The 56,841-nt window shown below is 69.1% G+C and carries 53 protein-coding genes and 1 tRNA gene (1 of these 54 only partly in view); 42 read left to right on the plus strand and 12 right to left on the minus strand.

From position 1 onward, the window contains the following. Nucleotides 1–533: 533 nt before the first annotated feature. Both JAV51_RS16285 and JAV51_RS16290 read right to left on the minus strand, forming a co-directional pair. The gene (locus JAV51_RS16285) at nt 534–1,031 is read right to left on the minus strand and encodes a DUF3830 family protein (protein WP_197321599.1); all 498 of its coding nucleotides are present in this window, start codon (nt 1,029–1,031) and stop codon (nt 534–536) included. 28 nt (nt 1,032–1,059) lie between these two features. Beyond that, nucleotides 1,060–2,316, minus strand: a complete 1,257-nt coding sequence (locus tag JAV51_RS16290) for an aspartate aminotransferase family protein (RefSeq protein WP_197321600.1) — start codon at nt 2,314–2,316, stop codon at nt 1,060–1,062. Between the two features lie 224 nt (nt 2,317–2,540). Between JAV51_RS16290 and JAV51_RS16295 the strand changes: the two genes are divergently transcribed. The 3 genes from JAV51_RS16295 (at nt 2,541) to JAV51_RS16305 (ending at nt 9,411) form a co-directional block, all read left to right on the plus strand. Beyond that, nucleotides 2,541–4,004 (plus strand): NAD-dependent succinate-semialdehyde dehydrogenase, encoded by a 1,464-nt coding sequence (locus tag JAV51_RS16295; protein WP_197321601.1) that lies wholly within the window; start codon nt 2,541–2,543, stop codon nt 4,002–4,004. Continuing rightward, a complete protein-coding gene (locus JAV51_RS16300) occupies nt 4,001–5,068 on the plus strand; it encodes a tartrate dehydrogenase (protein ID WP_197321602.1) in 1,068 nt (355 codons plus the stop codon). The genes JAV51_RS16295 and JAV51_RS16300 overlap by 4 nt, the downstream gene beginning before the upstream one ends. Before the next feature lie 62 nt (nt 5,069–5,130). Next, nucleotides 5,131–9,411 (plus strand): cation-transporting P-type ATPase, encoded by a 4,281-nt coding sequence (locus JAV51_RS16305; RefSeq protein WP_197321603.1) that lies wholly within the window; start codon nt 5,131–5,133, stop codon nt 9,409–9,411. Nucleotides 9,412–9,442: 31 nt separating this feature from the next. Here JAV51_RS16305 and JAV51_RS16310 read toward each other — a convergent pair whose 3' ends face one another. From JAV51_RS16310 to JAV51_RS16320, 3 genes are read right to left on the minus strand one after another with little or no spacing between them, the layout of a single operon-like run. Continuing rightward, complete coding sequence (locus JAV51_RS16310; protein WP_197321604.1) at nt 9,443–10,138, minus strand: GntR family transcriptional regulator; 696 nt, start codon at nt 10,136–10,138, stop codon at nt 9,443–9,445. A 2-nt stretch (nt 10,139–10,140) separates the two neighbouring features. Then, on the minus strand, nt 10,141–10,887 hold the full coding sequence (locus tag JAV51_RS16315; RefSeq protein WP_197321605.1) for an aspartate/glutamate racemase family protein: 747 nt from the start codon (nt 10,885–10,887) through the stop codon (nt 10,141–10,143). Between the two features lie 44 nt (nt 10,888–10,931). Beyond that, nucleotides 10,932–11,681: an Asp/Glu/hydantoin racemase gene (locus tag JAV51_RS16320; protein WP_197321606.1), complete on the minus strand. Its 750-nt coding sequence runs from the start codon at nt 11,679–11,681 to the stop codon at nt 10,932–10,934. Nucleotides 11,682–11,835: 154 nt separating this feature from the next. Between JAV51_RS16320 and JAV51_RS16325 the strand changes: the two genes are divergently transcribed. Together JAV51_RS16325 and JAV51_RS16330 are read left to right on the plus strand one after the other, a co-directional pair. Further along, on the plus strand, nt 11,836–12,753 hold the full coding sequence (locus tag JAV51_RS16325) for a D-2-hydroxyacid dehydrogenase (RefSeq protein WP_197321730.1): 918 nt from the start codon (nt 11,836–11,838) through the stop codon (nt 12,751–12,753). 33 nt (nt 12,754–12,786) lie between these two features. Next, a complete protein-coding gene (locus JAV51_RS16330; protein WP_197321607.1) occupies nt 12,787–14,193 on the plus strand; it encodes an amidase in 1,407 nt (468 codons plus the stop codon). A 22-nt stretch (nt 14,194–14,215) separates the two neighbouring features. Here the strand turns inward: JAV51_RS16330 and JAV51_RS16335 are convergent, their stop codons facing one another. Further along, entirely contained in the window at nt 14,216–15,583 is a 1,368-nt protein-coding gene (locus JAV51_RS16335) for a wax ester/triacylglycerol synthase family O-acyltransferase (protein ID WP_197321608.1), read from the minus strand. A 107-nt stretch (nt 15,584–15,690) separates the two neighbouring features. Here JAV51_RS16335 and JAV51_RS16340 point away from each other — a divergent pair, with 107 nt between their 5' ends. The 8 genes from JAV51_RS16340 to JAV51_RS16375 all read left to right on the plus strand — a co-directional run bounded on the left by JAV51_RS16340 (nt 15,691) and on the right by JAV51_RS16375 (nt 23,410). Further along, nucleotides 15,691–16,692, plus strand: coding sequence for a glutathione S-transferase family protein (locus JAV51_RS16340; RefSeq protein WP_197321609.1), 1,002 nt, complete (start codon nt 15,691–15,693; stop codon nt 16,690–16,692). 20 nt (nt 16,693–16,712) lie between these two features. Next, on the plus strand, nt 16,713–18,362 hold the full coding sequence (locus JAV51_RS16345) for a thiamine pyrophosphate-binding protein (protein WP_197321610.1): 1,650 nt from the start codon (nt 16,713–16,715) through the stop codon (nt 18,360–18,362). 57 nt (nt 18,363–18,419) lie between these two features. Then, nucleotides 18,420–18,869 carry a CoA-binding protein gene (locus JAV51_RS16350; RefSeq protein WP_197321611.1) on the plus strand — a complete coding sequence of 150 codons (450 nt, stop codon included), beginning with the start codon at nt 18,420–18,422 and terminating at the stop codon, nt 18,867–18,869. Between the two features lie 81 nt (nt 18,870–18,950). Beyond that, nucleotides 18,951–20,081, plus strand: coding sequence for an MFS transporter (locus JAV51_RS16355; protein ID WP_197321612.1), 1,131 nt, complete (start codon nt 18,951–18,953; stop codon nt 20,079–20,081). Nucleotides 20,082–20,628: 547 nt separating this feature from the next. Continuing rightward, the gene (locus tag JAV51_RS16360; protein ID WP_197321613.1) at nt 20,629–21,426 is read left to right on the plus strand and encodes a transglycosylase SLT domain-containing protein; all 798 of its coding nucleotides are present in this window, start codon (nt 20,629–20,631) and stop codon (nt 21,424–21,426) included. 136 nt (nt 21,427–21,562) lie between these two features. Continuing rightward, nucleotides 21,563–21,943, plus strand: a complete 381-nt coding sequence (locus JAV51_RS16365) for a carboxymuconolactone decarboxylase family protein (RefSeq protein ID WP_197321614.1) — start codon at nt 21,563–21,565, stop codon at nt 21,941–21,943. Between the two features lie 88 nt (nt 21,944–22,031). After that, on the plus strand, nt 22,032–22,559 hold the full coding sequence (locus JAV51_RS20320; RefSeq protein WP_231642445.1) for a hypothetical protein: 528 nt from the start codon (nt 22,032–22,034) through the stop codon (nt 22,557–22,559). 110 nt (nt 22,560–22,669) lie between these two features. Then, on the plus strand, nt 22,670–23,410 hold the full coding sequence (locus tag JAV51_RS16375; protein ID WP_197321615.1) for a M15 family metallopeptidase: 741 nt from the start codon (nt 22,670–22,672) through the stop codon (nt 23,408–23,410). A gap of 265 nt (nt 23,411–23,675) precedes the next feature. On the opposite strand, the gene JAV51_RS16380 is transcribed toward JAV51_RS16375, so the two are convergent. Then, nucleotides 23,676–23,748: transfer RNA gene (locus JAV51_RS16380), tRNA-Arg, on the minus strand. A gap of 200 nt (nt 23,749–23,948) precedes the next feature. On the opposite strand from JAV51_RS16380, the gene JAV51_RS16385 reads away from it, so the two are divergent. Then, nucleotides 23,949–24,872 carry a cation diffusion facilitator family transporter gene (locus tag JAV51_RS16385; RefSeq protein ID WP_197321616.1) on the plus strand — a complete coding sequence of 308 codons (924 nt, stop codon included), beginning with the start codon at nt 23,949–23,951 and terminating at the stop codon, nt 24,870–24,872. A gap of 4 nt (nt 24,873–24,876) precedes the next feature. Here JAV51_RS16385 and JAV51_RS16390 read toward each other — a convergent pair whose 3' ends face one another. Together JAV51_RS16390 and JAV51_RS16395 are read right to left on the minus strand one after the other, a co-directional pair. After that, the gene (locus tag JAV51_RS16390) at nt 24,877–25,605 is read right to left on the minus strand and encodes a DUF305 domain-containing protein (protein ID WP_197321617.1); all 729 of its coding nucleotides are present in this window, start codon (nt 25,603–25,605) and stop codon (nt 24,877–24,879) included. A 3-nt stretch (nt 25,606–25,608) separates the two neighbouring features. Beyond that, complete coding sequence (locus JAV51_RS16395; RefSeq protein ID WP_197321618.1) at nt 25,609–26,472, minus strand: DUF3105 domain-containing protein; 864 nt, start codon at nt 26,470–26,472, stop codon at nt 25,609–25,611. Nucleotides 26,473–26,575: 103 nt separating this feature from the next. Here JAV51_RS16395 and argS point away from each other — a divergent pair, with 103 nt between their 5' ends. The 8 genes from argS (at nt 26,576) to prfA (ending at nt 37,505) form a co-directional block, all read left to right on the plus strand. Then, nucleotides 26,576–28,231, plus strand: coding sequence for an arginine--tRNA ligase (argS, locus tag JAV51_RS16400; RefSeq protein ID WP_197321619.1), 1,656 nt, complete (start codon nt 26,576–26,578; stop codon nt 28,229–28,231). A 105-nt stretch (nt 28,232–28,336) separates the two neighbouring features. Then, on the plus strand, nt 28,337–29,776 hold the full coding sequence (lysA, locus tag JAV51_RS16405) for a diaminopimelate decarboxylase (RefSeq protein WP_197321620.1): 1,440 nt from the start codon (nt 28,337–28,339) through the stop codon (nt 29,774–29,776). 210 nt (nt 29,777–29,986) lie between these two features. After that, nucleotides 29,987–31,294, plus strand: coding sequence for a homoserine dehydrogenase (locus JAV51_RS16410; protein WP_197321621.1), 1,308 nt, complete (start codon nt 29,987–29,989; stop codon nt 31,292–31,294). Continuing rightward, nucleotides 31,291–32,382 (plus strand): threonine synthase, encoded by a 1,092-nt coding sequence (gene thrC, locus JAV51_RS16415; protein ID WP_197321622.1) that lies wholly within the window; start codon nt 31,291–31,293, stop codon nt 32,380–32,382. The genes JAV51_RS16410 and thrC overlap by 4 nt, the downstream gene beginning before the upstream one ends. 14 nt (nt 32,383–32,396) lie before the next feature. Next, a complete protein-coding gene (gene thrB, locus JAV51_RS16420) occupies nt 32,397–33,296 on the plus strand; it encodes a homoserine kinase (RefSeq protein WP_197321623.1) in 900 nt (299 codons plus the stop codon). A 367-nt stretch (nt 33,297–33,663) separates the two neighbouring features. Then, the gene (gene rho / locus JAV51_RS16425) at nt 33,664–35,727 is read left to right on the plus strand and encodes a transcription termination factor Rho (RefSeq protein ID WP_197321624.1); all 2,064 of its coding nucleotides are present in this window, start codon (nt 33,664–33,666) and stop codon (nt 35,725–35,727) included. Nucleotides 35,728–36,109: 382 nt separating this feature from the next. Beyond that, a complete protein-coding gene (rpmE, locus tag JAV51_RS16430) occupies nt 36,110–36,322 on the plus strand; it encodes a 50S ribosomal protein L31 (RefSeq protein WP_197321625.1) in 213 nt (70 codons plus the stop codon). A gap of 106 nt (nt 36,323–36,428) precedes the next feature. After that, entirely contained in the window at nt 36,429–37,505 is a 1,077-nt protein-coding gene (gene prfA / locus JAV51_RS16435) for a peptide chain release factor 1 (protein WP_197321626.1), read from the plus strand. Nucleotides 37,506–37,539: 34 nt separating this feature from the next. On the opposite strand, the gene JAV51_RS16440 is transcribed toward prfA, so the two are convergent. Continuing rightward, nucleotides 37,540–38,310: an alpha/beta fold hydrolase gene (locus JAV51_RS16440; protein ID WP_197321627.1), complete on the minus strand. Its 771-nt coding sequence runs from the start codon at nt 38,308–38,310 to the stop codon at nt 37,540–37,542. Nucleotides 38,311–38,362: 52 nt separating this feature from the next. On the opposite strand from JAV51_RS16440, the gene JAV51_RS16445 reads away from it, so the two are divergent. The 14 genes from JAV51_RS16445 to JAV51_RS16510 all read left to right on the plus strand — a co-directional run bounded on the left by JAV51_RS16445 (nt 38,363) and on the right by JAV51_RS16510 (nt 49,979). Further along, nucleotides 38,363–38,713 (plus strand): MerR family transcriptional regulator, encoded by a 351-nt coding sequence (locus tag JAV51_RS16445; protein ID WP_197321732.1) that lies wholly within the window; start codon nt 38,363–38,365, stop codon nt 38,711–38,713. A gap of 34 nt (nt 38,714–38,747) precedes the next feature. Next, nucleotides 38,748–39,611, plus strand: coding sequence for a peptide chain release factor N(5)-glutamine methyltransferase (prmC, locus tag JAV51_RS16450; RefSeq protein ID WP_197321628.1), 864 nt, complete (start codon nt 38,748–38,750; stop codon nt 39,609–39,611). A 47-nt stretch (nt 39,612–39,658) separates the two neighbouring features. Continuing rightward, nucleotides 39,659–40,309 (plus strand): L-threonylcarbamoyladenylate synthase, encoded by a 651-nt coding sequence (locus tag JAV51_RS16455; protein ID WP_197321629.1) that lies wholly within the window; start codon nt 39,659–39,661, stop codon nt 40,307–40,309. Nucleotides 40,310–40,379: 70 nt separating this feature from the next. Continuing rightward, nucleotides 40,380–41,543 carry an MraY family glycosyltransferase gene (locus tag JAV51_RS16460; RefSeq protein ID WP_307845908.1) on the plus strand — a complete coding sequence of 388 codons (1,164 nt, stop codon included), beginning with the start codon at nt 40,380–40,382 and terminating at the stop codon, nt 41,541–41,543. 84 nt (nt 41,544–41,627) lie between these two features. Further along, nucleotides 41,628–42,176: a hypothetical protein gene (locus tag JAV51_RS16465; protein ID WP_197321631.1), complete on the plus strand. Its 549-nt coding sequence runs from the start codon at nt 41,628–41,630 to the stop codon at nt 42,174–42,176. Between the two features lie 203 nt (nt 42,177–42,379). Beyond that, nucleotides 42,380–43,162: a F0F1 ATP synthase subunit A gene (gene atpB / locus JAV51_RS16470; protein ID WP_197321632.1), complete on the plus strand. Its 783-nt coding sequence runs from the start codon at nt 42,380–42,382 to the stop codon at nt 43,160–43,162. 116 nt (nt 43,163–43,278) lie between these two features. Continuing rightward, nucleotides 43,279–43,518 (plus strand): F0F1 ATP synthase subunit C, encoded by a 240-nt coding sequence (locus JAV51_RS16475; RefSeq protein WP_005458740.1) that lies wholly within the window; start codon nt 43,279–43,281, stop codon nt 43,516–43,518. A 47-nt stretch (nt 43,519–43,565) separates the two neighbouring features. Continuing rightward, nucleotides 43,566–44,102 carry a F0F1 ATP synthase subunit B gene (locus tag JAV51_RS16480; RefSeq protein WP_197321633.1) on the plus strand — a complete coding sequence of 179 codons (537 nt, stop codon included), beginning with the start codon at nt 43,566–43,568 and terminating at the stop codon, nt 44,100–44,102. Nucleotides 44,103–44,109: 7 nt separating this feature from the next. Further along, on the plus strand, nt 44,110–44,931 hold the full coding sequence (locus tag JAV51_RS16485) for a F0F1 ATP synthase subunit delta (protein ID WP_197321634.1): 822 nt from the start codon (nt 44,110–44,112) through the stop codon (nt 44,929–44,931). Nucleotides 44,932–44,994: 63 nt separating this feature from the next. After that, nucleotides 44,995–46,641 (plus strand): F0F1 ATP synthase subunit alpha, encoded by a 1,647-nt coding sequence (gene atpA / locus JAV51_RS16490; RefSeq protein ID WP_197321635.1) that lies wholly within the window; start codon nt 44,995–44,997, stop codon nt 46,639–46,641. A gap of 10 nt (nt 46,642–46,651) precedes the next feature. Continuing rightward, nucleotides 46,652–47,587, plus strand: a complete 936-nt coding sequence (locus tag JAV51_RS16495) for a F0F1 ATP synthase subunit gamma (RefSeq protein ID WP_197321636.1) — start codon at nt 46,652–46,654, stop codon at nt 47,585–47,587. A gap of 3 nt (nt 47,588–47,590) precedes the next feature. Continuing rightward, a complete protein-coding gene (gene atpD / locus JAV51_RS16500; protein ID WP_197321637.1) occupies nt 47,591–49,024 on the plus strand; it encodes a F0F1 ATP synthase subunit beta in 1,434 nt (477 codons plus the stop codon). A 130-nt stretch (nt 49,025–49,154) separates the two neighbouring features. Then, nucleotides 49,155–49,520 (plus strand): F0F1 ATP synthase subunit epsilon, encoded by a 366-nt coding sequence (locus JAV51_RS16505; protein ID WP_197321638.1) that lies wholly within the window; start codon nt 49,155–49,157, stop codon nt 49,518–49,520. 24 nt (nt 49,521–49,544) lie between these two features. Further along, on the plus strand, nt 49,545–49,979 hold the full coding sequence (locus tag JAV51_RS16510; RefSeq protein ID WP_197321639.1) for a DUF2550 domain-containing protein: 435 nt from the start codon (nt 49,545–49,547) through the stop codon (nt 49,977–49,979). Nucleotides 49,980–50,021: 42 nt separating this feature from the next. Here JAV51_RS16510 and JAV51_RS16515 read toward each other — a convergent pair whose 3' ends face one another. Next, entirely contained in the window at nt 50,022–50,594 is a 573-nt protein-coding gene (locus JAV51_RS16515) for a cob(I)yrinic acid a,c-diamide adenosyltransferase (protein ID WP_197321640.1), read from the minus strand. A 182-nt stretch (nt 50,595–50,776) separates the two neighbouring features. On the opposite strand from JAV51_RS16515, the gene murA reads away from it, so the two are divergent. Continuing rightward, on the plus strand, nt 50,777–52,060 hold the full coding sequence (murA, locus tag JAV51_RS16520) for a UDP-N-acetylglucosamine 1-carboxyvinyltransferase (protein WP_197321641.1): 1,284 nt from the start codon (nt 50,777–50,779) through the stop codon (nt 52,058–52,060). A 111-nt stretch (nt 52,061–52,171) separates the two neighbouring features. Here the strand turns inward: murA and JAV51_RS16525 are convergent, their stop codons facing one another. Beyond that, nucleotides 52,172–52,795 carry a LysE family translocator gene (locus JAV51_RS16525; RefSeq protein ID WP_197321642.1) on the minus strand — a complete coding sequence of 208 codons (624 nt, stop codon included), beginning with the start codon at nt 52,793–52,795 and terminating at the stop codon, nt 52,172–52,174. Between the two features lie 390 nt (nt 52,796–53,185). Here JAV51_RS16525 and ehuB point away from each other — a divergent pair, with 390 nt between their 5' ends. The 5 genes in view from ehuB to JAV51_RS16550 are tightly spaced (at most 58 nt apart) and all read left to right on the plus strand, a layout consistent with a single transcriptional unit that may run on beyond the window. Next, complete coding sequence (gene ehuB / locus JAV51_RS16530) at nt 53,186–54,094, plus strand: ectoine/hydroxyectoine ABC transporter substrate-binding protein EhuB (RefSeq protein WP_231642446.1); 909 nt, start codon at nt 53,186–53,188, stop codon at nt 54,092–54,094. Between the two features lie 23 nt (nt 54,095–54,117). Further along, nucleotides 54,118–54,828 (plus strand): ectoine/hydroxyectoine ABC transporter permease subunit EhuC, encoded by a 711-nt coding sequence (gene ehuC, locus JAV51_RS16535; RefSeq protein WP_197321643.1) that lies wholly within the window; start codon nt 54,118–54,120, stop codon nt 54,826–54,828. Next, nucleotides 54,825–55,487: an ectoine/hydroxyectoine ABC transporter permease subunit EhuD gene (gene ehuD, locus JAV51_RS16540; RefSeq protein WP_197321644.1), complete on the plus strand. Its 663-nt coding sequence runs from the start codon at nt 54,825–54,827 to the stop codon at nt 55,485–55,487. The genes ehuC and ehuD overlap by 4 nt, the downstream gene beginning before the upstream one ends. Nucleotides 55,488–55,515: 28 nt before the next feature. After that, on the plus strand, nt 55,516–56,280 hold the full coding sequence (gene ehuA / locus JAV51_RS16545; RefSeq protein WP_197321735.1) for an ectoine/hydroxyectoine ABC transporter ATP-binding protein EhuA: 765 nt from the start codon (nt 55,516–55,518) through the stop codon (nt 56,278–56,280). A 58-nt stretch (nt 56,281–56,338) separates the two neighbouring features. Next, nucleotides 56,339–56,841, plus strand: the 5' portion of a protein-coding gene (locus JAV51_RS16550; RefSeq protein WP_197321645.1) for an enoyl-CoA hydratase-related protein. Its footprint extends 271 nt past the window's final position; the window shows 503 of its 774 coding nt (coding positions 1–503); its start codon is at nt 56,339–56,341; its stop codon lies beyond the right edge, outside the window.

Here is a 56,841-nt window from a genome sequence, read left to right on the forward strand (position 1 = left end):
ATTGGGGCGGGGGAAGCGGGGCCGGCTTCGCGCCTGTGCCGGCCCCGCGTAGTCATGCCTTGGCGCGGTGGCTCAGATCAGCCAGCCGATGAGGTGAGCGAGGTGCGCCAGCACGCCGGTGAGGATGTCGCCGACGTAGCTGCCGTGCATGACCATGAACTGCATGAGGGGCTCCTTCTACCAAAGGGTTTCGTTGGGGGTCCGGTGAGGACCCGGCGAATTGGTGCGCACACTCTGCTCTCGAAAGCGAGATCAAGATTTCCACTGGAAGATCGCGCTGTCAAAGATCGAGAAGTGCGAACGGAGCCGTTAGTGAAATCCTCTCAGTTTAGGGTCGTAACTCTTTCGGGTTTTACAGAGGGGCCAAAATGTCCGAGGTGGGGTGACCAATAGTGTTCGCCCGACCGGGTCGACCTGCTGCCGTCCGTGGTCGTCAGGTCGACGACCACGGCAGTGCCACTCCAGTGAGTTACCACTGATCTACTGAGAGTAAAAACGGCAACATTACCCGGTCGGGTGAACGATCTCCCTGTTCAGGCGCGGGCGAACGTCAGCGTCTCGCCCTCGACGCCCCGCAACCAGAGGTCCTGCGCGGCGGCGGCCATGTCGTCGAGGCCGTCGGTGATCGTCGCGAACACGTTGCCGGGAACCCAGCCCGCGTCACCGTTGATCAGGAGGTTGTTCCGCCCGTAGAAAATGGCGAGGTCGGTCGCACCCTGGTCGCTGTGTGCCTCGCTGCCCTCGTCGTAGCCGTACGCCGGGTTGCCGATCTCCCACGGCTCGAACCCGAAGTACACGACGTCTCCGGGAATGGGGGTCACCGTGGGATTCTCGCGGCCCGGCTTCGGGTCGGCGAATGGCGGGACGAGGGTGTAGACCTCGTTGCGCGCGTACTTCGCGTGGTACGCCGAACCGCTCTGCGGGAGGGCGTCCCACACCGCCTGACAGGTCCTCGGCGCCTCGTCGTCGAGCAGGCGGGCGCGGCAGGACACGCCGCGCTTGTCGAGGGTGATGGTGATGTAGCGGGCCAACGGGTACTCCTCGTTCGATGGATCGGGATCAGGAGCCGGTGACCGACGCGACGACGTCGGCCCAGATCGCCAGGGCCTCCTCGACCTGCTCGCTGGTCACCACCAGCGGTGGGATCATGCGCACGACGTTCATGAACGCGCCGCAGGTGAGCAGCAGCAGGCCCTTCTCGGCGGCGGCCTTCTGCACGGCCTGCGCGGTCGCACCGTCCGGCTTGCCGTCCGCGGTGACGAACTCCGACCCGACCAGCAGGCCGAGGCCACGCACGTCGCCGATGCCCGGCGTCTTCTCCCCGACCGCCTTCGCGCCGTCGAGCAGTTGACGACCGCGGGCCGCCGCGTTCTCGACGAGGTTCTCGTCGCGGATCACGTCGAGGGTGGCCAACGCCGCCGCGCACGACACGGCGTTGCCGCCGTACGTGCCGCCCTGCGAGCCCGGCCACGCCTTGCTCATCAGCTCCTGCGACGCGGCGATGCCCGACAGCGGGAAGCCGCTCGCGAGGCCCTTCGCGATGAGCACGACGTCGGGGCGGACGTCGAAGTGTTCGTGACCCCAGAACTTGCCCGTGCGGCCGAACCCGGTCTGGATCTCGTCGACGACGAGGAGGATGCCGTGCTCGTCGGCGCGGCGACGAAGGCCGGTCAGGAACTCGGTGTTGGCGGGCACGTAGCCGCCTTCGCCCAGCATCGGCTCGACGAAGAACGCGGCCGTCTCCTGGGGCGAGGTCTGGGTGGCGAACAGGTAGTCCAGCTCGCGCAGCGCGAAGTCCGTCGCGGTCTTCTCGTCCCAGCCGTAGTGGAAGGCGTACGGGAACGGGGCGACGTGCACGCCGCTCATCAACGGCGAGAAGCCGGCGCTGAATCGCGTGCCGGAGGTGGTCATCGACGCCGCCGCGACCGTGCGGCCGTGGAACCCGCCCTGGAACACGACGATGTTCGGCCGTCCCGTCGCCTGCCGGGTGAGCCGCAGTGCCGCCTCGACGGCCTCGCTGCCGGAGTTGGCGAAGAACAGGGAGTCGAGGCCCGAGGGCAGCACCTCGCTGAGCCGTTCCGTCAGCTCCAGCAGGGGCTTGTGCATCACGGTGGTGTACTGGCCGTGGATCAGCTTGCCGATCTGCTCCTGGGCCGCGGTCACCACGCGCGGGTGGCAGTGTCCGGTGCTCGTCACCCCGATGCCCGCGGTGAAGTCGAGGTGGCGGCGTCCGTCGGTGTCGTAGAGGTAGGTGCCCTCTCCGTGATCGACGACGACCGGAGTGGCCTGCTTGAGGATCGGGGAAAGCTGCGCCATGTCAGCGTGCTCCTTTGCAACGGCTGCGCGACGTCGGTGGACGCCGCCTACGTGCTACGTGTCGGATCGGTCGGGCGAACCGGCCGCGGGACGCGAGCCGCTCGGTGGTGCGGTGTCGTGGCCCACGACCTCCGGAGGAGGGTGTCCCCCGGGGTTGTAGATTGTCGACAATATTCGTAGCATGGCACTCGCAGTGGCGCAATCAGCGACAGCGAGGAGTCTTCATGAGCGCGGTCACCGAGTCGAGCGTGGTGGAAGCCGTCACGAAGGAGTTGTTCATCGGCGGCAAATGGACGCCCGCGGCCAGCGGTGCGACGTTCCCCGTGTCCGACCCGGCGACCGGGGAGGTGCTCTGCGAGGTCGCCGACGCCTCCGCCTCCGACGGCCTGGCGGCGCTCGACGCGGCCGTCTCGGCGCAGGCGGATTGGGCGGCCCATCCGCCCAGGGAGCGCGGTGAGATCCTGCGGCGGGCCTACGACGCCCTGATGGCGCGGCAGGAGGAACTGGCCCTGCTGATGACGCTCGAAATGGGCAAGCCGTTGGCGGAGTCGCGCGGCGAGGTGGCGTACGCGGCCGAGTTCTTCCGCTGGTTCGCCGAGGAGGCCGTGCGCATCGACGGCGGGTACGCGGTGGCGCCGAACGGCACCGGCCGGTTCCTGGTGACCAAGCAGCCGGTGGGTCCGTCCCTGCTCATCACGCCGTGGAACTTCCCGATGGCGATGGGGACCCGCAAGATCGGTCCGGCCGTCGCCGCCGGGTGCACGATGGTGATCAAGCCCGCGGAGCAGACGCCGTTGTCCATGCTGGCTCTCGCCCAGATCCTCGCCGACGCGGGACTGCCCGACGGAGTGCTCAACGTCGTCACCACCTCCGACGCGGGCGGGGTCGTGGAGCCGCTCATCCGTGACGGCCGGGCTCGCAAGTTGTCGTTCACCGGGTCGACGCAGGTGGGCCGGCTATTGCTGGAGCAGTGCGCCGACAAGGTGCTGCGCACGTCCATGGAGCTGGGTGGCAACGCCCCGTTCCTGGTGTTCGACGACGCCGACCTCGACGCCGCGGTCGAGGGGGCGATGCAGGCGAAGATGCGCAACATCGGCGAGGCCTGCACGGCGGCCAACCGCTTCTACGTGCAGCGTGGCATCGCCGACGAGTTCGCGCGCCGCCTCACCGAGCGCATGTCCGCGTTGCCCATCGGTCGTGGCACCGAGGACGGCGTGGTGGTCGGTCCGCTGATCGACGAGGCTGCCGTCGCCAAGGTGGGCGAGCTGGTGCAGGACGCCACCCAGCGTGGTGCCGAGGTGCTGACCGGTGGTGCGACCGTGGACGGGCCGGGGAACTTCTACCGGCCCACCGTGCTCACCGGCGTGCCCACCGACTCCCGGATCGCTCGGGAGGAGATCTTCGGGCCCGTTGCGCCGATCTCGGTCTTCGACACCGAGGAGGAGGCGCTGGCGGCGGCGAACGACACCGAGTACGGCCTCGTCGGGTACGTCTACACCAACGACGTCAAGCGCGCGTTGCGGGTCAGCGAGCGGTTGGAGACCGGCATGGTCGGGTTGAACCAGGGCATCGTGTCGAACCCGGCCGCACCGTTCGGCGGTGTCAAGCAGTCCGGTCTCGGCCGGGAGGGCGGCACCGTCGGCATCGACGAGTTCCTGGAGACCAAGTACATCGCGGTGAGCCTGTGAGCGCGCCGGTGAGGACCTACGAGATCGCGGCCATTCCCGGTGACGGCATCGGCGTCGACGTCACGCTCCAGGCCCGCAAGGTGCTCGACGCCGCCGCGGAACGACACGACTTCGCCCTGCACTGGACCGAGTTCGACTACAGCTGCGAGCGCTACACCGAGACGGGCGCGATGATGCCCGACGACGGCGTGGCGACGCTGGCCCGTTTCGACTCGATCCTGCTGGGGGCCGTGGGCTTTCCCGGGGTGCCGGACCACGTGTCGCTGTGGGGGTTGCTCATCCCGTTGCGGCGTGCGTTCTCGCAGTACGTGAACCTGCGGCCGGTACGGCTGCTGCCCGGCACCACCTCCGTGCTCGCGGACCGGACGGCCGACGAGCTGGAGATGGTGATCGTGCGGGAGAACTCGGAGGGCGAGTACTCCACGCTCGGGGGCAGGCACAACCAGGGACAGCCGGGCGAGTTCGTGCTCCAGGAATCGGTGTTCACACGGGTCGGGGTGGAACGCATCATCCGGTACGCGTTCGAGCTGGCCCGCACCCGCTCGCGGCGGGTGTGCTCGGCGACGAAGTCCAACGGAATCATCCACACGATGCCGTTCTGGGACGAGATCTTCGAGCTGGTCGCGGCCGAGTATCCCGACGTGACCGCCGAGCAGTGTCACATCGACGCGCTCGCCGCCAGGATGGTGCAGCACCCCGACCGGCTCGACGTCGTCGTGGCGTCGAACCTGTTCGGCGACATCCTCAGCGACCTCGCCGCGGCCGTGACGGGCGGCCTGGGCATGGCGCCCTCCGGCAACATCAACCCGGAGCGCACCCACCCGTCGATGTTCGAGGCCGTGCACGGAAGCGCTCCGGACATCGCGGGCAAGGGCATCGCGAACCCGGTGGCGCAGATCCTCGCGGGTGTCATGATGCTCGACCACCTCGGCGAGTCGGAGGCCGCGCGGGCGGTGGACGCCGCTGTCGAGAAGGTGCTGGCGCAGGGCGACGTCGCGACCCCCGACCTCGGGGGAACGGCGACCACCGACGAGCTCGGAACGGCGATCGCCGAGGCACTCTGAAGCGGAGCCGGGGTGCCCGGCCATGGTGCGTAGAACGCCATGTCGCGGGGCATTCCGGCTCCATGAACCTGCTCGGTCTGCCGATTCCCGGTCCGCTGTCCCTGGTCGGCTCCGCCCTCGGCACCGTGCAGGGGCTGGCGTCGTTGGCGACGACGCCCCGGCGGTACGTGCGCACGAGTCCCGGCCGGTTGTACGTCGAGGTGCGGGGTGTGCAGGGCCGGGGCAGGTCCACGATCGCCCGCCGGGTCGAGGAGGCGGTCGAGTCGCACCCGCAGGTGGTGTGGGCGCGCGTGAACGGGCCGACCTCCCGGCTCGTCGTCACCGTCGCCGATCCGCCGCCGAGGCCTTCGGAGATCGTCCGGCTCGTGCGGCAGGCGGAGGCGGAACCCGTGACCGTCGAGGACGAGATCGCCGAGGAGGAGACGCACCATCCGGCCGAAGGGGTCAGGGGCACGCAGGTGGTGCCGACCCTGGCCGTCGACGTCCTCGGCCTGCTGTTGTCGCTCGTCACGCGCCTCGGCCGGTGGGCACCGCTTCCTCCTGAGGTGGCCGGGGTGCTCGCCGCCGTCGAACACCACCCGTGGCTGCGGGAGCTGATCGTGTCGCGCGCTCAGGGCCCGACGCGCGCGGACTCCCGCCTGTCGATGGCGGGAGCGCTCGCGCAGGGGCTCGCGGCGGGCAACGAGAGCATCATGCTCGACATCGTGCAGCGGGCCGGGCAGTGGCAGGAGGCCCGGGCCGTCGAGCGCGCTTGGTCGGCCGTCGAGGACCGGATCGTGACCGGTCCCGAGGCCGTCGCCGCCAAGACGCGGTCCAGTACGCGGCCCGCTCCCGCACCGCGCAGTGTCGGCGAGCGGTACCAGAGCCGGGCGCTGGGTGTCGGAGCTGTCGCAGGTGTGGCGGCGGCACCGTTTCTGGGGGTCCGCAACGGGTTGGCGCTCGGGTTGGCGGCCCTGCCGAAGCCCGTGGAGGCGAGCAGGGCGGCGTTCGGCAGCGCGCTGGGCACCGCGATCGCCCGGCGCGGCGCGATCGTCATGGATCGCTCGGTGCTGCGACGGATGGACAGCATCGACGTCGTCGTCGTGGATCGGAAGGGACTGCGGACCGGGTCGTCGGCGATGTCCACCCTCGTCCCGGTCGGCGGTGCCGACAAGAAGACGATCGCCGAGGTGGCGTGGCGGCTCTTCTCCGCCAGGGGACCCGACGGCACGTCCGAGGACGGCGAGTGGTGGCTCGGTCCGCTGGACGGCCACGACCTCACCGGGCCGCACGGCGACGAGGAGACGGCCGCCGTGCGGCGGCAGGGTGCCGACCAGGTGGTCGGGTTGGGTCGGGGACGTCGATTGCAGGCGGTCGCCGGGTTGAATCCCGAGTCGCTGCCGAACACCGAGTTGTTGTCCGTCGCCGCGCGCCGCAGCGGCGTTCCCGTGCACGAGACCGACGACCCGCGCGCCACCGTGCACGCCTTGCAGGAGCGCGGTCTGCGGGTGCTGGTGGTGTCGAACTCCCGACGGGCGCTGTCCGTGGCCGACTGCGGGGTGGGGGTGTACGCGGCGGGGGAACGGCCACCGTGGGGCGCGCACGTCCTCGTGGGTGCCGATCTGGTCACCGCGGCCGTGCTGATCGAGGCCGTCGGGGTCATGAAGGAGGTGACGACCCACAGCATCCGCATCGCGCAGGCGTCGTCGGCCGTGGGCATGATCTCGGTGCTGCGTGGCGGGCCGACGAACCCCACCACGCGGGCACAGCGCCCCGTCAACGCGGGCGCGGCGCTCGCCCTGTTCAACGCCCGACGGCATGCGCTGCGACTCCGCGAGCCGAGCCGCGCGGAGGCGGTCGGGTCACGTGCGATGCCCTGGCACATGATGCCCGTGGACGTGGTGCGCGCGCGGCTCGGCTGCGGTGAGTCGGGGCTGACCGAGGCGGAGGCCCGCCGCCGAGCCGCCGCGGTGCGACGCCCCAGCACCGGCGGGACGACGTTGGGCAGTGCCTTCATGGCCGAACTGGCGAACCCGCTCACCCCGGTGATGGCCGGGGGTGCCGCCGTCGCGGCGGCGGTGGGCTCTCCCGTCGACGCGGCACTGGTGGTGGCCGTCGTCGGGTTGTCGGCGTTGATCGGGGGCCTGCAACAGGTCCGGGCGGAGAAGGAGCTGGCGGATCTGCTGCGGCGGTCGGCGGTCAGCGCCGTGGTCGTGCGGGACGGTGAGGAGCGGGTCGTCACCGCGGACGAGCTGGTGCCGGGGGATCTCGTCGTGTTGACCGCGGGGGACGTGGTTCCCGCCGACGCCAGGATCGTGGAGTCAAGCGGATTGGAGCTCGACGAGTCGTCGCTCACCGGCGAGTCGCTGCCCGTGGCCAAGGACGCCGCCGCGGTCGTGGCGTCGGACGTGGCGGAGCGGTCGTCGATGGTGTACGAGGGCACGACCGTGTCGGCGGGCAGGGCGACCGTGACCGTCGTGGCCGTCGGCGACGACACCGAGGCCGGGCGCAGCATGGCCATCGCCCGCGAGGGCGCGCCCACGACGGGAGTCGAGTCACGGTTGACCGAACTGACCGAGAAGAGCCTGCCCTTCGCGGCGGGTTCCGCGGCGGCGGTGGTGGGAGCCGGTCTCCTGCGGGGTATCCCGCTGCGCGAGAGCCTGGGGGCGGCGGTCAACCTCGCCATCGCCTCCGTGCCGGAGGGACTGCCGTTCATGGTCAACGCCGCACAGCTGGCGGCGGCACGGCGGCTGGCGGAACACCGGGCCCTCGTGCGCAACCCCCGCAGCATCGAGGCCCTCGGCCGTGTCGACGTCCTGTGCTTCGACAAGACGGGAACGCTCACCGAGGGGCGGTTGACCGTCCGCGAGTTCGACGACGGGCACACGGTGCGCTCGGAGCTGTCCGGCAGGGGCGCCGCGTTGCGACCCGTGCTCGCCGCGGCGTTGCGGGCCACTCCATCCGAGGACGAAGACCTCCGCCACGCCACCGACCGGGCGGTCGCCGAGGCGGGCGCGCGATGGGAGGTGACCGCCGCGTCCGGGGTCGGCCGGTGGGAGGAGATCGAGTCCGTGCCGTTCGAGTCGTCCCGCGGCCTGCACGCCACTCTCGGCCGGACCCCGCAGGGCCTGCTGCTCAGCGTGAAAGGGGCTCCGGAGGAGGTGCTGTCCCGCTGCGAGCTCGGGGGAAAGGCCCGGAAGCGGCTCGTCGGTCGGCTGCGGGACCTCGCCGGCGCGGGTCGGCGGGTGCTCGCCGTCGCCGAACGTCCGCTTGCCGAGCCGATCGACCTGCGTGACCCCGACGCCGTGCGCGGTCTGACGTTCACGGGCTTCCTCGCGATCGCCGACCCGGTGCGTGACAGCGCCGCCCCGGCCGCGGCCCGACTTCGCGACGCGGGCGTGCAGATCGTCATGCTCACCGGTGACCACCCGGCGACCGGCGGCGCGATCGCCGCGGAGATCAACGGTCACCACGACCTCAAGGTCGTCACGGGCGCGGATCTCGACGAACTCGACGAGGAGGGCCTGCGTGCGCTGCTGCCCGAGGTCGACGTGATCGCGCGCTGCACACCCGCCCACAAGGTGCGCATCGTGCAGGCGTACCGCGCGCTGGGCAAGACCGTGGCGATGACCGGCGACGGGGCCAACGACGCACCCGCGATCCGGCTCGCCGACGTCGGCATCGCTCTCGGGGGTCGTGGCACGCCCGCCGCCAGGGCCGCGGCCGACCTCGTGGTGACCGACGACCGGCTCGAAACGATCATCGCCGCGTTGGTGGAGGGCCGGGCGATGTGGGCGTCGGTGCGGTCGGCGCTGGGCGTGCTGCTCGGCGGCAACCTCGGCGAGATGGCGTTCACGATCCTCGGCTCGGTGGTCACCGGCCGCTCGCCGCTCAACGCGCGGCAACTGCTGCTGGTCAACATGCTGACCGACCTGGCCCCGTCGATGGCCATCGCGCTGCGCCGTCCCGACGACGAGAGCGTGGAGGATGTCTTGCGGGAGGGACCGGAGAGTTCGCTGGGCAGGCGGCTCTACCGCGACATCGGGGTGCGTGCGGGCACGACCGCCGTCGGGGCGACGACCGCGTGGACCGTCGCCCGGTTCACGGGACGTCGTCGCCGGGCGGGCACCGTCGGACTCGCCGCGCTCGTGGCGACACAGCTCGGGCAGACCCTGGTGACCGGCCGCCGCAATCCGTCGGTGCTGCTCACCGGCGTCGGGTCCGCGGCGGCGCTGGCGGCGGTGATCCAGACGCCGGGGCTGAGCCAGTTCTTCGGCTGCACTCCGCTCGGACCCGTGGGCTGGGGCATCGCGTTGAGCAGTGCCACCGTCGCGACGGCGGCGGGCGCGATCGCGGGCCTCTGAGCCCGGACCCGTGGCGAACTCGGAACCGAACTCAGTTGTCCGCGGGCGTCACCAACGTCTTGTCCGGGGCCAGCCGTCGCACCGCGTCCTCCATGTGCGCCTCCAGCAACGCGATCAACGACTCCTCGTCGCCGTCGCGGAGCGCCTCGATGATGCGGTTGTGTTCGGCGATGCGCTCGTCCGCGCCCTGCGAGTTGCGCTGGTAGGTGTTCTGCAGCGCCGACAGACACATCCGGGTCTCGATGAGCAGGGTGCTCGCCATGCGCACGAGCCGTCTGCTGCCGGACGACTCGATGAGCGTCTCGTGGAACGCGAGGTCGGCCTCGATGAGCGCGGCGGGATCGTCGAGCTCATCGGCCTCGGCCATGGCGGTGACCGACTCCGTCAGCCGCGCGACGACGTCGTGGCGGTGCGGACCACGCACGACGCGCTGGGCCGCCGCGCGTTCGATGGCCGACCGTGCCCAGTAGATGTCGTGGACGTCGTCGGGTTCGAGGTCGATGACGAACAGCCCACGGTGGGGTTCGCTGCGCAACAGCCCTTCCGACACCAGCCGTTGCATGGCCTCCCGTAGCGGGCCGCGCGACACCTCGAACCGGGACGCCAGCTCCGTCTCCCCGAGCTGGGTTCCCGGTGGCAGGGCGCCGTTCATGATCGCGTCTCGGAGCTGACGGGCGATGATCGACGCCGTCGACTCCCTGCTGACGGGTGCGATGTCGGCCAGCATGGCTACACGCCTCTCCTTCGGAACAGGGTGCCCAGGCCGGGCACGGTGCGGGCGTCCTCTCCGACGAGCCGGAGGCCTTCCCACACGGTCACCTGGTTGGCGGTCAGGACGGGTTTGCCGAGGCGTTCTTCGAGCACGTCGACCAGGGCGAGCGTGCGCATGGCCGTGTCGGGGACCAGCACCGCGTCGGCGTCCTCCCGGTCGCGGCTCGCGATCAGCTCCACCACGTCGTCGGGGGAGAGCCGACCCACCTCGGCCGCCGTGACGATATCGGCACTCGACAGACCGACCACGTCCACGCCCGCTCGGCCCAGGAAGTCGGCGAACAGTCGGGCGACGTCGTCGGGGTAACTCGCGGCGACGGCGACGGTGCGCACGCCCAGGGCCTTCGCCGCGTGGACGAACGCGAACGACGTGCTGGAGGCGGGGCGGCCCCCGGCGGCGGCCGAGAGCGCGGCCACCTGCTCGTGGGCACCGTCCCAGCCATAGACGAAGCTGCCGCTCGTGCACGCCCACACGACCGCGTCGGGCTGGTGAGCCGCGAGTTTGTCCGCGCCCTCCGCGAGCCGGGCGGGGCTGCCGAGGTCGAGCAGTTCGGGCACCGCGTGGAGGTCGGTGCCGTAGATGTGTTCGACCGGGAGCCGGACCGCGTCGCCGAGCAGCTTCTCCGCGTACGGGTAGTCGTCCTCGGCGGCGTGGTCCGGGTAGATGAAGCCGACCGTCGTGGCGTCCTGTTGGCTGCGCGGCACCGGGCACCTCCTGAATGCAGATTGTCGACAATCCTACTGGAAATTCAGGAGACTTCGCGCAACCATCGGCCGGGTCCCACGATCGGCAGCTCCATCCGCCGCAGGCAGGCCCACATCGTGAGCTGGTTGGCGGTCAGCACCGGCTTGCCGAGGGCTTTCTCCAGCGGCTCGATGACGTCGTAGGTCGGAAGATTGGTGCAACTGATGAAGATCGCCTCGGCCGCGGAGTGGTCGGCGGCGAGGATGCGCTCGGCGATCGTGCGGTAGCCGACCTTCCAGATGCCGCCGCCGAGTCCGAGGTGGTCGCTCGCGACGGTCGTGACCCCGAGTTCGGCGAGGAAGTCGTGCAGGCGGGCCGTGAGGTCGGCGTCGTAGGGCGTCAGCACGGAGATCCGCCGCAGGTCGAGCTGGTGCAGGACCTCGGCGAGCGCGCCGGACGTCGTGACGGCCTCCGGGGCGCCCGCGTCGCAGATGACCTTGCGCAGCGACCACTCGGCGGAGACGCCGTTGACGAAGCTGCCCGAGGTGCACAGGTACGCCACCACCTCCGGCTCGACGTGGAGGACGTCGCGGGTGGCTGCCGCGAGGTGCGCCGAGTTGCTGACGAGGTGGGCCATCTCCATGCTGACGGGAACCGGCTCGTACGGAGTGCGGGCCAGGTGGAGCGAGACCTCCATGGGTACCCATCGCCAGAGCTCCCGTTCGAGAGCGAGGTCGAACGGGGCGATGATGCCGATCCCGCGCTGGGCGAGCGGGCCGTCGAAGGAGGGGAAGTCCAATGCTGCGAAATCCAAGGTCGACCTCCGACGGCGTCACGGCATGAAGGGGTCTCCGGGGGGCGTTCCTCGGATTGTTGACAATCATACGACTGCCTCATACCGTGTCAACGTGAGTGGCACGAATCGTCCGGTTCTCGCCGTTCTGTGCGGCGACCGACGTCCCCCCGGCATGGAACCCATCGAGCAGGCGGCGACGGTTCGCTACGCCACCGCCGACGAGCTCCCCACCGCCCTGAAGGGCGCGGACGCGCTCTTCGTCTACGACTTCCTGTCGCGGGCCGTGCCCTCGGCCTGGTCCTCCGCCGACTCCCTGCGCTGGCTGCACATCGCGAGCGCGGGCGTGGACCCGGTGATGTTCCCCGAACTGCGCGACAGCGACGTCGTGCTCACCAACTCCCGCGGGGTCTTCGACTCCGCCATCGCCGAGTACGTCCTCGGGCTCGTCATCGCGTTCGCCAAGGACTTCGCCGGCTCGCTCCGGCTGCAACAGCGACGCGTCTGGCAGCACCGGGAGACCGAACGGGTCGCCGGGACCTCGGCCCTCGTGGTCGGCACCGGGCCCATCGGCCGGGCCGTCGCCCGCCTGCTGCGCGCGGTGGGGATGTCGGTCGCCGGAGCGGGCCGTCGGCCCAGGCAGGACGACCCCGACTTCGGCACGGTCGTCCCGTCGGCGGAACTCGCCGACCACGTGAGCGACGTCGACGTCGTGGTGGCGGTGGCACCCCTGACCGAGCAGACCCGAGGCATGTTCGACGACCGTGTCTTCGCCGCCATGAAACCGGGATCGCGTTTCATCAACGTCGGCAGGGGAGAGCTGATGGTGACCGACCACCTCGTGGCGGCCCTGCGTGACGGCCACCTCTCCGGCGCCGCGCTCGACGTGTTCGAGCAGGAGCCCCTGCCGCGGGAGAGTCCGCTGTGGACGATGGAGAACGTGCTGATCTCCGCGCACATGTCCGGCGACGTCGTCGGCTGGCGCAACGCGCTCGTCGACGTCTTCGCCGACAACTTCGCCCGGTGGCGGGACGGCCGACCGCTGCGCAACGTCGTCGACAAACGTCTGGGCTATGTACCCTCGACGAGCTGAGGTGCGCCTTCGCCGACGACGACGAGGAGACCGATGTCGAGCCTGCCGATGCTGACCGCGAGCGAGCTGGTCGCCGCCTACTCGTCCGGCGAGCTGTCGCCCGTCGAGGCGACCCGCGCCGCTCTCGACGTGATCGCCGACCGCGATTCCGACTACCACGCGTTCACGCTCGTCGACCCGGAAGTGGCGCTCGACGCGGCTCGCAGCTCGGAGGAACGCTGGCGGCAGGGCAACCCCATCGGCTGGCTCGACGGAGTCCCGTCGTCGATCAAGGACCTCTTTCTCACCCAGGGGTGGCCGACGCTGCGTGGCTCGCTGTGCATCGACCGCGACCAGGCCTGGGACGTCGACAGTCCCGTCACCGCGCGCATGCGCGAACACGGCCTCGTGCTGCTCGGCAAGACCACCACGCCCGAGCTGGGTTGGAAGGCCGTCACCGACAGCCCACTCGACGGCATCACCCGCAACCCGTGGAACCCCGCGTTGACCCCCGGCGGGTCGAGCGGCGGCAGCGCCGTGGCGCTCGCGGCGGGCATGGGCGAGCTGTCGGTGGGCACCGACGGCGGAGGATCGATCCGCATTCCCGCGTCGTTCTGCGGCGTCGTCGGCTTCAAACCCACCGGAGGTCGGGTCCCGCTGTATCCGGCGAGCCCGTACGGGGCGCTCGCGCACGCGGGGCCGATGGCGCGGTCGGTGGACGACGTGGCGCTGCTGCTCGACGTGATCGCCGCGCCCGACCCGCGCGACCCGAGCGCGCTCCCGCCTCCGCCCAGCACCTACCGCGAGGCGGTGCGGCGTGACGTCCGCGGGCTGCGCGCGGCGTACTCGGCAGACCTCGGTTACGTCGACGTCGACCCCGAGATCGCGCAGATCGTGGTGTCGGTCGCCGCGAAGGTCAGCGAGGTCGGACTGCTCGTCGAGGACGCCGACCCGGGTTTCGACGATCCGGCCGACGCGTTCGACGTGCTTTGGTCGGCGGGCGCCGCCCAGTGGCTCGACTCGTTCCCGCCCGGCTCCGAGGAGCGGATCGACCCCGGCCTACGGGCGGTGTGGGAGCGGGGTCGCACCTACTCCGCGCGCGACTACCTGAACGCGACCGCCGAGCGGGCCTCGCTGGGCATCCACATGGGAGAGTTCCACACCCGCTACGACGTGCTGATCACGCCCACCATGCCGATTCCACCGTTCGAGGTGGGTCACGACGTGCCGCCGGGCAGCGACTACGAGAGCTGGCCGCAGTGGACGCGGTTCACGTACCCGTTCAACCTCACCCAGCAGCCCGCGATCACCGTGCCCGCCGGGTTCACCTCCAGCGGTCTGCCCGTGGGGCTGCAGATCGTGGGGCCACGGCACTCCGACGACCTCGTCTTGGCGGTGGCGAGGCTGATCGAGGAGATCAACCCGTGGCCGACCGACCGCCCGGCGGGCGTCCGGAACTGATCAGCAGCCCGCCGCCGTGGGGTTACAGCACCGCGCGTTCGAGGGCGCTCAGGCCGTCCTCCAGATAGGTCAGGAGGCGTTGGAGGTGCGGCACGCTGCGGCGGCAGCCCGTGATGCCGACGTCCAGAGTGCCCCCGCTGCTGACGGTCGTGATGTTCAGCGCCAGGCCGTCGAGCAGCACCGACGCCGGATAGAGGCCGTCGAGGCGGGCGCCGTTCCAGTACAGCTGTGAGCGCGGCCCCGGAATGTTCGAGATCACGACGTTGAACGCCGGGCGCGTGTGCGTGACGACTCCGGGCAGCGGCGCCACGGCGAACGGCGCGACGTTCAGCGCGGACAACGCCAACGCCTGCGTCGGCGACAGGTCCTTGAACAGCCGCTTGCCGTCGGACATGCAGCGGTGCACGACGGTGAGCCGGTCGGCGGGGTCGACGAGGTTCGTCCCGAGCTCGCACAGCAGGGCGCCGACGCGGTTGCCCGCCGTCGCGTCGCCGGAGCGGGGGCGCAACGACACCGGCACCATCGCCACCAGCGAGGTGTCGGGAAGCTCGTTCCGCTCCGACAGATACGTCCGCAACGCGGCCGAGCACATCGCCAGCACGACGTCGTTGCGCGGCACGCCCGCGGCGTCGGCCACGGCACCGATGCGCTCCAGCTCCCACGACTGCGCCGCGAACCGCCGCGCCCCACCCACGGGAACGTTGAACATCGTCCTCGGGGCTTCCAGTGGGAGGGTGAGGCGGTGGTCCCGGAACGCCTCGGTCGCCACGCGGGCGGCGACAGGAGCCATCCCGACGAGGTCGCCCACGAGCCGTCCCCCGGCCCGCAGCAGAGCGGTCGGGCGCGGACTCGGTCGGACGCGGTCGCGCGGAGGCCGCCGGGTGCCCCACAGCGGCGGGCAGTCGCGCGCGTCGGGATCGTCGGTGAGGACGCTCTGGAGCTGCCGCAGCGCGGACACGCCGTCCAGCAGCGCGTGGTGGATCTTGCTGTAGAACGCGAACCGGCCGTCGGCGAGTCCTTCGACGAGGTGGATCTCCCACAGGGGCCGATGCCGGTCGAGTGGTGTGCTGTGCCAGCGCGAGACGACTTCGAGCAGCTCGCGGATGCGTCCGGGCTGCGGCAGCGCCGAGTGCCGGAAGTGGTAGTCGAGGTCGAGGTCGGTGTCCTCGGTCCAGGCCAGGTAGCCGAGGCTGTGCAGCGGAGTGGCGGGTCGCAGCCGGAACACGTCACGTACGGGGGAGTGGCGCAGCAGGTCCTCGCGCAGCAGCCGCAGGTGGTCGTCGCCCGCGTCGGGGGGTGGGGTGAACAGTGCGAGGCCCCCGACATGCATGGGGTGTTCGCGGGTGTCGAGGGCGAGGAACATCGAGTCGGTGACCGGCATGGGTTTCATCGGCTGTTCGGTCTCCCCGTTCGCTGGTGTCGCACCTGCTCGACGTCTTCCCCGTGTGCTCGTTTCGGTGGATGACCTGGCGTCGTCGGCGCACTAGCGTCGACGCCATGGGTATCGAGACCGACCCGGAAACCGGGCAGTACCACCGCGCTGCCAATCACTTCGCCTCCCGCATCACCGCCGACGGCCGTGACGGCTGGCCGGTCGAGGCGGGCCGTTACCGCCTCGTCGTGAGCCGGGCGTGCCCGTGGGCCAGCCGCGCGCTCGTCGTGCGTCGGCTCCTGGGTCTGGAGCAGGCGCTGTCGGTCGCCGTGGCCGACCCGATCCAGGACGACCGCAGTTGGCGATTCACCCTCGACCCGGACGGCCGTGACCCGGTGCTCGGCATCCGGTTCCTCGGCGAGGCGTACGCCAAGGCCGATCCCGACTATTCGGGCGGCATTAGCGTGCCCGCGATCGTGGACATACCCAGTGGAAAGGTCGTGACCAACGACTATCCGCAGATCACCCTCGATCTGTCGACGGAGTGGACCGCCTACCACCGTCCCGGGGCGCCCGATCTCTACCCCGAGGCGTTGCGCGACGAGATCGACGAGGTGAACGCCGCCGTGTACGCCGACGTGAACGCGGCGGTGTACGAGGCGGGGTTCGCCACGAAGCAGGCTGCCTACGAGGAGGCCTACGACCGACTGTTCGCACGACTCGATGCGCTGTCGGAGCGGTTGGCCACCCGGCGCTACCTGGTGGGGGACACGATCACCGAGGCCGACATCCGGTTGTTCACCACGCTCGTGCGGTTCGACGCCGTCTACCACGGTCACTTCAAGTGCAATCGCTCCAAGCTCAGCGAGATGCCGGTGCTGTGGGCGTACGCGCGCGATCTGTTCCAGACACCGGGTTTCGGCGACACGGTCGACTTCGACCACATCAAGCGGCACTACTACCAGGTGCACGGTGAGGTGAACCCGACCCGCATCGTTCCGAAGGGTCCCGACCTGTCGGTGTGGGCGACTCCCCACGGCCGGGAGGACCTCGGCGGACGTCCCTTCGGGGACGGCACGCCGCCGGGGCCGCCGCCACCCGAGGAGACCCTCCCACCTCAGTGGTGACGTGGTCGTATCCTCGCCGCGTGTCGATCACCGGTGCGCACAGTCTCCTCGCGACCCTGGCCGAACTCGGTGTCGAAGTCGCCTTCGGGCTTCCCGGCACGCACAGTCTCCCGCTCCGGAAGGCCCAGGCCGACGGTGTGGGTTCGGAGATCCGGTTGCTCGGGCTGCGGCACGAGTCGGCCGTCGTGCACGCCGCGGACGGCTACGCGAGGGTCACGGGCGGGCTCGGCGTCGCCCTCGTGACCACGGGGCCGGGGGCGTTGGACACGTTGCGCGCGCTCGGGGAGGCGTCGGCGTCGGCGTCGCCGGTGTTGCTGATCGCCACCGAGGTGCCCGCTGCGGCGAGCACACCCGCGTCCGGTCGGGGTTCGGCCTTCGAACACGACGAGCAGCGGGCGTTGTTCGAGCCGGTGACGAAGGCGTCGTTCGCGGTGGAACGGCCCGACGATCTCGGCGCGGTCGTGCGGCGCGCGGCGGCTGCGGCGGTGAGTCCCCGTAGTGGCCCGGTCTACGTGAGTCTGCCTGCGGGTGCGCTGGCACTGGAGGTCGAGCCGGGCGACGGCGGTTCCGTGGCACCGGTGTTGCCGTCCCTGGAAAGCGTCGCCGCGGTGCCGGCCGAGGACGTGGAGGCCGCGCGGGCCGCGCTGGTGGAGGCGGAGCACCCGCTGATCTGGGTGGGCGGGGGCGCGCTGCGATCGGGTGCGGGGGAGGCGATCGGCATCCTCGCCGAACGGCTGGCCGCCCCCATCGTGACCACGTTCGCCGCTCGGGGCATCGTGCCGCCGGACCACCCGTGTCTGGCCTCCAACCCGGTGCACGCCCCCGAGGTCGGGCTGCTGTGGGACGAGGCCGACGTGGTGCTGGCGATCGGCACCGACTTCGACGGCGTGATGACGCAGAACGGCAGTATGCCGCAGCCGCCGGGCCTGATCGCCGTGAATCTGGACGCGGAGGGGGCGGCGAGGCACTATCCGCCGGACCTGTTGTTGCTCGGCGACGCCCGCGAGGTCGTGGAGGAGTTGTCGCTGGGCATCCTGCCGAAGCCGGGGCTCGACGAGCTCACCCGTCGCCTCGACGACATCGAGCTGCGCGTCCGCAGGCGGGTCCGCAAGCAGGAACCGCTCGCGGCGGAGTTCCTGACCGCGCTCAAGGAGACGGTGCCCGAGGGGTCGGTCCTCGTGCCGGACACGTGTGTGGCGGGCTACTGGATCGGCGGCTTCTACCGCGTGTCCGGGCCGCGACAGCTCGTGCTGCCCATGGGCTGGGGCACCGTCGGCCTGGGTTTCCCGGCGTCGCTCGGGGTCGCCGCCGGGGGAGCGGTACGGGCGGTGTGCGTGACGAACGACCACGCCTTCCTGACCGGCTGCGCCGAACTGGCGACGGCGATCCAGGAGAGTCTGCCCGTCACCGTGGTGATCGTCGACGACGGGGGCGAAGGACTGGGCGGCCCTTGCGTGGGTGAGGGGAGCGGCTGTGACGCCCTGTCCGACCTGGTCACGCCCGACTTCGTGGGGCTGGCCCGGTCGTTCGGGGTGCATGCCGACCGCGTGGACGGCTTCGGGCGCGCGTTCCGGCGCCTGTTGCGGGAGTTCACGCGCTCGGACGAACCGAACGTTCTCGTGGTGAGCGCGAGCCTGCGCCCACCGGGAACGACGTCGACACGGTGGTAGCGGCGCTCCGCGCGGGGGTAGCCGGGAGAACACGATCCACGAAGGGACCGAGCACGGATGACAGCCACGGCACAGCGCATTCTCACCGAGTTCGACTCGATCGCGGTGGTGGGGCTCAGCCGCAACCCGGCGAAAGCGGCTCACGCCGTACCCGCCGCGATGCACGCCGCCGGGTTCCACGTCGTTCCCGTCAACCCGGTGGCCGAGCCCGGCAGCCGCGTTCTCGGCCGACCCGTGTACCGCGACCTGGCCGAGGCGGTGGAGGCGGGCGAGATCATCGAGGTGGTCAACGTGTTCCGGCCCTCCGCCGAGGCGGCCGACGTGACTCGGGACGCCCTGCGGCACGGCGCGCGGGCGGTGTGGTTGCAGGAGGGCATCGTCTCGGCGGAGGCGCGTGCTCTCGCAGCGGACGCGGGAGTGCTCTACGTGGAGAACGAGTGCATGGCCGTGGTGCGGGCTCGCCTCGGCATCGTCAAGGACGGCGGGAGCGCGACGCACTTGGTGTGACGGGTGTCGCGGAGTAGCGTCCGGGTCATGTCGACCCGATGTTGAGCGACTCCTCGACCGCGACCACCGGACGTCGTCCTCGTGCGACGGCTGCGCTGGTGGGCGCTGCTGTCCGACTCCGTCCCGTTCTATCCCCTGTACGCGCTGTGGTTCGCCGACGTCGGTCTGTCGGACGCCCGGATCTCGGCGCTGTTCGTGGTCTGGTCGGTCGTGGGCGTGCTCGCCGAGGTCCCCAGCGGCGCGGTGGCCGACCGGTTCTCCCGGCGAGGCGCGATGGCGGCGGGCGGGCTCGCCCAGGCCGCGGCGTACACGGTGTGGATCGGCTGGCCCGGGTTCTGGGGTTTCGCGCTCGGGTTCGCGGCGTGGGGTGTCGGTGGAGCCCTGGTCTCGGGCGCGGTCGAGGCGTTGCTGCACGACGGGCTGACGGCGGCGGGGCGCGCTGACCGGTTCGGCCGCGTGTACGGGCAGCTCGACGCGCTGGAGCTCGTGGCCAACGTTCCCGCTGCCGTGGCCGCCACCGCGCTGTTCGGTCTCGGTGGCTTCCCGTTGGTCGCGTGGGCCAGCGTGGCCGTCTGTGTCGCGGCGGCGCTGCTGGCGGCGGCGATGCCCGAAGCGCCGCGTGCGACGTCGGCGGCGTCGGACTCGTCGGCCACCTACGTCGGTGTGATGCGGCAGGGCGCGGTCGCGGCGCTCACCGACCCGGTCGTGCGCGGCGCTGTGCTGGTCGTTGCGGCCCTGGGGGCACTGGACGCGGTGGAGGAGTACTTCGGGCTGCTCGCGCATGACTGGGGCGTGCCCACGCGGTGGGTGGCTCCGGTGCTGCTGGGCCTCGCGCTGGCGGGCGCGTCGGGTGCGCTGCTGGCGGGGCACCTCGTCGCGGTGCGGGCAGCCACCCTGACGGCGTGGTACGCCGCTGCGGTCGGGGTGCTCGCCGCGATGTGCGTGCTGGCCGTGCCGGGCGGTCTCGTGGGCGTGGCGCTCTTCTACGCCGCCTACCGTGCGGTTCTGGTCGTGGCGACGACGTGGCTGCAGCGGCGGATCGACGACCCGGCCCGAGCCACGGTCACGTCGTTCGTGGGTGCGGGCACCGAGCTCTCCGCCCTGCTCGTGTACGCCGCGTGGGCGACCGGGGGTGTACTCGCCGTGGTCGGGGTGGCGGCGTCGATCACGGTGCTGCTGCCGTGGGGGCTCCGTCGATCCGAGCGCGGCTAGGCTCGCCCTCCGTCGCGGCGTGACCGTACGTGGTCGGTCGCTCGACTCAAGCGCGGACGCGGCGGATCGGCTGTCGACGATGACACCGGTCACAAAACGCAACCTCGTCGATTCGTGGTGTCGAATTCGATCTAGAAAACGCGACAGCGTGTTTCCTCTTCGCGTTGTTCCCGTATTCGACCGCACGGTTTTCGAGTTGATTGACCACGGTCGGTCAAGTGTTTCGCAAAGTGAACGAACGGCGGTTCGGAGACGGTGAAGATCGCCGATCTCGGCAAAGTCGTACCGAGAGTGAACGACGTCATGTTCGAGCATCGTCGCAGGTAGTCCGCTTATGGGCGGACTAGTTAAACCGTTTCTAGATCGACAAAACCCTAACCTTCTGTGTCCCTGGTCACCCATTGTCGATTTAGCCGTTGTCCATTTCGTAATCTCGCACAGGTCTTCGCGTTGACCGGACCTTTCCCCCGAGGGGTCACGTGAAGCGGCCGTCGGTCGAAGCCCCCGAACGCCCGGCGGTACCCCAGCGAGAAGGAGATCCACGCAAGTGGCAAACCACAAGATGTTCGAGCGCGTGAAGAGGATCATCGCGCTGCAGGCCCCGACCCGAGACATCTCCACACCCGCGACGTCGTTCGGCCGGACGGTGCGCGACGCCGCCCGCAGCTACGCCTCCGTCGGTGTGCTCGCACTCTTCGTCACCGGGGTGGCGAGCCCCGCGATCCTGGCGGGCACGGACGACGACGCGGCGTCGACCGCGGAGACGCACAACGCCGCTGTCGTCCAGCAGCACCCCGAGCGCGCGCAGGGCGACGGCCCGACCGGCGGTGGCGCTCCGGCCCCGAGGAGCGCCGACCCCGCGGTGGCCCAGAACCAGCAGGCCGAGGCTGAGGAGGAGGCCGCCCCCGAGGCCGCCGAGCAGCCCGAGGCCGAGGCCGAGCCCGCCGCTGGTGGCGGTGCTCAGCCCGCGGCTGCGGCCGAGCCCATCGACGCGCTCGACGGCTGGATCCGGGAGGCGATCGGCGTGATGCAGGCCAACGGCATCAACGTGTCCGAGGCCGACGTCGACAGCATCCGCACGGTCATCGAGAAGGAGTCGAGCGGTGACCCGCGGGCGATCAACCTGTGGGACATCAACGCCAAGCGCGGCACGCCGTCGAAAGGCTTGATGCAGACGATCGACTCGACGTTCAACGCGCACAAGCTGCCCGGCTACGACGACATCTACGACCCGGTGTCGAACATCATCGCCGGCACGCGCTACACGCTGGACCGCTACGGCAGCTTCGCCGAGCACCCCGGCCTCGCGCAGATGGCCACCGGCGGTGGCTACCGCGGCTACTGATTCGAGCGCTCCCCGCCTCATCCCCCCCACCATCGAGCCCGACCGGCGACGTCCGGTCGGGCTCGATGTCGTTTCGGTGTCGTGGCCGCGCGTGTGGGCACTCCCCGATCACCCACGGTGTGGACGGGAGAAACCCATGACCCACGGCAAAGAGGTACGGCAGGCCCTGCGGGAGCCGACTCGCGCGCTGCGTGGCGTGATCCCGGCGGTGTACGACGGCTACGCCCGCCTGCACGCCGCCGCGATGGCGCCGGGTGCCCTCGACGCGCGGACCAAGGAACTCATCGCGTTGGCCGTCGCCGTGAGCGAACAGTGCGACGGCTGCATCGCAGCACACGCGCAGGCCGCCGTGCACCACGGTGCGCAGCCCCAGGAGGCTGCCGAGGCCATCGGGGTGACGTTCATGATGAACGGCGGTCCCGCCACGGTGTACGGCGCGAGAGCGTACGACGCGTTCCTGGAGTACTACGACGAGAAAGCCGCCCGCGACGCCCGTCGTGACGGTGCCGGGGACTGACCGCCGAAGGCGGTGCCTGTGGGTGGCAGACGAGTGTCCGCTCGCGGATGGCACGACGGCGCGCTGTTCTCCGGTGAGGGGAGTCGCGATGGACCATCCGCATGGCGGAGTGTCCGGGCCCGGTCGGCCACCGCAGCCGCAGCCCTGGCCCCAGCCGCCCATGCCGGGCGCTCCCGGGGTGTCGCAGCAGCCCCCGAGCACGTTCCCGTCACAGGCTCCGAACCGGCCCGGTGACCCCGCGCAGCCGTTCCCGTACGGCGCACCGCCCGGGCCGCAGCCACGCGTACCGGCGGGCGTCCTCGCCGGGGTCACACTCTGGCGGCTGACCATCGTGGTGTTCGCCTGCGTCGGGTTCTTCTCGCTCGTGGCCGACGTGGGGTTGGAGTCCGCGGTGCCGGGTCTGAGTCGGCAGGCGAGCCTGTTCATCGCGATTGTCTACACCGGACTGCTGCTGTATCCGGCCTGCAGCGGAGGAAGGCGGCACGAACCCCGCTCCCCGTGGTGGCGCGGGGCGACCGCGGTGCTGATGGCCGGGTATCTTCTCTACGGCTGCGCCAAGGTGAAGCAGCTCGCGACCACATCGGCGACGCCGACACAACCGCCAGTCCGGTGCTGAGACGTTAGTCGGAAACTCTCCGATCTTGCATTGACTCGGCGAGAGATCCACGGCAAGGATGCCGATCGTGCGACGAACCCTGCACGACGCACTTCTCTCGCGGAGGCGCTATGCGTAAAAAAATTGGATACGTGCTCGCCGTCCTGGCGATCGCACTCGGTGGCACGATGGCGATGAGCACCGTGTCGCCCAGCACTGCGTCGGCGGACGCGTGCTACACCTGGAACCGCACGCTCACTACCGGCATGAGCGGCAGTGACGTGAAGGAACTGCAGATCCGCGTGGCCGGCTGGGTCGCCTCGGGCGAGAACCTCGCCATCGACGGCGTGTACGGCGCCGCCACGGCTGCGGCCGTCAAGCGATTCCAAAGTGGATACGGCCTTGCGGCCGACGGTGTCGCGGGCCAGGCGACCTTCAACAAGATCTACTCGTTGACGGACTCCGACTGCACGCCCATCCACTTCGACCACTCGGAGTTCAACTACAACTGCGGTGCCCGCAACTACAACGGCGGCAAGGTCGGCGCGGCCACGGCCCGCGAGAACGCGCGCCGGGTCATGTGGCAGCTCGAAGCCGTGCGCCACAAGCTGGGTGACCGGCCGCTGGTGGTGACGTCCGGCTTCCGCAGCGTGTCGTGCAACTCGTCCGTGGGCGGTTCCGCCACGAGCCTGCACATGTACGGGCAGGCGGCCGACCTCGGCCTGAGCAGCTCGCCGAGCCAGTGCCAGATGTGGAACAGCGGTAAGTCGGCCGGTTTCGAGGAGCTCCTCGGGCCGGGCTACCCGGGTCACAACGACCACGTGCACATGGCCAACAAGTCGAGCCGCTTCTGGAGCGCGCCGAACTGCTGAGTGACGTCCCACGCGCTCGCCGTTCGCGAGGGCGGAGCGGCGGACGCGACGACGTCGACGAACGGGCCTCGACCGAACAGGTCGGGGCCCGTTCTCGTGTGCGGTGGCGAGTGCGTCGGGGGAATCGTCGGGACGTCCGGCTGTCCACGCATCGACCACGGACGGCACAGGGGGAGCCGTGAGGCGCTGAGAGGGGCGCGAGGGTTCGGAAAAGACTTCGGGCCTCGACCGACGTTTCCGCTGGTCGAGGCCCGTGTGTTGCGCGCGCCCTCGGCAGGATTCGAACCTGCGACACCTGCCTCCGGAGGGCAGTGCTCTATCCACTGAGCTACGAGGGCCCATCGCGCGTGCGATGAGGAAAGCTTAGCGCATGCCTCGACGCCGGTGTCGGCGGGTGGTCTTTCATGATCCGGCGGTTCGATCAGCCGTGATCGGGGAAGCTTCGAGCCGCGGACGAGGGGGACGCCGGGGCTGTTTGCATTCATGCGCATATGGCTATATGTTCGGCCTCGACACGGCTCGGAGGAAGGCGAGGCGGATGGGACACGGCCATGGGCACGGACACCTGACCTCGCCGGGTGTGAGCGCGTCGGGTCGTCACGTCGTGAGGTTGGCCGTGGCACTCGCTCTCGGTGCCACGGTGATGGTCGCCGAGTTCGGTGTCGGACTCGCGACCTCCTCGCTGGCTCTGCTCTCCGATGCCGCCCACATGTTCACCGACGTGCTCGGTATCGGCATGGCGCTGGTGGCCATCCAGCTCGGCCGTCGCAGCGGCCCCACGTTCACCCGCACCTTCGGCATGTATCGGGCCGAGGTGCTCGCCGCGCTGGCCAACGCCGTGCTGCTGTTCTCGGTGGCCGGATACGTCGTCTACGAGGCGATCAGCCGTATCACCGACCCGCCCGAAGTGCCTGGGCTTCCGGTGTTGCTCGTCGCGGCGGTCGGACTCGTGGCGAACGTCGTCGCCTTCCTGCTTCTCCGCCAGGGGGCGCAGGAAAGTCTCAACGTGCGTGGCGCATACCTGGAGGTGCTGGCCGACCTGGTCGGCTCGATCGGGGTCCTCGTGAGCGGTGCGCTCACCCTTACCACCGGGTGGCGCTACGCGGACCCGATCATCGGTGTCGCCATCGGCCTGTTCGTGCTGCCGCGCACGGTGGCGCTCGCCCGGCGGGCGCTGCGCATCCTCTTCCAGCACGCGCCCCACGGCATCGACGTCGAGGCCCTCGACGGCGACCTGCGTGGTCTTCCCGGCGTGGCGGACGTCCACGACCTGCACGTCTGGACGTTGACCTCGGGCATGGAGGTGGCGTCGGCGCACCTCACGATCGACGTCGGGGCGAAGTCGTCGGAGGTGCTGGCCTCGGCGCAGCAGGTGCTCTCGTCCCGCTACGCCATCGAGCACGCGACGCTACAGGTGGAGCCGAAGGAGTCGGCCCGTCGCTGTGAGCAGTTGCGCTGGTGATCGATCAGGGGAACGGCAGCGGCTGCGCGCCGCGTTCCTCCAGCATGGTGCGCATCGTGTCCATCTCGGCGCCCTGTGACACGAGCATGCTCTTCGCCAGCGTGCGTACGGCGGGCATGGACGCGTGGTCGTGGCCGTACTGGGCCATGTCCACGCCGCCCTGGTGGTGGCGGAGCATGAGTTGCAGGAACTGGACGTCCAACTCCCGGCCGGAGAGCGAGCGCATCGTCGCCAGCTCCTCCTCGGTGGCCATGCCGGGCATCCGGCCGTCCTCGGTCGTGGTGTGACCGCCCGACCCGTGGTGGTGGCCCTGCGGCCCTGACATCCACGTCATCGGCTCACCCAACGGCTCCTCGGGCTGGCCCCACATCATGAGCCAGCCCTTCATCCGCCCGACTTGTTCGAGCTGGACGCTCGCGATGTCGAACGCGAGTTGTCGCACGGCCGGGTCGTCACTGTGGTCCCGCGCCCAGTTGGCCATGGTCACGGCCTGCAGGTGGTGGGTGGACATGTCCTGGGCGAAGCCGACGTCCACGGAGCCGGCCTGGGGGACCGGCGACGGGTCGTCGCCGCGGCTCTGGCCGATGACGAGGCCGATCGTGGCGCCGACGAGCAGCGCCGCCAGAGCCGCCGCGCTGAAGATCACGACGCGCGACCAGGTGGGCGGCGCGGTGCGTGCCGGGGCGTCCGTCCCGGTGGACGTCCCCGCGTCGGGTCGGTCCTGCGCCGCCATGACTCAGCCCTCGCTCGGCGTCGACGACTTCGGCTGCTCCTGCTCCTGCTGCTGAGGCTGCGAGCCCATCTGGTCCTCCGGAGCGCCCTCGCTGCCCTGGTAGTCCATCGGCTTGGCGTCGGGGCCGGGCGGCTCGGCCTCGAACGCGGGCGGGTTGTCCGGGTCGAACATGCCCGGGCCGAGCGCGTCGCAGGACGCCCCGACCTCCGGGTAGGTGTTCGGGTTACGGCGCAGCGCGGCGATGAACTGGTCGATGCGCTCGTCCTCGACGCTGTCGACCTTGAGCTGGTGGCCCCACGACTGCAACGAGATCGGGGAGTCGAGGCCGGGGTACGGCGACATCATCGTGAACGGCTTGCCCTCGGCCCTGAGCTTGAGCAGGTCGAGTTCCTCGCCCTTGATCTTCTCGGGGTCGTAGGCGATCCAGATGGCGCCGTGTTCGAGCGAGTGCACCATGTTCTCGTTGCGGACGGCCTCGGGGTAGACGATGCCGGTGCACGCGGCCCAGTAGCCGTCGTGCGGGCCGCCGAACGGCGGGGTCTGGTCGTAGGCCACGCGCTCGTCGGGGAGCACGTGCGCACCGCCGACGTACTCCTCGGTCACGACACCCTTGATCTTCGTGGAGGGATCGGGGTTCTGCTCGTTCGGCGCGAAGCTCGCGGCGGCCTCTTCCCGCTCGCGCTGCGCGCGCTGGTCACCGGAGGCGACGTAGTAGTAGCCGAAGACGCCGGCGGCGAGGAGGACGATGCCCACGACCGCGGCGATGGTGCCCCACGGAGTCTGCTTCCCAGCGACGACCGAACCGCGGGCCGCCGCGACGCTGCCCTTCTTCTTGGCGGCGCCCTTCTTCTGCTTTCCGTTGGCCATGGCTCCCGTCGATTCCTCCGACTGCGATTACCCGCTCTGAAGTGTAGTGATACTAGCGGCGACCGGTGTCAACCCTGGACGCCGTCGGACTTACACTCGGCTCGTGACTCCCGCCGTTCTCGCTGATCTCGTTCGTACGTCCGCCGCCCGGATCTTCACCGACCGCGGGCTGGATCACAGCATCCTGCCCGAGAAGGTCACGGTGGAGCGACCCCGCAACCCCGAGCACGGCGACTACGCGACGAATCTCGCGCTGCAGGTGGCGAAGAAGGCCGGGTTGAAGCCGCGGGAGTTCGCCCAGGAACTGGCCGATGTGATCTCTGCCTCACCCGGGATCGAATCCGCCGAGGTCGCCGGTCCCGGCTTCCTCAACCTCCGGCTCGCGGCCGACGCGCAGGGTGAGATCGTGCGGCAGGTGCTCGAAGCGGGTGCCGACTACGGCCGCGGCAACACCTACGAAGGTCGCACGATCAATTTGGAGTTCGTGTCCGCGAACCCGACCGGTCCGATCCACCTCGGAGGCACCCGGTGGGCGGCCGTGGGCGACGCGCTCGGTCGGCTGCTCAGCGCGCAGGGCGCGAAGGTCACGCGTGAGTACTACTTCAACGACGCCGGTGCTCAGATCGATCGGTTCGTGCGCTCGTTGATCGCCGCCGCGAAGGGCGAGCCCGCGCCCGAGGACGGCTACGCGGGCACCTACGTGAGCGACATCGCCGCCCAGGTGCTGAGCCAGGAGCCCGACGCGCTCTCACTGTCCGACGCGGAGCGCCACGAGACCTTCCGGCGCATCGGTGTGGGCCTCATGTTCGAGGAGATCAAGAAGAGCCTGCACGACTTCGGCACCGACTTCGACGTCTTCTTCCACGAGGACTCCCTGCACAGCTCCGGCGCCGTGGCGTCGGTGGTGGAGGAACTCAAGGCCAACGGCAGCCTCTACTTCAAGGACAACGCCTGGTGGCTGCGCTCCACGGAGCACGGTGACGACAAGGACCGGGTCGTCATCAAGTCCGACGGGGCTCCGGCCTACATCGCCGGTGACCTCGCCTACCTGCGTGACAAGATCAATCGCGGGTTCGACCTGTGCATCTACATGCTCGGCGCGGACCACCACGGCTACATCGCGCGGCTCAAGGCCGCCGCAGCGGCCATGGGGCACAGCCCCGACACCGTCGAGGTGCTGATCGGTCAGCTGGTCAACCTCGTCAGCGGTGGCAAGCCGGTGCGCATGAGCAAGCGCGCGGGCACGGTCGTCACGATGGAGGACCTCGTCGAGGCCGTCGGTGTGGACGCGGCCCGATACGAACTGAGCCGGTACTCGGTGGACTCCACACTGGACGTCGACCTCGACCTGCTGCGCAAGCGCACCAACGACAACCCGGTGTTCTACGTGCAGTACGCACACGCCAGGTTGGCGTCTCTGCAACGCAACGCCGCCGAGCAGAACCTCGAACTTCGGGCCGACGCCGACGTCAGCCTGTTGACCCATCCGAGGGAAGGCGACCTGATCAGGACGATCGGGGAGTTCCCCGCGATGGTGAAGAAGGCGGCCGAGCTGCGGGAACCGCACCGTGTCGCCCGCTACCTCGAATCGTTGGCGTCGGCCTACCACAAGTTCTACGACGCCGCGCGTGTCCTGCCCCAGGGCGACGAGGAGCCGACCCCGCTCACGTACGCCCGGCTCGCCCTGTGCGAAGCCACCCGTCAGGTGCTCGCCAACGGGTTGGCGCTGCTCGGAGTGTCCGCACCGGAGCGGATGTAGCAGGGTGTCCGGCGCCTCGGCGGGTTACCGTCGAGGACGTGGCCAACTGCAATATCCCGACGACGCGCGGCGTCGTGCGGGTTCGCACGTAAAGGAACGTTGCTGATGTGCGCACACCCCGCGGGGCCTCGTCATGCGGAGGTTTACCCGCACGCGGACCAGGCGGGTTTCCCGCCGTCCACATCGGAGGAACTCGACCGCCTCTACCCGAAGGTCTGGCCACGCAACACCTATCGGGCTCCCGACGGTGTGGTTCGCATCGCGGGCGTCGACGTCCGGGAACTCGCGAAGACGTACGGCACGCCGCTGTTCGTGATCGACGAGGTGGACTTCAAGGCGCGGTGCGCCGAGTACGCCGAGGCGTTCGAGGACCCGGCGCTCGTGCACTACGCGGCCAAGGCGTTCCTCTGCACGGAGGTCGCTCGCTGGGTGGCCGAGAAGGGGTTGAGCCTCGACGTGTGCAGCGGCGGCGAGTTGGCCGTCGCGCTGCGGGCGGGCTTCCCGGTCGAGCGCATCACGTTCCACGGCAACAACAAGTCGATCGACGAGTTGGAGACCGCCGTGGAGGCGAGGGTGGGCACCGTGGTGCTCGACTCGTACCACGAGATCGCGCGGCTCGCCGAGGTCGCCGAACGCCACGGTGTGGAGCAGGCGGTCATGGTCCGCGTGACCGTGGGTGTCGAGGCGCACACGCACGAGTTCATCGCGACCGCCCACGAGGACCAGAAGTTCGGCTTCTCGCTCGCGTCGGGTGACGCCGCCGAGGCCGTGCGCCGGGTGCTCAACAGCCCGTCGTTGAAGCTGATCGGCCTGCACAGCCACATCGGGTCGCAGATCTTCGACACCGACGGCTTCGAGGTCGCCGCACGACGCGTGATCGGACTGATCGCCGACCTGCGCAAGGAGCACGGGGCCGAGATCCTCGACCAGCTCTCGGTCGTGGACCTGGGCGGTGGCTTCGGCATCTCCTACACCGACCGTGACAACCCGCCACCACCCGCGCAGATGATCACGCAGATCCGGGAGATCGTGCGGAAGGAGTGCACGTTCGCCGACCTTCCCGTCCCGCGGATCGCAGGTGAGCCGGGCCGCGCGATCGCGGGTCCCGGCACGGTGACCCTCTACGAGGTGGGCACCATCAAGGACGTGACGCTCGGCGAGGACGTCTCGCGCCGGTACGTGAGCGTGGACGGTGGCATGAGCGACAACATCCGCACCGCGCTGTACGACGCCGCGTACGACTGCCGGTTGGTGTCGCGGTCGAGCAGCGACGGCCAGCCGGGTGAGGGTGGTGCCGTGTTGTCCCGGGTCGTGGGAAAGCACTGTGAGTCCGGCGACATCGTGGTCCGTGACTGTTGGTTGCCGGACACCCTGGCTCCGGGCGACCTGCTCGCCGTGGCCGCCACGGGGGCGTACTGCTACTCGATGGCGAGCAACTACAACAAGCAGCCGCGGCCCGCGGTGGTGGCGGTGCGCAACGGCAATCATCGACTGCTGTTGAGGCGGGAGACGAACGAGGACCTGTTCCGGCTGGAGGTGTCGTGACGTGAGGATGGACGTGGCACGGCATGACGCCGACCGGGTGCGGGTGTCCCGCAGGGCGCTGAGGTGTCGTGACGTGAGGATGGACGTGGCACGGCATGACGCCGACCGGGTGCGGGTGTCCCGCAGGGCGCTGAGGTGTCGTGACGTGAGGATGGACGTGGCACGGCATGACGCCGACCGGGTGTCCCGCGAAGCACTGGAGGTGTCGTCGTGAGCGAACGTCGTGAGACTCCTGTCCGGGTCGCGCTGCTCGGTTGCGGCACGGTCGGTGGCGAGGTGGTCCGCCGGTTGCTGGACGACTCCGAGGAGCTGGCCGCGCGGATCGGGGCGCCTGTCGAGTTGGCGGGTGTCGCCGTACGCAGGCCGGACAAGCATCCCGAGCTCCCGCAGCATCTGGTGACGGCCGACGCGAAGCAGCTCGTCGAGTCTGATGTGGACATCGTGATCGAGTTGATCGGCGGTATCGAGCCCGTGCGTGGCTGGTTGTTGACCGCGCTGCGCAAGGGAAAGTCGGTGGTCACCGGGAACAAGGCCCTGCTGGCCGAGCACGGCGCGGAACTCGCGAGTGCGGCGAGCGAGGCGGGTGTCGACCTCTACTACGAGGCGTCCGTCGCGGGCGCGATCCCGTTGCTGCGTCCGTTGCGGGAGTCGTTGGCGGGTGACCGGATCACTCGCGTGATGGGGATCGTCAACGGCACCACGAACTTCATTCTGTCCGCTATGGACTCCACGGGTGCCGGGTACGCGGAGACGCTGGACGAGGCCACCCGGCTCGGGTACGCGGAGGCCGACCCGAGTGCCGACGTCGACGGCTACGACGCCGCGTCGAAGGCGGCGATCCTCGCGTCGCTCGCGTTCCACACGCGAGTCACGGCGTCCGACGTGTACCGCGAGGGGATCAGGGGCATCAGCGCCGCGGACATCGGCGCGGCGAAGCGGCTGAATCGGACGGTCAAGCTGCTCGCGATCTGTGAACGGGTGACGGACGAAGACGGCACGGAGTCGGTGTCGGCGCGCGTCCACCCGGTGATGATTCCGCGAACCCACCAGCTCGCGGGCGTGGGCGGTGCCTTCAACGCGGTGTATGTCGAGGCGGAGGCCGCGGGAGAGCTGATGTTCTACGGCCAGGGCGCCGGTGGTGCTCCCACCGCGAGTGCCGTGTTGGGCGACTTCGTCGCCGCGGCGCGCAACCGGGTCGCGGGAGGCCGGGGGCCGAGGGAGTCGGCGCACGCCGCGCTCCCGGTGCGGCCGATGGGGCAGACGCCGACCCGCTACCACGTCAGCCTCGACGTGGCCGACAAGCCGGGTGTGCTGGCGCAGATCGCGCAGATTTTCGCCGAGCACGGCGTGAGCATCGCGGCCGTGAGGCAGCGGGACAAGCACTCCACCGCGAGCCTCGTGGTGGTGACGCACCTGGCGCCCGACGCGGCGCTGGAGGCCACCGTGAACGAGATCAGCAAGCTCGACGTGGTGCGCAACGTGGTCAGTGTGATGCGGGTGGAAGGCGAGGACTCGTGAACGCGCAGGAATCTTCAGCAGCGGGACACGGAGTGCGACCGGGCTGGCCGGGGATCATCAAGGCGTACGCGTCGCGCATCCCGGTGCCCGAGGGCGCCGAAATCGTCACGTTGGGCGAGGGCAACACCCCGCTGTTGTTGGCCCCGCACCTGTCCGAGCTGACCGGCAGCACCGTGTATCTGAAGGTCGAGGGGGCCAACCCGACCGGTTCCTTCAAGGACCGGGGCATGACGGTGGCCATCACCCACGCCAAGGCCAGCGGGCTCAAGGCCGTGATCTGCGCGTCCACCGGCAACACCTCGGCGTCGGCGTCCGCCTACGCCGCGCGGGCCGGGCTCTCCACGGCGGTGCTGGTGCCGCAGGGCAAGATCGCGATGGGCAAGATGGCCCAGGCCGTGCTGCACGGGGCGCGCATCCTGCAGATCGACGGCAACTTCGACGACTGCCTCGAACTCGCTCGCAAGACGGCCGCCGACTACCCGGTCACGCTCGTGAACTCGGTCAACCCGGTGCGGCTCGTGGGCCAGAAGACCGCGGCGTGGGAGATCTGCGACGCGCTCGGCCAGGCTCCGGACATCCACTGCCTCCCGGTCGGCAACGCGGGCAACATCACCGCCTACTGGGCCGGGTACACCGAGTACGCCGCCGACGGCGTCGTGAGCGACGTCCCGCGCATGTTCGGTTTCCAGGCCGCGGGTGCCGCGCCGCTGGTGAAGGGCGAGCCGGTCAAGGACCCGGAGACGGTGGCCACGGCGATCCGGGTGGGCAGCCCGGCGTCGTGGGAGTCGGCGGTCAAGGCCAAGACCGCCAGCGGCGGACTCTTCGACGCGGTGACCGACGAGCGGATTCTCGACGCCTACCGCCTGCTCGCGAGCCGTGAGGGCGTGTTCGTGGAGCCCGCCTCGGCGACCAGCGTCGCCGGTCTGCTGCAAACGGCCGCGGACGGACGGCTGCCGAAGGGCTCGACCGTGGTGTGCACGGTGACCGGTCACGGCCTCAAGGACCCCGCGACGGCCCTGGAGGGCAACGTGGAGGTCGAACCGCTGGCCGTCGATCCTCGCGCCGTGGCCTCGGCGCTGCACCTGTAGGCCCGGGTGTGGCAATGAAGTTCACGGTCACCGTCCCGGCGTCGACGGCGAACCTCGGACCGGGATTCGACACCTTCGGCATGGCGTTGGCGTTGCACGACGTCGTGGAGGTCGAGGTCACGCGCTCCGGGCTCGCCGTCGAGGTGGTCGACGCCGGTGCGGGCGACATGTCGGGCGTGCCGACGGACGAGTCGCATCTCGTGGTGCGCGCGCTGCGGCGAGCCTGCGAACACCTGGGAGTGTCGGTGCCCGGGATCGGGCTGCGGTGTCGCAACGCGATTCCGCACGCCCGCGGTCTCGGCTCGTCCGCCGCGGCCGTCGTCGCGGGCATCGCGGCGGGATACACGTTGGCAGGCAAGGACTTCGGCGACTTCAGCGACGTCGGCGACGACGCGCTGCAGCTCGCCGCCGAGTTCGAGGGGCACGCCGACAACGCGGCGGCGAGCCTGTTCGGCGGGTTCGTGGTCGCGTGGCAGGCGGGACGGGTGTTCCACGCGCAACGGCTGCAGCCGCACGCGGCGATCAGGCCGGTGGTGGCGATTCCTTCGGAGCTGTCGTCGACGGGTGAGACCCGGGCGTTGCTGCCCGACACCGTGCCGCACGGCGACGCGGCGTTCTCGGCGAGCCGGTGCGCGCTCGCCGTCCACGCCGTCACGACTCGGCCCGAGCTGTTGTTCGCGGCGACGGAGGACCGGTTGCACCAGGACTACCGGGAGCCGGCGTATCCGGCGTCGGTGCGACTGGTGCGCGCCCTGCGGGCGCAGGGTGTCGCCGCGGTGATCTCGGGGGCCGGACCCACCGTGCTCGCCCTGACCACCACGGGAATACTCCCGCGGGACGTGGACGTTACGGGTTTCGAAATCGTCGAGTTACCCGTCGATCTGGCCGGTGTCCGGGTGGACACGGCTTCGTGAGAGATCCGGACTCCCACACGGGGTTCGCTTTCCGTTGATCGAAAAACGGTGGCGCCATGTGGGGGGGTGGTTGTTGCACGGCGTGCTTCGGCGGTCTACCCTCGGAGGCGTTCGGTCACCGTGCGGTTTCCGCACCCGGTGCTGGTCCCGGGACACTTCTCCGGATCGGATCTTCTCCGTTGGTTCTCGACGGATTTCGGGTAAACACGGTGGTCGATTGATCATCTGACGGCGGTTCTCGCTGTGTCTCGTGTCTTCGGCGACGAACCGGCCGCGCAGGGATCCCAGTATGCCGTCTCGCAATTCGGACGCGGGCGGTGGTCCGCTGGTCCACGCATGGAGCGTCGACCGGTCAGGAAGGACATGTGTGAGCAACACCGATCTGTTGAGCGGCGACGAAACCCCGGCAGCACCGTCTGCATCGTCCGACTCGGGGGAACGGGCACCGCAGGCCAACAGCGCTGAAGCGGCCCCCAAGCGGCGTCCCGGTGGTCTGTCGGGAATGGTGATCGCCGAGCTGCGCGCGCTCGCCACCGAGCTGGGCATCGGCGACACCACGGGAATGCGCAAGGGCGATCTGATCGCTGCCATCCGCGAACGCCAGGGCAAGACGAAGCGGACGAGGTCGACGGCCAAGGACAACGCCGAGGCCACGACCCCGGCTCTCGACGGCGCGGCCGACGAGGCCAAGGCGAAGCGCGCGACCAAGGGGGCGCGGAAGTCGAACGGCTCCGCGCAGACCGCTGCGGACGACAACGGCCGCAGCAGCAGTGCCGAGGGGGCTCCGAACACCACGAACACGACCAACACCGCGAGCGGCGAGAACGCCGGTGCCGCGGAGCGCAAGGACGCGTCGGACTCGCGGGAAGCCAAGGAAGCCAGGGACTCCAAGGACGTCAAGGACTCCGCCAAGGACGCCAAGGACTCCCGTGAGGGCAAGCAGGGCGCCGACGGCCAGGACGACGGCGGGAACCGCCCGAACCGGCGCCGACGTGGTTCCGGCCGTGGTGGCTCGCAGGGCGAGGGCGGTCAGTCGTCCCGCTCCGACGACGAGTCCGGTCAGCGCGACGGCGGCGACAAGGACGGCCGGTCCGAGGGCAAGCAGGACGGCAAGTCCGGCAACCAGCAGCGCGGTGGCCAGGGCGGCAATGCCGGTGGCCAGAACAACAAGCAGAACAACGGCAACTCCGACGATGACGACGAACGCGGTGGTCGCCGCAGCAGGCGGTTCCGTGACCGTCGCCGTCGGGGTCGTGGCGAGGGCGGCGGCGAGACCGAGATCAGGGAGGACGACGTCCTCCTGCCGGTCGCCGGCATCCTGGACGTGCTGGAGAACTACGCGTTCGTCCGGACGTCCGGTTACCTGCCCGGGCCGAACGACGTCTACGTGTCGCTGTCGCTGGTCCGCAAGTACGGCCTGCGTCGCGGCGACGCCATCACGGGTGTCGTCAAGCAGCCGCGCGAGGGCGAGCAGCAGCGGCAGAAGTTCAACCCGCTGGTGCGCGTGGACTCGATCAACGGGCTCGACCCCGAGGTCGCCAAGAAGCGTCCCGAGTTCCACAAGCTGACGCCGCTGTACCCCAACGAGCGGCTGCGCCTGGAGACCACGCCGAACAAGCTGACCACGCGGGTCATCGACCTCGTGATGCCGGTCGGCAAGGGACAGCGTGCGCTGATCGTGTCGCCGCCCAAGGCGGGCAAGACGACGATCATGCAGGACATCGCCAACGCGATCACCACGAACAACCCCGAGTGCCACCTCATGGTGGTGCTGGTGGACGAGCGGCCGGAAGAGGTCACCGACATGCAGCGGTCGGTGAAGGGCGAGGTCATCGCCTCCACCTTCGACCGCCCGCCGTCGGACCACACCTCGGTGGCCGAGCTGTCCATCGAGCGGGCCAAGCGGCTCGTCGAGATGGGGCACGACGTCGTGGTGCTGCTCGACTCGATCACGCGGCTCGGCCGGGCCTACAACCTGGCGGCCCCGGCGTCCGGGCGCATCCTCTCCGGTGGTGTGGACTCCACCGCGCTGTTCCCGCCCAAGCGGTTCCTCGGCGCGGCCCGCAACATCGAGGGCGGCGGTTCGCTCACGATCTTCGCCACGGCGATGGTGGAGACGGGCTCCACGGGTGACACGGTCATCTTCGAGGAGTTCAAGGGCACCGGTAACGCCGAGCTGAAGCTCGACCGCAAGATCGCCGAGCGTCGGGTGTTCCCGGCCGTGGACGTCAACCCGTCGGGCACCCGGAAGGAAGAGCTGCTGCTCTCGCCCGACGAGCTGGCGGTGACGCACAAGCTGCACCGGGTGCTGCACGCGCTCGACTCACAGCAGGCGATCGACCTGTTGCTCGACCGGTTGCGCAAGACGAAGACGAACATCGAGTTCCTGATGCAGGTCTCCAAGACCGCACCAGGCGCGGACGACGACTGAGCGTCGTCGACGCCGACGTGACACGGGGTCCGTCCGGCCGTCCGAAGGGACGGTGGGTCGGGCCCCGTCGTCGTCAGTGGGTGGACGCGGTGAGCCGGGACAGGTAGGCGTCTCGGTCGCCATGAGCTCCGGCCATCCGCAACGGCGGGATGCCGGTCGGCGACACCCGGAAGTCGTGGACGGTCATGAAGACGATCGTCGGCGTGACCGGATGCGCCGTCGCGCTCGCGCTGAGTACGGTCGTCGGATAGGGAATAGGCGCCCGCAAGGGTGCGTTGAAGGGCTCGTCTGTCCCTCTGGCAGACTTGTTCCGCTGACGTCCGGCTCCGGTTCACCCCACGCGGTGGCGTGGGGATCCGGCGGCCATCTGAGAGAGGACACCATGAAGAGCGGTATTCACCCTGACTACCACGTCACCACGGTGACCTGCGGTTGCGGCAACTCGTTCACCACCCGCAGCACCGCCGCGTCCGACTCGATCCACGTCGAGGTCTGCTCGAACTGCCACCCGTTCTACACGGGCAAGCAGAAGATCCTCGACACCGGTGGTCGGGTGGCGCGCTTCGAGGCTCGCTACGGCAAGCGCAAGAAGTAGCTTCGTGGACGGCGCTCGCTCCCTGCTCGATCGCAGGAGCGGGCGCCGTTTCGCGTTCTCGGTGCAGCCGTGTCGGTGAGGTAGGCGTTCGAGGAAGGTAAGGGCCGTGGAGTCGGAAGCACTGCGAGGGTTGCTCGACGAGTACGCCGAGCTCGAGGAGCAGTTGGCGGACCCGGCCGTGCACGCCGATCAGGCCCGCGCCCGCAAGCTGGGGCGTCGTTACGCCGAGCTGGCGCCGGTCGTGAAGACGGTCAACGAGCTGGAGTCCACTCGATCCGACCTCGCGGCGGCGCGGGAACTGGCGTCCGAGGACGAGTCGTTCGCCGAGGAGGCCGACCGGCTGGCCGAGCGCATCCCCGAGCTGGAGGCTCGACTGACCGAGTTGCTGCTTCCCCGCGACCCGTACGACGGCTCCGACGTCGTGATGGAGATCAAGTCGGGGGAGGGCGGCGAGGAATCCGCCCTGTTCGCCGGTGATCTGCTGCGCATGTACCTGCGGTTCGCCGAGCGGCAGGGCTGGACGACGGAGATCCTCGACGCCACGCCCTCCGACCTCGGCGGCTACAAGGACGTCACGGTGGCCGTCAAGAGCAAGGGGACCGACCCCGACGGAGTGTGGTCACGGCTCAAGTTCGAGGGTGGCGTGCACCGGGTGCAGCGCGTGCCCGCGACCGAGTCGCAAGGCCGCATCCACACCTCGGCCGCCGGTGTGCTGATCTATCCGGAGCCGGAGGAGATCGAGGTCGAGATCGACCCGAACGACCTGCGTATCGACGTCTTCCGGTCGTCGGGGCCCGGTGGGCAGAGCGTGAACACCACCGACTCGGCGGTGCGGGTCACCCACCTGCCCACCGGCATCGTGGTGTCGTGCCAGAACGAGAAGTCGCAGATCCAGAACCGGGCTCGCGCCATCCAGGTGTTGCAGGCGCGGTTGCAGGCGCTCGCCGAGGAGGAGGCGGCGGCCAAGGCCGCCGACGCTCGACGCTCGCAGGTGCGGACGGTCGACCGGTCGGAGCGCGTGCGTACCTACAACTTCCCGGAGAACCGGATCTCCGACCACCGCGTCAACTACAAGGCCTACAACCTCGATCAGGTGCTGGACGGGGAACTGACGGGCGTGCTGGACGCGCTCCGCGCCGCCGACCGGGAGGAACGCATGGCCCGGGCGCAGTCGAAGGGCTGAACGGGCGCCGTCCTCGGCCAAGAAACTCGCGCCATCAGCGCGACTCCCGCAGGAAGTCGGTCACGACCTGCGACCACTCGTCCGGGGCCTCCGCGCCGATGATGTGTCCGCAGTCGATCTCCGCGAGCCGCGCTCCGGGGATGCCGCGGGCGAGTTCGCGTCCCAGGTCGGCGCTGACGAGCTGGTCGCGAGTGGTGGTCACGACGAGCGTCGGCACGCTGATGCGGGGCAGCTCGGCCCGCGTGTCCACGGAGGCGACCAGGTCGACGTGCTCCCGGCTGCCGGGCGGGATCGTCGCGGCGAGGTCGTCGACCGCGCTCTCCAGAGCCTCGGGAGTGAGTTCGGCCAGCCGCACCGGGTCCGTGGCCGCGTAAGTGAGGAACCTCGCCAGGGTCCGGCGGTCACCGTCGAGCAGGTGACGCCAGAGGTCGACGGCGAGCCGCATGCGGTTGTCGAGCCGGGCGAACCCGGCCGTGAGGACGAGGCCCGTGACCCGCTCGGGGTGGCGGGTGGCCGCCCGGACGGCGACCGCGGTGCCCAGCGAGTACCCGAACACGGTGAACCGCTCCGCCCCCTCGCGCACGGCCGTGGCCACGAGCGCGTCGGCGAGACCGTCGAGACTCAGGGGCTCGGGGCTGCGCGGCGTCGCACCGCTGCCGGGGTAGTCGACGCCGATCACCGTGTGGGTGCGGGCCAGCTCGTCGATCAGCGGACCGAAGTTGGCCCGTACCTCGCCGCCCGCGCCGTGAGCCAGCAGCAGCGCGGGTCCGGAGCCCTTGGTGGTCGTCGCGAAATTCTCGATCATGATGCGACGTTAAGGGTTGACATCGGTGACAAGGTCAAGTTCGGAGAGCGGTGTGCTGATCGGTGAGTTGTCCGCCCGCACGGGAGTGAGCGCCCGGCTGTTGCGGTACTACGAGTCCAAGGGGCTGCTTCGCGCGCGGCGGGAAGCCAACGGGTATCGCGTCTACGACGAGGACGCGGTCACGCGGGTGCGGCAGATCAAGGCGTTGCTCGACGCGGGCCTGCCCACGGAACGCATCCGAGAGGTGCTCCCGTGCGCGCGGGGCGAGAAACCCGACCTCGACATGTGCCCGCAGTTGCGCGAGCTGCTGGCCAGGCAGCTTCGCGCCCTCGACGAGGACATCGAGAGGTTGCGACACAATCGGACGAGGTTGGCGAATCTGACGGGTGACGTCCGGGTCTGACCACACGTCAGGGTCATGTGCAAGTCTTGACGCCGTGAAGAGACTGCCCCTGCGACTGGCGCTGTTGGAGGCTGCTCGAATCCTGGAGGAGGCCGGCGTCGAGTCCCCGAGGACCGAGGCCGAGCTCATCGCCGCCCATGTGCTGGGCGTCGACCGTGGACGGCTGCCGCTGGTTCCGCTCGTCGATCCGCCCGTCGTGGACGCCATCAGCCGAGTGGTCAACGAGCGCGCCACGCGGGTTCCGCTCCAGTACCTGCTCGGTGGAGCGACGATGGGGGACATCAGTGTGCGGGTCGGCCCCGGCGTGTTCGTGCCCCGACCGGAGACCGAGCTGCTGCTGGAGTGGGGGCTGAAGCTCGTGAAGGGGCGCGAGTACCCCGTGGTCGTGGACCTGTGCACCGGATCGGGAGCGTTGGCTCTGGCGGTGGCGCACGCTCGACCCGATGCCGTCGTGTACGCGGTGGACAACGATCCCGACGCGCTCGCCTGGGCACGCCACAACGCGGACCTTCGGGCGGAGGCCGGTGACACACCGATCCGCCTCTACTCCGGCGACGTGACCGACGACACGGTGTTCGCCGAACTCGACGGCCTCGTCGACCTCGTGCTCTGCAACCCGCCGTACGTGCCGCAGGGCACGCCCGTGCCGCCCGAGGTGGCCGACTACGACCCGCCCCAGGCGGTCTTCGCCGCCCACGGTGGGCTGGAGGTGATCCGGCACGTCGTGACGATGGCGGCCCGACTGCTCAAGCCCGGCGGCGGCGTCGCCATCGAGCACGACGACACCCACGCCCACGCCGTTCCCCCGCTGCTGGAGGCACGGCGAGTGCTCACCGACGTCACCGATCACAAGGACCTCGCCGGTCGACCGCGTTTCGTCACCGCTCGCCGGGCCTGACCGCCGGGGCGCGATGTCGACATTCGGCATCGCTAAGCTTGGCGCGCATGAGCGCGGTGTACGACTGCGGCGAGCCGCAGACGAGGTCCGACGGATTGCGAGCCGCGGTGTCGGCGGCCCGATCCGGCAGACTCGTGGTCTTCCCGACGGACACCGTCTACGGAATCGGTGCCGACGCGTTCGACCCGGAAGCCGTGGCGGCGCTCCTGCGAGCCAAGAATCGAGGACCGGACATGCCGGCCGGTGTCCTCGTGGGCTCCTGGTCCACGATCGACGGTCTCGTGCTCGGGCTCTCCCGGCACGCACGAACCCTCGTCGAGGCGTTCTGGCCCGGCGACCTCTCGATCGTCGTCCCGCACGCGCCGAGTCTGCAGTGGAACCTCGGGTCAACCCGCGGCACCGTGATGCTGCGCATGCCGTTGCACCCGGTGGCGCTGGAGCTGCTCCGGGAAGTCGGCCCCATGGCGGTGTCGAGTGCCAACGTGTCCGGGCAACCGCCCGCGTCGGACGCCGAGGAGGCGCGGCGGCAGTTGGGCGAGTCCGTCGCGGTCTACCTCGACGGAGGGCCGAGCGGCGATCCCGTGCCATCGACCATCGTGGACCTCACGGGTGACCGTCCCTCGTTGTTGCGGGAGGGCGCGGTGAGTGCCGAGGCGGTGTCGGAGGCCCTGGGCATGGAGATCGGCCGGGAACAGTGAGCGAGAACAGTAGCGGTACGGTTGCGCACTGTGAACCACCCGTTTGTGTCTTGCGGAGGGTGACGCGGTCGTGAACTCCGCCGCCCCCACCGGCCTCCCCATTCGCGAGTACCTGCTCGTCGCTCTCGTCTCCGCTGCCCTGACCTACCTGCTGACCGCTGTGGTGCGGCGTTTCGCCATCAAGGTGAAGGCCGTCGCCGTCCCGCGTAAGCGCGACGTCCACGTCGTCCCGATTCCGAGGATGGGCGGCGTCGCGATGTACTTCGGCGTGGTGGGCGGCATGGCCCTGGCCCACCAGCTCCCGGTCCTGCGGCGCGCCTTCGAGTACTCCTACGATCCCGTCGCCGTCCTCATCGGCGGCGGGGTGATCGTGTTGATCGGTGCCCTCGACGACCGGTTCGAGATCGATGCCTGGACCAAACTCGCCGGTCAGGTGCTGTGCGCGGGCATCCTGGTTCTGTTCGGGGTGCAGTGGGTCTCGCTGTGGGTGCCGTGGGGCGGTGACGCGGACGCCGTCGGCAACGTGCTGATGTTCGACCGCAACCAGGGCGGGCTGCTGGTCGTGTTGTTGGTCGTGGTCATGGTCAACGCCATGAACTTCGTCGACGGCCTCGACGGTCTCGCGAGCGGTCTCGGCCTGATCGCCGCCGCGGCGACGTGCACGTTCACGCTCTGGCTGCTGCACTCCTCCGGTGGGGAGGTGAGCACCTACCCGCCGGCGCTCATCGCCGCGACCCTCGCCGGTGCGTGTCTGGGCTTCCTGCCGCACAACTTCCAGCCCGCGAAGATCTTCATGGGCGACTCGGGCTCGATGATGATCGGTCTCATGCTGGCGGCGGCGAGCACGTCGGCGTCGGGGCGGATCGTGTACACGTCGTTCGACGCCACCGACGTCGTCGCCCTGCTCTCGCCGTTGTTCGTGGTGGCGGCGGTGCTCTTCCTGCCGTTGCTCGACCTGGTGCTGGCCGTGGTCCGTCGCACGCGCCGTGGTGAAAGCCCGTTCGCGGCGGACAAGATGCACCTGCACCATCGGCTCCTGGAGATCGGGCATTCGCAGCGCCGGGCCGTGCTGCTCATCTACCTGTGGGCCGCGTTGCTCGCCTTCGGGGCGGTCGCGGTGGCGATGTTCGACACCGCCGCGGTGTTCTGGATCACCTGTGCCGGGTTGATCGTCGCGGCTTTGATCTCGTTCGTCCCGCGGCTGCGCCGCCAGCGACAGAAGAGCACGACCTAGCCTCACCTAGGCTGGGGCACGACCAGGGCGAACGAGGAACCGAGCGGGTCGACCGTCGAGGTCGACCGAAGGGTTAGAGGCGAGATGAACGCAGTGGACGGTGGCGCGGAGGAGAAGGCCGAGAAGGCCGTCGACCCGACGTCCGACGCCAAGTCCGACGTCGAGTCCGACGCCGTCGCCGCCGAGCTCCGCGCGGAACACGCGAAGTCGGTGTACGCGCTCGCCGACGCGATGCTGCGGTGGGGACTTCGACTGTCCCTGCCGCTGGTGCTCCTCACGGTGGGGGTGTCGACCATCTCGGTCGGACAGCCGGGCCTGGTGGGAGCCGGGTTCGGGGCGGCACTCGGCTACGGGTCCTCGCTCGTGACCATCACGATGATGCGCATCGCGGCCACTCGCCCGCCGAGTGCGCTGATGAGCCTGGCGCTCGGTGGCTATGCCATCAAGATGGGCGCGTTGTTGGTGGTCATGCTGCTGTTGCGCGACGTCGACACGTTCTCGCGGCCCGCGTTGGCGTTCGGGATGTTGACGACGGTCGTCGCATGGGCGGGAGCGGAGGTGGTCGCCTTCCGGACCACCAAGACACCGACACTCGTCGTCGCCCGTTCGGCGCAGAGCACTACTCGCGAGTAGGGCATACGTCCCGAACGGGGGGCTGAGAAGTACGCCCGTACGGTATGCCTGAGTAGCCCCTGGTATCGTCCGCGGCAAGGTCCCATTCCCCTAGCGGGGATGCCCTGCACAGTGTCGGATCTGTATCCGGTACGTTAAGTCCAGGTTTGTGACGATTCCCCCGGCGGAGTGAACGCCGGCCGGGAGAACCGGAAGGAGCCCAGTTGGGCGCGCTGGTAGTAGCCGCAGGTGACGAATTCACACCGCCGACGGCAGAGGCCTTCAATCTGCCGGCAATCTTCGGCTGGGTCACGAAACCCATGCTGCTTGCCGTGCTCTCGGTCGTCATCATCGTGGCCTTCTTCCTGCTGACCACCAGGAAGATGAGCGTCGTCCCGGGCAAGGGGCAGTTCCTCGTCGAATCGCTCTACGACTTCGGGCGCAACAACATCGCTCGTGAGCAGATCGGCGCGAACGACTTCCTCCGCTTCGTGCCACTGGTGCTGAGCCTGTTCACCTTCATTCTGGTGAACAACCTCTTCGGGCTCGTGCCGATCCTGCAGTTCCCGACGATGTCGCACATCGGGTTCCCGCTGGCGCTCTCGGTGCTGGTGGTCTACCCGGTCTACCACTACGCCGGTATCCGGAAGCACGGGCTCGGCGGCTACCTGCGGAACCAGTTGGTCCCGCCCGGTGCCCCGAAGTTCGTCTACATCCTGCTGACGCCGATCGAGTTCTTCACGAAGTTCGTGATGAACCCGATCACCCTGGCGATTCGAGTTTTCGCCGCCATGTTCGCGGGCCACCTGCTGATCATGCTCTTCGGTATCTCGGCCGAGTACCTGCTGCTGCATGGCGAGGGCCTGTTGAAGGCGATTTCCGCGTTCTCGTTCGCGGGTGCCTTGGCGATCACGTTCATCGAGGCGCTCATCATGGTGATCCAGGCGTTCATCTTCGCGTTGTTGTCGGCCAACTACATCGGGGCGGCTCTCGCCGACGAGCACTGAGTCGACCCATAAGACCGACGGACGGCCTACGCGAAGGTGACGTCCGTTCAACCCCAAGGCAAATGCTCCGTTAACCGAACACGGACGAAGTTGGAAAGGGAAATCACGTGAGCTCCATGCTTCTTGCCCAGCAGGCCGCCGAGACCGACATCAACGCGGGTCTCGCCGTCATCGGCTACGGCCTCGGTGCCATCGGTGGTGGTATCGGCGTGGGCATGATCTTCTCGTCGGTCATCAGCGGCACCGCCCGTCAGCCGGAGGCCCAGGGCAAGCTGATGAACATCGGCTTCACCACGTTCGCCCTCGTCGAGGTGCTCGCGCTGCTCGGGTTCGTGCTCTTCTTCCTCGCGGGCTGACGTCCCTCCACCGACTGCTTGAGTAACCAGACGAAGTGGAGACGGCGATGATTCTGGCGCAGGAAGAGTACAACCCTGTTCTTCCGCACACCTCCGAGATCATCATCGGTCTTATCGCTTTCCTCCTCCTGCTGTTCGTCATGACGAAGTTCGTCAAACCGCGCTTCGAGAAGCTGTACGAGGAGCGGGCAGCCAAGATCGAGGGCGGCATCGAGAAGGCCGAGAAGGCTCAGGCCGAGGCGGAGCAGGCGCTGGCGCAGTACAAGGCGCAGCTCGCCGAAGCGCGGAGTGAGGCGGCCAAGATCCGCGACGACGCGCGGGCCGAGGCCGAGCAGATCAAGGAAGAACTGCGGGCACAGGCCGAGGAAGAGGCGCGACGCATCGTCGCGCAGGGTGAGGCGCAGTTGCAGGCCCAGCGGGCCCAGCTGGTCGCCGAGCTTCGAGAGGATCTCGGACGCAACGCCGTCCTGCTTGCCGGGCGGATCGTGGGCGAGTCGCTCGAGGACGAGGCGCGGCGCCGTGGCACTGTCGACCGGTTCCTGAGTGAGCTCGAAGCCAGTGGTGCGGCCGGAGCAAGGAAGTAGGGCCTAGATGACGCTGCATGCTGCGAGTCGCGAGGCTCTGAGCTTCGCCGAGACCCGTCTCGACGGAGTACTCGGCGACGCGGGCGCCGATCCGTCCGCAGTCGGGGAGGAGCTGCTCTCCGTGGTGGATCTGCTCACCAGGGAGATCGGGTTGCGGCGGGCCGTGTCGGACGGTTCGTCGGACCCCGAGACCCGCAAGCAGCTGGTCGCCTCCCTGCTGCGGGACAAGCTCTCGGCCCCCGCGCTGTCGGTGCTCGAAGCCGTGGTGGGTGCACGGTGGTCGAACCCCCGGGAACTGGTGGACGGCCTCGAACACCTCGGCTTCACCGCGCTGCTCGCCGGCGCGGAGAAAGCGGGCAAACTGAGCGCTGTCGAGGACGAACTGTTCCAGTTCGCTCGTATCCTGGACGACAGCCCTGAACTGGAGAGGGCGCTGTCCGACCGGACGGCGCCCACCGAGGCCAAGCGCGGTCTCACTCGCCAGCTCGTCGCGGACAAGGTCGACCCGATCACCAAGGTGCTGATCGAGCAGGCCGTCATCCGCCCGAGGGGTCGCAGTGCCGCACACGGTGTCGACCGGCTGGTCGAGCTGGCCGCGGCCCGCAACGGCCGTTCCGTGGCGCAGGTCAGAAGCGCCACGCAGTTGACGGACGAGCAGCGGGAGCGGCTCTCGAGCCAGCTTGAGCGGCTCTACGGGCGGCCGATCGCGTTGCACGTGGCCCTCGATCGCTCGCTGGGCGCCGGCCTGGTGGTCCGGGTCGGCGACGAGGTGATCGACGGCAGTGCCGCCGGCAGGCTGGAAGCCCTCCGCAGGCAACTGGCCGGGTGAGCGAGTCGGCGACATGACACATACTTTGCACACTGGCAAGAACGAAGTGAGAGCGGGAACGACATGGCGGAGCTGACGATCTCCTCGGATGAGATCGCCAACGCGATCGAGAACTACGTCTCGAGTTATTCCCCGGACGTGAGCCGGGAAGAGGTCGGCGTCGTCGTCGACACCGGCGACGGTGTTGCCCACGTCGAAGGCCTGCCGGGCACCATGGCGAACGAGCTGCTGGAGTTCCCCGGCGGCATTCTCGGCGTCGCGCAGAACCTCGACCCGCGCGAGATCGGTGTCGTCATCCTCGGTGACTTCGAATCGATCGAGGAGGGTCAGGAGGTCAAGCGCACCGGCCAGATCCTCTCGATCCCGGTCGGCGAGGGCTTCCTCGGCCGTGTCATCGACCCGCTCGGCAAGCCGATCGACGGCCTCGGCGATATCGAGTCCACGGAGCGCCGCGCGCTGGAGCTGCAGGCGGCCTCGGTGGTGGAGCGGCAGCCGGTCGGTGAGCCGCTGCAGACCGGTATCACGGCGATCGACGCGATGACCCCCATCGGTCGCGGTCAGCGTCAGCTGATCATCGGTGACCGCAAGACCGGTAAGACCGCCGTCTGCGTCGACACGATCATCAACCAGAAGGCCAACTGGGAGAGCGGCGACCCGAAGAAGCAGGTTCGCTGCATCTACGTCGCCGTCGGCCAGAAGGGTTCGACGATCGCCTCCGTGCGCAAGTCGCTGGAGGACGCGGGCGCGATGGAGTACACGACCATCGTCGCCGCTCCGGCCTCCGACTCGGCCGGCTTCAAGTGGCTCGCCCCGTACTCGGGCTCCGCGCTCGGCCAGCACTGGATGTACCAGGGCAAGCACGTCCTGATCGTGTTCGACGACCTCACCAAGCAGGCCGAGGCCTACCGTGCGATCTCGCTGCTGCTGCGTCGTCCGCCGGGTCGTGAGGCGTTCCCCGGTGACGTCTTCTACTTGCACTCGCGTCTGCTGGAGCGTTGCGCGAAGCTGTCGGACGAGCTGGGTGGCGGCTCGCTGACCGGTCTGCCGGTCATCGAGACGAAGGCCAACGACATCTCGGCCTACATCCCCACCAACGTCATCTCGATCACCGACGGGCAGTGCTTCTTCCAGTCGGACCTCTTCAACTCGGGTCAGCGGCCCGCCGTCGACGTCACCACCTCGGTGTCGCGAGTCGGTGGTGACGCGCAGATCAAGGCCATGAAGACGGTGTCCGGTTCGCTGCGGATCGACCTGTCGCAGTACGAGGAACTGAAGGCGTTCGCCGCCTTCGCCTCGGACCTCGACGCCGCGTCGAAGGCCCAGCTCGACCGTGGTGCTCGCCTGTACGAGCTGCTCAAGCAGCCGCAGTACTCGCCGGTGCCCGTGGAGCAGCAGGTCCTCACGGTGTTCCTCGGCACGAAGGGTCACTACGACGACGTGCCGATCGAGGACACCGCGCGGTTCAACGCGGAGCTGATGGAGCACATCCGTCACAAGCACGACGACATCCTTTCCTCGATCCGTGAGACCGGTAAGTGGTCCGACGAGATCGCGGAGCGGGTCGCGTCCGTCACCGCGGAGTTCAAGAAGAGCTTCACGACGTCCGAGGGCAAGTCGCTGGTCGGCGACGAGACCGTGGACCCCATGGACGCCGACAAGGTCGGTCAGGAGTCCGTGAAGGTGCACCGTCCCGCGGCTGTGAAGAAGTAGGGCGCGACTGATGGCCGCTCAGCTTCGTGAGCTCCGGCAGAAGGTCCGGGCAACCAAGTCGATCGGGAAGATCACGAAGGCGATGGAACTCATCGCCACGTCCCGCATCAGCAAGGCGCAGGCACGGGTCGAGGCGTCGCGCCCCTACGCCACGGAGATCACCAAGGTGCTCTCCGCATTGGCCGGGGCGAGCACGAGCCTCGACCACCCGTTGCTGGTCGAGCGCCCGAACCCCTCCCGGGTGGCGGTGCTGGTGGTCACCAGTGACCGGGGTCTGGTCGGTGGCTACAACGCCAACGCGCTGCGGGCGACCGAGGAGCTGCTTGCCCTGCTCCGTGAGCAGGGCAAGGACCCACAGCTCTACGTGATCGGTGGCAAGGGCGTGAACTACTACCGCTTCCGCGAGCGCGAGATCGCGGGCAGCTGGACCGGGTTCTCGCAGCAGCCGCATTACGAGAATGCCGCCGAGGTGGGCGACACGCTGGTGAAGGCGTTCCTCGCGGGAGCTGACGACTCGGGCACCAACCCGGGTGCGGACGGCGTGCTGGGTGTGGACGAACTGCACATCGTCTACACCGAGTTCCGTTCGATGCTCACGCAGACTCCGGTCGCGCGTCGCATCGCTCCGCTCGAGGTCGAGTACACCGAGGAGGCTCCCACGGGCATTCCTCCGGCGTACGAGTTCGAGCCGAGTGCCGAGCAGTTGCTTGCAGCGCTGCTGCCGAAGTACATCAACACGCGGATCTACGCGGCGTTGCTGGAGTCGGCGGCATCCGAACTGGCGGCTCAGCGCAACGCCATGAAGTCGGCGTCGGACAACGCCCAGGAGCTTGTCGAGACGTACACCCGACTGGCGAACCAGGCCCGCCAGGCCCAGATCACCCAGGAGATCAGCGAAATCGTCGGTGGGGCGGACGCGCTCGCCGCCACAGGAAGTGATGTGTAAGCCATGACTGCCGTGCAAGACACAGCAACCGCGGCCAAGGGGCGGATCGTCTCCGTGACCGGGCCGGTCGTCGACGTCGAGTTTCCCCGTGGCGCGGTGCCGAACCTGAACAACGCCCTCAAGGTCGAGATCACGTTCGAGGAGCTCCGCAAGACCGTCACCCTCGAGGTGGCGCAGCACCTCGGCGACAACCTCGTCCGGACCATCTCGCTCCAGCCGCAGGACGGCCTGGTGCGGGGTGCCGAGGTCATCGACACCGGCGCGCCGATCTCGGTGCCGGTCGGTGACAAGGTCAAGGGTCACGTCTACAACGCGCTCGGCGAGTGCCTCGACGAGCCCGGCTACGGCCAGGACCTGGAGCGGTGGAGCATCCACCGCAAGCCCCCGGCGTTCGACCAGCTCGAGGGTAAGACCCAGATGCTGGAGACCGGCCTGAAGGTGATCGACCTGCTCACCCCGTACGTGCAGGGTGGCAAGATCGGTCTGTTCGGTGGTGCCGGTGTGGGCAAGACGGTGCTCATCAAGGAGATGATCACCCGTGTCGCCAAGAACTTCGGTGGTACGTCGGTGTTCGCCGGTGTCGGCGAGCGCACCCGTGAGGGCACGGACCTCTTCCTGGAGATGAGCGAGGACGGCGTCATCAACGACACCGCGCTCGTGTTCGGGCAGATGGACGAGCCGCCCGGCACCCGTATGCGGGTGGCGCTGTCCGCGCTGACGATGGCGGAGTACTTCCGCGACGTCCAGAACCAGGACGTGCTGCTGTTCATCGACAACATCTTCCGGTTCACCCAGGCCGGTTCCGAGGTGTCGACCCTGCTCGGTCGTATGCCGTCGGCTGTGGGTTACCAGCCGACGCTGGCCGACGAGATGGGTGTGCTCCAGGAGCGCATCACCTCGACCCGAGGCCGGTCGATCACGTCGATGCAGGCGATCTACGTGCCCGCCGACGACTACACCGACCCCGCTCCGGCGACGACGTTCGCCCACCTGGACGCCACCACCGAGCTGTCGCGTTCGGTGTTCCAGAAGGGCATCTTCCCGGCCGTGGACCCGCTGGCCTCCAGCTCCACGATCCTCGACCCGGCCATCGTCGGCGAGGAGCACTACCGGGTCGCCTCCGAGGTCATCCGAATCCTGCAGAAGTACAAGGAACTGCAGGACATCATCGCGATCCTCGGTATGGACGAGCTGTCGGAAGAGGACAAGCTGACCGTCAACCGGGCCCGCCGCATCGAGCGGTTCCTGTCGCAGAACATGCTGGTGGCGGAGACGTTCACCGGTATTCCGGGTTCGACGGTGCCGCTGTCGGAGACGGTCGAGGCGTTCGACAAGATCGCCAAGGGCGACTTCGACCACTACCCGGAGCAGGCGTTCCTGGGTATCGGTGGCCTCGACGACCTTGAGAAGAAGTACAAGGAAATCACCGGCAAGTGAGTTCCGTGAGCGACGGGGTGACGTCCACTGTGGATGTGGCCCCGTCGTTCGTGTATCACGGGTGCGACCGCCTCTCGGTGGCCCCGGGCTACACTGGGCGGAACGCGCGTGAGGCATGAAGGAGAGCTACGTGGCTGAGATGTCCGTCGAGCTGGTGGCCGTCGAACGCCGCCTGTGGTCGGGGACGGCCAAGTTCGTCGCCGCGCAGACCACCGAAGGCGAGATCGGCATCCTGCCCGGTCACGAGCCGGTGCTGGGTCAGCTCGTCGAAGGTGGAATCGTCAAGGTGACCACCACGGACGGCGAGACCGTGACAGCGGCCGTGCACGGCGGCTTCCTGTCGGTGACGGCCGACGCGGTCAGTGTGCTCGCGGAGTCGGCCGAGCTTGGCGAGGAGGTCGACGTCGAGGCGGCGCGCCGCGCGCTCGCCGAGGAGGACGCGACCGAGCGCGCCAGGGCCGCGGCCCGGCTTCGAGCGGCTGGTCAATCGGTCTGACCGGGAAACAAGCGGGAGCCGACCATGGACATCGCCACGCTGGTCCTGGCACTCCTGCTCGTGCTGCTCGCCGTCGCGGCGGCCTACGCGCTGCGCTGGGTTTTCATGCGCCGTCACGGCGGAGTCAGTGTGGCTCTGCGGTGGCAACCGGACCGCGAGAAGTCCGGATGGCACCTCGGCGTCGGCCGCTACCGCGGTGAGGAGTTCGTCTGGTATCGCGTGTGGAGTCTGCGGATCGGGCCGAGCCGCGTGTTCTACCGGGACACGCTCCACATCGTCACTCGTCGCGACCCGGTGGGTACGGAGTCCTATGCCGTCCCACCGGGTTCTCGCGTTCTGCGCTGTCGTCCCGGCGACGACGAACCCATCGAGATCGCGATGGGGCCAGGCGCGCTGACCGGGTTTCTGTCGTGGTTGGAGTCCGCGCCACCCGGTCGCAAACTTCCTCGCGCCAGTTGAGCGTCGTCCCGCGCGTCGAGCATGGGTGCGGCGAGCGCGGTGTCAGCGTTCGCCGCCCGGCTTCCACAACACGTCGCCGTCCGGGTTGGCCACTCTGGCGAGGATGAACAGCAGATCCGAGAGCCGGTTGAGGTAGGTGACGGCGATCGGGTTCGTGCCGTCCGGGTCGGCCTCCACCAGCGCCCACGCCGATCGTTCCGCGCGGCGGGCCACCGTGCGGGCCTGATGCAACAGCGCGGCGCCCGGGGTCCCACCCGGAAGGATGAACGAGTTCAGTTTGCCGACCCGCTCGTTGAACTCGTCGCACCAACCTTCGAGTCGGTCGACGTAGTCCTGCGTGATCCGCAACGGCGGGTACGGGGGATCGGCCACCACCGGCGTGCTGAGGTCGGCGCCCACGTCGAACAGGTCGTTCTGCACCGTACGGAGGACCGTCGTGAGTTCCTCGGGCAGCGAGCCCAACGCGATGGCCACGCCCACGACGGAGTTGGTCTCGTCGACGTCGGCGTAGGCCCCGAGGCGAGGGTCGGTCTTCGCCACCCGCGTTCCGTCGCCCAACGCCGTCGTACCGTTGTCGCCGACCCGGGTGTACACGCGGTTGATCCGTACGGACATGGCGGCAGTCTACGGCCCGCTGCCGCCGGAGGCACCGGCCACATCGAGATGTGACCATGGTCGGTGGCGACCTATCGTCGCGTGGTGGCCGAATGTTTCACGATGAGCGATCTTGTGACCGGGTTGGTCGCTAACGTGCCCCAGCGCACACGCTGTGACCGAGCCCGGCATGATGGGCGACCATGAGCGAGCACTTCGACGTGTACGGCGGTGCGCGTCTGGTCGGCGAGGTCGAGGTTGTCGGTGCCAAGAACAGCGTTCTGAAGCTGATGGCAGCAGCGCTGCTCGCCGAGGGAACCACCACGATCCGTAACTGCCCGCAGATCCTGGACGTGCCGCTGATGGCGGACGTGCTGCGCAGTGTGGGCTGCACGGTCGAGATGGACGGCGACGTCACGCGCATCACCACGCCTGCCGAGTTGTCCCACCGCGCGAACACGCCTGCGATGGGCAAGTTGCGCGCGTCCGTGTGCGTCCTCGGGCCGCTGGTCGGGCGGCTGAAGCGCGCGGTCGTCGCGTTGCCGGGCGGGGATGCCATCGGTTCGAGGCCGTTGGACATGCACCAGAACGGGCTGCGCAAGCTGGGGGCCACGAGCACGATCGAGCACGGTTGTGTCGTCGCCGAGGCCGAGGGGCTGCACGGCGCGCAGATCTGGCTCGACTTCCCGAGCGTGGGAGCCACCGAGAACATCCTGATGGCCGCGGTGCTCGCGAAGGGCACCACGGTGATCGACAACGCGGCCCGCGAACCCGAGATCGTCGACCTCTGCACGATGCTGACGGAGATGGGGGCGCGCATCGAGGGCGCGGGGACGTCGACGCTGACGGTCGAGGGCGTCGACGAACTGCACCCCACGGAGCACTACGTGATCGGCGACCGCATCGTCGGCGCCACCTGGGCGTTCGCCGCGGCGATGACACGCGGCGACGTCACGGTGACGGGCGTGGACCCGCACCACCTCGATCTCGTGCTGGACAAGCTGCGGCTCGCGGGAGCCGACGTCACGACGTACGACGACAAGGGCTTCCGCGTCGTGCAGGAGGATCGGCCGAAGGCGGTCGACTTCGTGACGCTGCCGTACCCGGGTTTCGCGACCGACCTGCAGCCGTTCGCGGTGGCGCTGTCGTCGGTGTCCGAGGGCACGTCGATGATCACTGAGAACGTCTACGAGGCGCGGTTCCGGTTCATCGAGGAGATGGTGCGGCTCGGGGCGGACGCCCGGACCGACGGGCACCACGCCGTCGTGCGCGGTGTCGAGCGGCTGTCGAGCGCACCGGTGTGGGCGTCCGACATCCGCGCGGGTGCGGGGCTCGTGCTGGCGGGACTCTGCGCGGAGGGCGTCACCACGGTGTGGGACGTCTTCCACATCGACCGCGGTTACCCGGCGTTCGTCGAGAACCTCAACCGCCTGGGCGCGCGCGTCGAGCGCGTGGAGGGCGAACCGGAGAACGCCGACTCCGAGTGATCGTCGCCGGACGTCGTCCCCCGCGTCTTGCGCACGCATGTCGGCGTCCTGTGATCGGAAGTCCGCGCCCTGCGATGCGAACTCGCGTGCGTGGGGCGCGGACACGCTGGATCAGCTTTGGAAGGCCAGCGCGGCGCCGAAGCCGATGAGCGTGGTGCCGGTGGCCGCGTCGAGTGCCCGGCGCACGCTCCTGCGCTGCAACCACACCCTCACCGAGTGCACGAAGGCCACGAGCGCAAGCTGCCAGATCGCGCCCAGCACCGCGACCGTGTACGCCAGCAGCAGTGTGTCGGTGAGCGAGTTGTGCACGGGGTCTATGAACTGGGGCAGTACCGAGAGGTACAGCGCGAGGACCTTCGGGTTCGTGACGTTGGAGAGCAGTCCTTCCCGATAGCGCCGGAACGCGCCGTGCTGCGCGCCCGCACCGTCCATCGCCGCGTAGTCGCCACGGCGTGCCGACCGCAGCGCCTGGACACCGAGGTAGCAGAGGTAGACCACGCCGAGCCAGCGGAGCGTGTGGAAGGCGACCTGCGACTGCACGATGACGGCGCCGAGGCCGAACGCGACGGCCGTGCCCTGGACGACGTTGCCGGTCGCGATGCCGGCTGTCGCCATGAGTCCGCCCCGGAAGCCACCGGTGAACGAGTTCTTGAGCGTGACGACGGTGTCCGGCCCGGGAGCAAGGACCACGAAGATCACCAGAACGAGGTAGCTGGTGTAGGTACTCCAGGTCACGTCGCACTAGCGTAACCGGAAACGCACGGTCTTCGATCTCGCACTCTGCGTGCGACGCGACGAGCGCGGCGCGAGCCCTGGTACCGAGTGGTGCGACATCGCGTGGTCCGCGTCGTTGAGCTGGCAAATCATGGGTACAGACATACCGTCGGTATAGGGACTGTGCGCCGTCGGGAGTTGATGTGAATCACGGAAATCGCTTTCGACGTCGTCGCTGATTATGGGTGGTTTCGCCGTTTCGGCGTCTCGCCGGGTTGATCTCTATCTGATAACGGACCGTCACCACGGTTTTGACCCGATCGGGCGGAGCACCTACGTTCGGTAACCATGTGAAGGAATGATCGTTCGCCCGAGTCGGCGAACAGACCCCAGGGATAGAAGGGTGCGATCATGGCTCAGGGTGAGTGGGCACAGCGGGCTTTGTCCCGGCGTTCTGCCCTGAAAGCAGCGCTCGTCGTCGGGGCCACCGCAACACTCGCGGCGGCGTGCACCGAGGCGCCGCAGACCGGTTCCCAGGGGGGTGGAAACACACTCCAGAGGCTTCGCGACGCCGGCACCGTTCGAGTCGGTATCGCAGGCGAGATCCCGTACGGGTTCACTCAGGACGGTAAGGTGACCGGTGAGTCGCCCGAGGTCGCCAAGGCCGTCTTCTCCGCCATCGGTGTCCCCAACGTCGAGGCACAGCAGGTCGAGTTCGGACAGTTGATCCCCGGCCTGAACGCGGGGCAGTACGACATGGTCGCCGCCGGTATGGCGATCCTGCCCGAGCGGTGTCAACAGGCGCAGTTCTCGGCCGTCGACTACGTCACCAACACCGCGTTCCTCGTGCCGGCGGGCAATCCCGAGGGCGTCAACAACTTCGAGGACGTCAAGGCCAAGGGCGTCAGCCTCGCCGTGCTCTCCGGCACGATCGAGCAGCAGGTCGCCAAGTCGCTGGGCATCGCCGACGTGCAGACCTACGGCGGTCAGGCCGACATGGTGCAGGCGTTGCAGGCAGGCCGTGCCTACGCGGGTGCGCTCACCGACATCTCGCTGCGTGCCCTGCTCGAACAGAATCCCGACTCGGGGCTGGAGATCACCGAGGGTTTCGTGCCGGTGGTCGACGGCAAGGAGCAGTTGCAGGCCGGTGGTTTCGTGTTCCGCAAGGGTGACGACGACCTCGTCAACGCCTTCAACCAGGAGTTGCAGAAGCTGCACGAGGACGGCCGGTGGCTGGAGATCGTCCGGCCCTTCGGCTTCACGGAGGACAACCTGCCGCCCGCGGACGTGACCACAGAGAAGCTCTGCTCGGGGGAGTGAGGGCCGGAAGGCGGTAACTCACGATGTTCGACGACGTACCCCACTTCGTCTCCGTCATCGCCGACGGTCTCCTGGTCACGGTCCAGGCGACCGTCGGCGGCATCATCCTGGCGACGGTGTTGTCGTTCGTGGCGGGGCTCGCGATCTTGTCCCGCCGGATCGTCGTACGGACGATCGCCCGGATCTACATCGAGGTGTGGCGGGGCACGTCGGAGGTCGTGCAGCTCTTCTGGCTGTACTTCGTGCTCCCGGTGCTGACCGGGTTCCAACTGCTGCCGTTGTGGGCCGGCATCCTCGTCCTCGGGTTGAACTTCGGTGCCTACGGTGCGGAGATCGTCCGCGGCTCCGTGCAGGCGGTGCCGAAGGAGCAGCACGAGGGCGGCGTGGCGCTGAACTTCACCCCGGCGCAGCGGATGCGGCGCATCGTCCTGCCGCAGGCGCTGGTGGAGATGGTGCCACCGTTCAACAATCTCTTCATCCAGTTGCTCAAGGGCACGGCGCTGCTGACCTTCATCACGGTGCCCGAGATGACCCATCAGGCCACCGTCATCCTCGTGCCCGCCTTCACCGGTGAGGTGGCGCTGATCTTCACGATCCTGCTGCTGTTCTACCTCGTTCTGTCCATTGTGATCACTTTCGTGATGCGGATGTTGGAGCGCTGGGCGGCGCGCAAGGTCGGGAGAACTCCGGCCAAGCGTGACGAGGCGATCGCGACCGGTGGAGGTGTCGCGTGAACTCCACGTGGGACTGGGACTTCGCCTTCGCGGTGTTGCCCGCCATCCTCGAAGGTCTGCTGGTGACGCTGCAGGCCACCGTCCTCGGCGCGCTGCTCGCGTACGTGCTCGGGCTCGTGTTCGCCCTGCTGCGGCGCTCGCCGATCCGTGTGATCAGCACCGTCGTGTGGCTGATCATGGAGTTCATCCGTAGTACGCCACTGCTCGTGCAGTTGTTCTTCCTGTTCTACGTGTTGCCACTCGTGGGGGTCACGCTCTCCCCGATGGTGACGGGTGTCCTGGGGTTGGGGCTGCACTACGCGACGTACACGGCGGAGGTGTACCGGGCGGGCATCGAGGCCGTCCCGAAGGGGCAGTGGGAGGCCGCCACGGCGCTGAGTCTGCCGACGCGTCGCGTCTGGACGGCAGTGGTGCTGCCACAGGCGATTCCGCGGGTTCTGCCCGCGCTCGGCAACTACACGATTTCGATGTTCAAGGAGACACCGCTGCTGTTGGCGATCGGTGTGCTCGACATCGTGGGAGCGGCGGAGGAGGAGGCGTCCCTGGCATTTCGGTACGTCGAACCGATCACTATTGCCGGGATTTTGTTCCTCCTGTTGAGTTACCCTGCCTCCCTACTCGTTCGATACTTGGAGCGTCGTTTTGGACTCGCACAGTGATCCGTCGGCCCGTCCCGCGTCCGACGTGATGATTCGCTTCGACCAGGTGGTGAAGAAGTTCGGCGACAACGTCGTGCTCCGCGATCTGAGTTTCGATGTCGACCCCGGAGAATTCGTGACGTTGATCGGGCCGAGCGGGTCCGGCAAGACGACGATCCTGCGTCTGTTGATGACGTTGGAACGTGTCAACGGTGGCACGATCCAGGTGGGCGGCGAATATCTCTCACACATGGAGAAGGGCGGCAAGCTCGTTCCCGCCGACGAGAAGTACCTGCGTCGCGTACGCAAGCGGATCGGCATGGTGTTCCAGCAGTTCAATCTGTTCCCGAACATGAAGGTGCTGCAGAACATCACCGAGGCGCCGATCCGTGTGCTCGGGATGTCGCGGGACGAGGCGGAGGCGAAGGCCCGGTCGCTGCTGGAGATGGTGGGGTTGAGCGACAAGGTCGACGCCCACCCGTCGCAGCTCTCCGGCGGGCAGCAGCAGCGGGTGGCCATTGCGCGGGCGCTGGCCATGGAACCGGAGGTCCTGCTCCTCGACGAGGTGACCTCCGCGCTCGACCCGGAGCTGGTCGCCGGGGTTCTCGCGGTGCTGCGCGAGATCGCCGAGACCACCGACATCACCTTCCTGTGCGTGACCCACGAGATGCAGTTCGCACGGGACGTGTCGGACCGCGTGATGATGTTCGACAGTGGTCAGGTCATCGAGGACGCCGAGCCCGAGAAGCTCTTCACCGACCCCTCGCACCCGCGGACGCGGGAGTTCTTGCACGCGGTGCTCGACCGGGCCTGAGCGGCTCGGCGGTTCCGACTCGCTTGGTGTGGGGCCCGTGCGGGGCTACGGTCACAGCATGGGTGACTACGAGCACGTCCTCGTCAAGCGGGAGGACGACACCGTCACGATCACCATGAACCGCCCGGCGCGGCGCAACTCGTTGTCGGAGCCGCACCTGCGGGAGCTGCTCGCGGCCTTCACCGAGGCCGGGGAGTCGAGCGCCACCGGCATCGTGCTGGCCGGGGCGGGGCCGGTGTTCTCGGCCGGACACGACTTCGCCGACGTCGCGGCGCGTGATCTCACCGGGGTCCGAGACCTGCTTCGGTTGTGCACTGACGTCATGCGCACCGTGCAGTCGGTGCCCCAGGTGGTGCTCGCGCGGGTCCACGGTCTCGCGACGGCGGCGGGGTGTCAGCTTGTGGCGTCGTGTGACCTCGCCGTCGCCGCGGAGTCGGCGGGGTTCGCGTTGCCGGGCGGGAAGGGCGGCTGGTTCTGCCACACTCCGGCCGTTCCGGTGGCCCGTGCGGTCGGTCGCAAGCGACTCATGGAGCTGGCGCTGACCGGTGACCCGATCGATGC

Source organism: Saccharomonospora sp. NB11 (genome assembly GCF_015910535.1).
Lineage (GTDB): Bacteria > Actinomycetota > Actinomycetes > Mycobacteriales > Pseudonocardiaceae > Saccharomonospora.

Excerpts from the sequence above, each read along its gene's own strand:
- JAV51_RS16455 (WP_197321629.1), top strand. The coding sequence starts at position 39,659 with ATGAGCGCGGTGTACGACTGCGGCGAGCCGCAGACGAGGTCCGACGGA.
- JAV51_RS16465 (WP_197321631.1), top strand. The coding sequence starts at position 41,628 with ATGAACGCAGTGGACGGTGGCGCGGAGGAGAAGGCCGAGAAGGCCGTC.
- JAV51_RS16335 (WP_197321608.1), bottom strand. The coding sequence starts at position 15,583 with ATGAAACCCATGCCGGTCACCGACTCGATGTTCCTCGCCCTCGACACC.
- JAV51_RS16340 (WP_197321609.1), top strand. The coding sequence starts at position 15,691 with ATGGGTATCGAGACCGACCCGGAAACCGGGCAGTACCACCGCGCTGCC.
- murA (WP_197321641.1), top strand. The coding sequence starts at position 50,777 with ATGAGCGAGCACTTCGACGTGTACGGCGGTGCGCGTCTGGTCGGCGAG.
- rpmE (WP_197321625.1), top strand. The coding sequence starts at position 36,110 with ATGAAGAGCGGTATTCACCCTGACTACCACGTCACCACGGTGACCTGC.
- JAV51_RS16365 (WP_197321614.1), top strand. The coding sequence starts at position 21,563 with ATGACCCACGGCAAAGAGGTACGGCAGGCCCTGCGGGAGCCGACTCGC.
- JAV51_RS16325 (WP_197321730.1), top strand. The coding sequence starts at position 11,836 with ATGGAACCCATCGAGCAGGCGGCGACGGTTCGCTACGCCACCGCCGAC.
- ehuB (WP_231642446.1), top strand. The coding sequence starts at position 53,186 with ATGGCTCAGGGTGAGTGGGCACAGCGGGCTTTGTCCCGGCGTTCTGCC.
- JAV51_RS16475 (WP_005458740.1), top strand. The coding sequence starts at position 43,279 with ATGCTTCTTGCCCAGCAGGCCGCCGAGACCGACATCAACGCGGGTCTC.
- JAV51_RS16330 (WP_197321607.1), top strand. The coding sequence starts at position 12,787 with ATGTCGAGCCTGCCGATGCTGACCGCGAGCGAGCTGGTCGCCGCCTAC.
- JAV51_RS20320 (WP_231642445.1), top strand. The coding sequence starts at position 22,032 with ATGGACCATCCGCATGGCGGAGTGTCCGGGCCCGGTCGGCCACCGCAG.
- JAV51_RS16485 (WP_197321634.1), top strand. The coding sequence starts at position 44,110 with ATGACGCTGCATGCTGCGAGTCGCGAGGCTCTGAGCTTCGCCGAGACC.
- JAV51_RS16440 (WP_197321627.1), bottom strand. The coding sequence starts at position 38,310 with ATGATCGAGAATTTCGCGACGACCACCAAGGGCTCCGGACCCGCGCTG.
- JAV51_RS16310 (WP_197321604.1), bottom strand. The coding sequence starts at position 10,138 with ATGCTGGCCGACATCGCACCCGTCAGCAGGGAGTCGACGGCGTCGATC.
- lysA (WP_197321620.1), top strand. The coding sequence starts at position 28,337 with ATGTGCGCACACCCCGCGGGGCCTCGTCATGCGGAGGTTTACCCGCAC.
- thrB (WP_197321623.1), top strand. The coding sequence starts at position 32,397 with ATGAAGTTCACGGTCACCGTCCCGGCGTCGACGGCGAACCTCGGACCG.
- JAV51_RS16290 (WP_197321600.1), bottom strand. The coding sequence starts at position 2,316 with ATGGCGCAGCTTTCCCCGATCCTCAAGCAGGCCACTCCGGTCGTCGTC.
- JAV51_RS16515 (WP_197321640.1), bottom strand. The coding sequence starts at position 50,594 with ATGTCCGTACGGATCAACCGCGTGTACACCCGGGTCGGCGACAACGGT.
- JAV51_RS16305 (WP_197321603.1), top strand. The coding sequence starts at position 5,131 with ATGAACCTGCTCGGTCTGCCGATTCCCGGTCCGCTGTCCCTGGTCGGC.
- ehuC (WP_197321643.1), top strand. The coding sequence starts at position 54,118 with ATGTTCGACGACGTACCCCACTTCGTCTCCGTCATCGCCGACGGTCTC.
- JAV51_RS16495 (WP_197321636.1), top strand. The coding sequence starts at position 46,652 with ATGGCCGCTCAGCTTCGTGAGCTCCGGCAGAAGGTCCGGGCAACCAAG.
- JAV51_RS16350 (WP_197321611.1), top strand. The coding sequence starts at position 18,420 with ATGACAGCCACGGCACAGCGCATTCTCACCGAGTTCGACTCGATCGCG.
- JAV51_RS16480 (WP_197321633.1), top strand. The coding sequence starts at position 43,566 with ATGATTCTGGCGCAGGAAGAGTACAACCCTGTTCTTCCGCACACCTCC.
- atpA (WP_197321635.1), top strand. The coding sequence starts at position 44,995 with ATGGCGGAGCTGACGATCTCCTCGGATGAGATCGCCAACGCGATCGAG.
- JAV51_RS16295 (WP_197321601.1), top strand. The coding sequence starts at position 2,541 with ATGAGCGCGGTCACCGAGTCGAGCGTGGTGGAAGCCGTCACGAAGGAG.
- ehuA (WP_197321735.1), top strand. The coding sequence starts at position 55,516 with ATGATTCGCTTCGACCAGGTGGTGAAGAAGTTCGGCGACAACGTCGTG.
- JAV51_RS16395 (WP_197321618.1), bottom strand. The coding sequence starts at position 26,472 with ATGGCCAACGGAAAGCAGAAGAAGGGCGCCGCCAAGAAGAAGGGCAGC.
- JAV51_RS16375 (WP_197321615.1), top strand. The coding sequence starts at position 22,670 with ATGCGTAAAAAAATTGGATACGTGCTCGCCGTCCTGGCGATCGCACTC.
- atpD (WP_197321637.1), top strand. The coding sequence starts at position 47,591 with ATGACTGCCGTGCAAGACACAGCAACCGCGGCCAAGGGGCGGATCGTC.
- JAV51_RS16510 (WP_197321639.1), top strand. The coding sequence starts at position 49,545 with ATGGACATCGCCACGCTGGTCCTGGCACTCCTGCTCGTGCTGCTCGCC.
- JAV51_RS16390 (WP_197321617.1), bottom strand. The coding sequence starts at position 25,605 with ATGGCGGCGCAGGACCGACCCGACGCGGGGACGTCCACCGGGACGGAC.
- JAV51_RS16385 (WP_197321616.1), top strand. The coding sequence starts at position 23,949 with ATGGGACACGGCCATGGGCACGGACACCTGACCTCGCCGGGTGTGAGC.